At 46.9% G+C, this 57,671-nt stretch carries 43 protein-coding genes and 1 riboswitch (1 of these 44 only partly in view); of the genes, 20 read left to right on the forward strand and 23 right to left on the reverse strand.

All coding sequences use genetic code 11. The features are described 5' to 3' along the window. Positions 1-1,036: the 5' portion of an Nramp family divalent metal transporter gene (locus AC0VXX_RS13325; RefSeq protein ID WP_475514624.1), read on the reverse strand. 239 nt of this gene lie to the left of the window's left edge; 1,036 of the gene's 1,275 nt are visible here — the first part of the coding sequence; the start codon lies at positions 1,034-1,036; the stop codon falls past the left edge of the window. 501 nt (positions 1,037-1,537) lie between these two features. Between AC0VXX_RS13325 and AC0VXX_RS13330 the strand changes: the two genes are divergently transcribed. Next, positions 1,538-4,111, forward strand: a complete 2,574-nt coding sequence (locus tag AC0VXX_RS13330; RefSeq protein ID WP_475514625.1) for a TonB-dependent receptor — start codon at positions 1,538-1,540, stop codon at positions 4,109-4,111. Between the two features lie 408 nt (positions 4,112-4,519). Here the strand turns inward: AC0VXX_RS13330 and AC0VXX_RS13335 are convergent, their stop codons facing one another. From AC0VXX_RS13335 to AC0VXX_RS13350, 4 genes are all read right to left on the reverse strand, one after another. Next, positions 4,520-5,020, reverse strand: coding sequence for a DUF4447 family protein (locus AC0VXX_RS13335; RefSeq protein WP_110457487.1), 501 nt, complete (start codon positions 5,018-5,020; stop codon positions 4,520-4,522). 89 nt (positions 5,021-5,109) lie between these two features. Then, positions 5,110-5,511, reverse strand: coding sequence for an SMI1/KNR4 family protein (locus tag AC0VXX_RS13340; protein WP_110457486.1), 402 nt, complete (start codon positions 5,509-5,511; stop codon positions 5,110-5,112). Between the two features lie 168 nt (positions 5,512-5,679). Further along, on the reverse strand, positions 5,680-6,465 hold the full coding sequence (locus AC0VXX_RS13345) for a RelA/SpoT domain-containing protein (protein ID WP_475514626.1): 786 nt from the start codon (positions 6,463-6,465) through the stop codon (positions 5,680-5,682). A 224-nt stretch (positions 6,466-6,689) separates the two neighbouring features. Beyond that, positions 6,690-8,774, reverse strand: a complete 2,085-nt coding sequence (locus AC0VXX_RS13350; RefSeq protein WP_475514627.1) for a M13 family metallopeptidase — start codon at positions 8,772-8,774, stop codon at positions 6,690-6,692. A 358-nt stretch (positions 8,775-9,132) separates the two neighbouring features. Between AC0VXX_RS13350 and rsuA the strand changes: the two genes are divergently transcribed. Further along, positions 9,133-9,822, forward strand: coding sequence for a 16S rRNA pseudouridine(516) synthase RsuA (rsuA, locus tag AC0VXX_RS13355; RefSeq protein ID WP_475514628.1), 690 nt, complete (start codon positions 9,133-9,135; stop codon positions 9,820-9,822). Positions 9,823-9,930: 108 nt separating this feature from the next. Here the strand turns inward: rsuA and AC0VXX_RS13360 are convergent, their stop codons facing one another. After that, on the reverse strand, positions 9,931-10,368 hold the full coding sequence (locus AC0VXX_RS13360; protein ID WP_475514629.1) for a DUF3069 domain-containing protein: 438 nt from the start codon (positions 10,366-10,368) through the stop codon (positions 9,931-9,933). Between the two features lie 19 nt (positions 10,369-10,387). After that, positions 10,388-10,885 (reverse strand): phosphatase PAP2 family protein, encoded by a 498-nt coding sequence (locus AC0VXX_RS13365; RefSeq protein ID WP_475517033.1) that lies wholly within the window; start codon positions 10,883-10,885, stop codon positions 10,388-10,390. Positions 10,886-11,222: 337 nt separating this feature from the next. Between AC0VXX_RS13365 and queG the strand changes: the two genes are divergently transcribed. Continuing rightward, positions 11,223-12,449 (forward strand): tRNA epoxyqueuosine(34) reductase QueG, encoded by a 1,227-nt coding sequence (gene queG, locus AC0VXX_RS13370; protein ID WP_475517034.1) that lies wholly within the window; start codon positions 11,223-11,225, stop codon positions 12,447-12,449. A gap of 46 nt (positions 12,450-12,495) precedes the next feature. On the opposite strand, the gene AC0VXX_RS13375 is transcribed toward queG, so the two are convergent. Continuing rightward, complete coding sequence (locus tag AC0VXX_RS13375) at positions 12,496-12,708, reverse strand: dodecin (protein WP_110457480.1); 213 nt, start codon at positions 12,706-12,708, stop codon at positions 12,496-12,498. A 151-nt stretch (positions 12,709-12,859) separates the two neighbouring features. Between AC0VXX_RS13375 and AC0VXX_RS13380 the strand changes: the two genes are divergently transcribed. Continuing rightward, the gene (locus AC0VXX_RS13380; protein WP_475514630.1) at positions 12,860-14,416 is read left to right on the forward strand and encodes a glutamate synthase-related protein; all 1,557 of its coding nucleotides are present in this window, start codon (positions 12,860-12,862) and stop codon (positions 14,414-14,416) included. Positions 14,417-14,584: 168 nt separating this feature from the next. Here AC0VXX_RS13380 and AC0VXX_RS13385 read toward each other — a convergent pair whose 3' ends face one another. Both AC0VXX_RS13385 and metE read right to left on the reverse strand, forming a co-directional pair. After that, on the reverse strand, positions 14,585-15,118 hold the full coding sequence (locus tag AC0VXX_RS13385; RefSeq protein ID WP_475514631.1) for a GlcG/HbpS family heme-binding protein: 534 nt from the start codon (positions 15,116-15,118) through the stop codon (positions 14,585-14,587). A 565-nt stretch (positions 15,119-15,683) separates the two neighbouring features. Beyond that, positions 15,684-17,954, reverse strand: coding sequence for a 5-methyltetrahydropteroyltriglutamate--homocysteine S-methyltransferase (metE, locus tag AC0VXX_RS13390; RefSeq protein ID WP_475517035.1), 2,271 nt, complete (start codon positions 17,952-17,954; stop codon positions 15,684-15,686). A gap of 205 nt (positions 17,955-18,159) precedes the next feature. On the opposite strand from metE, the gene AC0VXX_RS13395 reads away from it, so the two are divergent. Beyond that, positions 18,160-19,071 (forward strand): LysR substrate-binding domain-containing protein, encoded by a 912-nt coding sequence (locus AC0VXX_RS13395; protein WP_475514632.1) that lies wholly within the window; start codon positions 18,160-18,162, stop codon positions 19,069-19,071. A gap of 91 nt (positions 19,072-19,162) precedes the next feature. Here the strand turns inward: AC0VXX_RS13395 and AC0VXX_RS13400 are convergent, their stop codons facing one another. The 3 genes from AC0VXX_RS13400 to AC0VXX_RS13410 form a co-directional block, all read right to left on the reverse strand. Continuing rightward, positions 19,163-19,891 carry an HDOD domain-containing protein gene (locus AC0VXX_RS13400; protein WP_475514633.1) on the reverse strand — a complete coding sequence of 243 codons (729 nt, stop codon included), beginning with the start codon at positions 19,889-19,891 and terminating at the stop codon, positions 19,163-19,165. 445 nt (positions 19,892-20,336) lie between these two features. Beyond that, the gene (locus AC0VXX_RS13405; RefSeq protein ID WP_110457476.1) at positions 20,337-20,948 is read right to left on the reverse strand and encodes a GDSL-type esterase/lipase family protein; all 612 of its coding nucleotides are present in this window, start codon (positions 20,946-20,948) and stop codon (positions 20,337-20,339) included. A gap of 216 nt (positions 20,949-21,164) precedes the next feature. Continuing rightward, a complete protein-coding gene (locus AC0VXX_RS13410) occupies positions 21,165-23,138 on the reverse strand; it encodes a TonB-dependent receptor (RefSeq protein WP_475514634.1) in 1,974 nt (657 codons plus the stop codon). A 100-nt stretch (positions 23,139-23,238) separates the two neighbouring features. Beyond that, positions 23,239-23,455, reverse strand: a riboswitch (cobalamin riboswitch). A 353-nt stretch (positions 23,456-23,808) separates the two neighbouring features. Here AC0VXX_RS13410 and AC0VXX_RS13415 point away from each other — a divergent pair. Together AC0VXX_RS13415 and AC0VXX_RS13420 are read left to right on the forward strand one after the other, a co-directional pair. Then, positions 23,809-25,737 carry a cation:dicarboxylate symporter family transporter gene (locus AC0VXX_RS13415; protein WP_475514635.1) on the forward strand — a complete coding sequence of 643 codons (1,929 nt, stop codon included), beginning with the start codon at positions 23,809-23,811 and terminating at the stop codon, positions 25,735-25,737. 30 nt (positions 25,738-25,767) lie between these two features. After that, the gene (locus tag AC0VXX_RS13420) at positions 25,768-25,977 is read left to right on the forward strand and encodes a hypothetical protein (RefSeq protein ID WP_475514636.1); all 210 of its coding nucleotides are present in this window, start codon (positions 25,768-25,770) and stop codon (positions 25,975-25,977) included. 9 nt (positions 25,978-25,986) lie between these two features. Here AC0VXX_RS13420 and AC0VXX_RS13425 read toward each other — a convergent pair whose 3' ends face one another. Then, entirely contained in the window at positions 25,987-26,766 is a 780-nt protein-coding gene (locus AC0VXX_RS13425) for a CLCA_X family protein (protein ID WP_475514637.1), read from the reverse strand. Between the two features lie 106 nt (positions 26,767-26,872). Further along, entirely contained in the window at positions 26,873-29,110 is a 2,238-nt protein-coding gene (locus tag AC0VXX_RS13430) for an acyl-CoA dehydrogenase (RefSeq protein WP_475514638.1), read from the reverse strand. A gap of 451 nt (positions 29,111-29,561) precedes the next feature. Here AC0VXX_RS13430 and AC0VXX_RS13435 point away from each other — a divergent pair, with 451 nt between their 5' ends. Genes AC0VXX_RS13435 through AC0VXX_RS13445 form a run of 3 tightly spaced genes read left to right on the forward strand, consistent with a single transcriptional unit; the run spans position 29,562 to position 32,265 of the window. Beyond that, positions 29,562-30,305 carry a (Fe-S)-binding protein gene (locus AC0VXX_RS13435; protein WP_475514639.1) on the forward strand — a complete coding sequence of 248 codons (744 nt, stop codon included), beginning with the start codon at positions 29,562-29,564 and terminating at the stop codon, positions 30,303-30,305. A gap of 9 nt (positions 30,306-30,314) precedes the next feature. After that, complete coding sequence (locus AC0VXX_RS13440; protein WP_475514640.1) at positions 30,315-31,694, forward strand: lactate utilization protein B; 1,380 nt, start codon at positions 30,315-30,317, stop codon at positions 31,692-31,694. Position 31,695: 1 nt separating this feature from the next. Continuing rightward, on the forward strand, positions 31,696-32,265 hold the full coding sequence (locus AC0VXX_RS13445) for a LutC/YkgG family protein (protein ID WP_475514641.1): 570 nt from the start codon (positions 31,696-31,698) through the stop codon (positions 32,263-32,265). A 163-nt stretch (positions 32,266-32,428) separates the two neighbouring features. Here AC0VXX_RS13445 and AC0VXX_RS13450 read toward each other — a convergent pair whose 3' ends face one another. Next, entirely contained in the window at positions 32,429-33,322 is an 894-nt protein-coding gene (locus AC0VXX_RS13450; RefSeq protein ID WP_475514642.1) for a LysR substrate-binding domain-containing protein, read from the reverse strand. A gap of 242 nt (positions 33,323-33,564) precedes the next feature. Between AC0VXX_RS13450 and AC0VXX_RS13455 the strand changes: the two genes are divergently transcribed. The 4 genes from AC0VXX_RS13455 to AC0VXX_RS13470 all read left to right on the forward strand — a co-directional run bounded on the left by AC0VXX_RS13455 (position 33,565) and on the right by AC0VXX_RS13470 (position 40,262). Continuing rightward, the gene (locus AC0VXX_RS13455; protein ID WP_110457467.1) at positions 33,565-33,843 is read left to right on the forward strand and encodes a peptidylprolyl isomerase; all 279 of its coding nucleotides are present in this window, start codon (positions 33,565-33,567) and stop codon (positions 33,841-33,843) included. Positions 33,844-34,578: 735 nt separating this feature from the next. Next, positions 34,579-35,934 carry a magnesium transporter gene (gene mgtE / locus AC0VXX_RS13460; RefSeq protein ID WP_475514643.1) on the forward strand — a complete coding sequence of 452 codons (1,356 nt, stop codon included), beginning with the start codon at positions 34,579-34,581 and terminating at the stop codon, positions 35,932-35,934. A gap of 2,109 nt (positions 35,935-38,043) precedes the next feature. Then, on the forward strand, positions 38,044-39,363 hold the full coding sequence (locus AC0VXX_RS13465) for an AAA family ATPase (protein ID WP_475514644.1): 1,320 nt from the start codon (positions 38,044-38,046) through the stop codon (positions 39,361-39,363). Then, entirely contained in the window at positions 39,363-40,262 is a 900-nt protein-coding gene (locus AC0VXX_RS13470) for a hypothetical protein (RefSeq protein WP_475514645.1), read from the forward strand. The genes AC0VXX_RS13465 and AC0VXX_RS13470 overlap by 1 nt, the downstream gene beginning before the upstream one ends. A 2,036-nt stretch (positions 40,263-42,298) precedes the next feature. Here the strand turns inward: AC0VXX_RS13470 and AC0VXX_RS13475 are convergent. From AC0VXX_RS13475 to AC0VXX_RS13490, 4 genes are all read right to left on the reverse strand, one after another. Then, a complete protein-coding gene (locus AC0VXX_RS13475; RefSeq protein WP_475514646.1) occupies positions 42,299-43,183 on the reverse strand; it encodes a mechanosensitive ion channel family protein in 885 nt (294 codons plus the stop codon). A gap of 157 nt (positions 43,184-43,340) precedes the next feature. After that, a complete protein-coding gene (locus AC0VXX_RS13480; protein WP_475517036.1) occupies positions 43,341-44,606 on the reverse strand; it encodes a hypothetical protein in 1,266 nt (421 codons plus the stop codon). Between the two features lie 622 nt (positions 44,607-45,228). Beyond that, positions 45,229-46,734, reverse strand: a complete 1,506-nt coding sequence (locus AC0VXX_RS13485) for a methyl-accepting chemotaxis protein (protein ID WP_475514647.1) — start codon at positions 46,732-46,734, stop codon at positions 45,229-45,231. Between the two features lie 14 nt (positions 46,735-46,748). Further along, a complete protein-coding gene (locus AC0VXX_RS13490) occupies positions 46,749-47,345 on the reverse strand; it encodes an SCO family protein (RefSeq protein WP_475514648.1) in 597 nt (198 codons plus the stop codon). A gap of 484 nt (positions 47,346-47,829) precedes the next feature. Between AC0VXX_RS13490 and AC0VXX_RS13495 the strand changes: the two genes are divergently transcribed. The 6 genes from AC0VXX_RS13495 (at position 47,830) to AC0VXX_RS13520 (ending at position 54,187) form a co-directional block, all read left to right on the forward strand. After that, positions 47,830-48,006, forward strand: coding sequence for a hypothetical protein (locus AC0VXX_RS13495; RefSeq protein ID WP_475514649.1), 177 nt, complete (start codon positions 47,830-47,832; stop codon positions 48,004-48,006). Positions 48,007-48,009: 3 nt separating this feature from the next. Further along, positions 48,010-49,506 carry a sodium/proline symporter PutP gene (gene putP / locus AC0VXX_RS13500; RefSeq protein ID WP_475514650.1) on the forward strand — a complete coding sequence of 499 codons (1,497 nt, stop codon included), beginning with the start codon at positions 48,010-48,012 and terminating at the stop codon, positions 49,504-49,506. Between the two features lie 14 nt (positions 49,507-49,520). After that, complete coding sequence (proB, locus tag AC0VXX_RS13505; protein ID WP_475514651.1) at positions 49,521-50,618, forward strand: glutamate 5-kinase; 1,098 nt, start codon at positions 49,521-49,523, stop codon at positions 50,616-50,618. A 2-nt stretch (positions 50,619-50,620) separates the two neighbouring features. Next, on the forward strand, positions 50,621-51,868 hold the full coding sequence (locus AC0VXX_RS13510; protein WP_475514652.1) for a glutamate-5-semialdehyde dehydrogenase: 1,248 nt from the start codon (positions 50,621-50,623) through the stop codon (positions 51,866-51,868). Positions 51,869-52,011: 143 nt separating this feature from the next. Then, positions 52,012-52,824 carry a pyrroline-5-carboxylate reductase gene (gene proC, locus AC0VXX_RS13515; RefSeq protein ID WP_475514653.1) on the forward strand — a complete coding sequence of 271 codons (813 nt, stop codon included), beginning with the start codon at positions 52,012-52,014 and terminating at the stop codon, positions 52,822-52,824. A gap of 472 nt (positions 52,825-53,296) precedes the next feature. After that, entirely contained in the window at positions 53,297-54,187 is an 891-nt protein-coding gene (locus tag AC0VXX_RS13520) for a dienelactone hydrolase family protein (protein ID WP_475514654.1), read from the forward strand. A gap of 84 nt (positions 54,188-54,271) precedes the next feature. Here AC0VXX_RS13520 and AC0VXX_RS13525 read toward each other — a convergent pair whose 3' ends face one another. The 3 genes from AC0VXX_RS13525 to AC0VXX_RS13535 form a co-directional block, all read right to left on the reverse strand. Next, positions 54,272-54,769, reverse strand: coding sequence for a VF530 family protein (locus AC0VXX_RS13525; protein ID WP_119979167.1), 498 nt, complete (start codon positions 54,767-54,769; stop codon positions 54,272-54,274). 357 nt (positions 54,770-55,126) lie between these two features. Then, a complete protein-coding gene (locus AC0VXX_RS13530; RefSeq protein WP_110457539.1) occupies positions 55,127-55,807 on the reverse strand; it encodes an energy-coupling factor ABC transporter permease in 681 nt (226 codons plus the stop codon). A 100-nt stretch (positions 55,808-55,907) separates the two neighbouring features. Further along, positions 55,908-57,110, reverse strand: a complete 1,203-nt coding sequence (locus tag AC0VXX_RS13535) for a GGDEF domain-containing protein (RefSeq protein ID WP_475514655.1) — start codon at positions 57,108-57,110, stop codon at positions 55,908-55,910. Positions 57,111-57,671 lie beyond the last annotated feature (561 nt).

Raw genomic sequence — 57,671 nt, forward strand, 5'->3', positions numbered from 1 at the left:
ATAGACTCACCCCCACCATGATGGCCGTTAGCCAGGCACTACTTTTGTCGCTTGGCTGCTGCATCAATAATTGCCAACCTAACGCTAAGGTTCGGCTGTAACCATCAATCACAGTGACAGTGGTACTGAAAATACACAGCAGGGCCACAATGGCGATTAAATAACGACTTTCGCTGCCAAGTACTTGGCTATAAAGGGTAATGAGCTGGTCAGCAAATTGAGCTCCTGAAGCCGAAAAATGCTCACCGCTACCATGCATCACCAAGGTTCCTAAGGATAAAAATACCACCGCCAATACCGCTGTAGTGGCATAACCTAAATTAAAATCGAACAAGGCTTGCGCTTGAGTCACTCTTTGCTGCTTTTGCTTTTCTAATAGCCATAATGAGTTCCAACAACTGACTTCAATAGGCGCGGGCATCCAGCCCATCATCGCCACCAAAAAGCCCACATGGGCCCAATCCCATGGCGAAGGTGACACAAATCCGTCAACTATAATGGGCTCGGCGTTAAACGCTAATGCTGCTGCCGTTAAGGTGGTAATGGTTAACACCAACATGACCACCTTAGTCACCTTATCAAGCAGTTGATAATGCCCCAGTATCAACATGAGCAAGCTCGACGCTAAAACGATGAACGCCAAGATATCGATAGATAAGGGAATAAACAAAGTGAGCATCGCCGCTGTTAACATCGCCACGCCCGCAGTGCTCGCAATGGCCGCAATGGTATTGAGCACGGTAAACAACAATAGGTAGCGCCTGCCCTGCTGCAAGTAACCGTGCAGCAGACTCTCGCCAGTGGCGGCGGTATAACGCGCTCCTGCCGCAAAAAACGGATACTTAAGTAAATTAACCGCCACGATCACCCAAGCTAGCTGCCAACCAAATTCGGCACCAGCGCGGGTTGAAGCGACCAAATGCGATGCACCAATGGCTGCTGCTGCCGCCATTAACAACCCAGGCCCAGTGGCTTTGAGTACGCGATTGACTCGCCCAAGTGGGCCAATGGCCGCCATGGTTTGGGTGCTATTCATAGTGTATTTATCCGTTTATCGGTAATTTAATCATTAAGGTTTAAAAGTAATCGTTATCAATCGAAATACACTCAGTTATTAGCTACATGAGTTACCATGCTCCGTCTATAACACATTGTTTATTTCAGACCTTTTATAAGAAACGGTTTATCAAAGATTGTCCATCACATTTTCTCACTAACCTACCATTGGACAGTAAAGCCACAATGTTATCGCTAGCCGCTACATAAACCCTGAACATCAAGTTTATAGCTGATTCACTGCAGTCGCCTAGAGAACTTAACGCGATAACACCGTACAACAACTCAATAAGATACCAATTCTTCATTCGCTCGCCAGTTAGCCTGATCGCCTATTGACATTAAGTTCCTAGCCGCTAAATTAGGTAACCCACTTTAAACAAAAAAATAACAATTAAACAACAGCAAGCCAGAGTCTGGCAGTCACTTAGTTGTCGTCAGTCACTGAATTAATACTATAAAAACATCATTAGGGAAGATCATGAAAAGACCTCAAACTTGGCCAAGCGCTTGCGCTATTGCCATTACAATCGCACTGACTCCTCACGCCTACGCTGCTGATGACACCGTTGAACGTATCGAAGTAACAGGTTCTCGCATTAAACGTACCGACATCGAAGGTCCATCACCGATCCAATCGATCAATAAAGATGATATCGCCAACATGGGCTTCGATAATCTGCAGCAATTGCTTGAGCGCATGCCAGCCAACGGCGCCGGGGCATTTTCTACCCGCGGTAATAGCCAAGACTCTACTGCCAATGGCGCTGCGTCTATCAGCCTTCGCGGCCTAGGTCCTGATGCCACACTTGTATTAATTAATGGCCGCCGGGTATCTGTCAGTTCATTTGCTGAAGGGATCACTAACTCCTTTGTCGATATTAACAATATCCCGGTTTCATCCATTGAGCGTATCGATATCTTAAAAGATGGGGCTTCTGCCATTTACGGCTCTGATGCGATAGCTGGCGTAGTTAACATCGTGTTGAAAAAAGATATCGAAGGCATTGAGCTTAACTTAGGTTATGGTGATGCATCTGACACAGGGTACAACGAGCAAACCGCGAGTTTAGTGTGGGGCACCAAGTCGGACCAAGGCAGCGCTTCAATCATTCTTGATTATTTTAAAAACGACACCCTAGCTGCCGATGAACTCGGCCGTTTAGGTACCGCAGATCAAAGCCCATACGGTGGCGAAGACTTCCGCTCTTCTCGTGGTTTCCCGGGGTACTTTTATGTTGATGGCGTAAAAACTATCGATCCTAACTGTCCAGCTGATAGCGCCACAGCAGGCGGAAGTTGTTTGTTTGACTATGGTCCTTATAACTTAACCATTCCGGCTGCGGAGCGCGTTGGAGCTATCGCCCAATTTGACTACCACTTTAATGATGAGTTAACCGCTTTCCTCGAAATTGCCGCTCAACATAACACCTCAGAAGCGGGCGGCGCACCGACCCCGTTAGATGAAGATGCAGGACTGACGGTTCCCGGTAGTCACCCTGATAACCCTTGGGGCAAAGATATTCAAATTGGCCGCTTCCGCACTGTTGATGCGGGTGCTCGCCGCTGGGATATTGAATCCGACTCGCTACGTTTGGTGGCCGGACTTCGCGGTAACATTAATGATTGGGATTGGGAAATCTCGGCCCAAAAAGGGCGCAGCGAATCGACCCAAAAAGGCGATCGTTCGCAAGGTTGGGTGAGAACCGACTTCTTGCAAGCAGAAATCGACGCAGGTAACTACAACCCTTTTGGTGGCACAATCAATTCACAAGAGGTTATTGATAGAATAACCACTAGTTTAGTGCGCCAAGGTGTATCTCACCTTACAGCCTATGATGCCAGCATTACAGGCCATGCCTTTACACTAGCCGAGCGTGACGTGATGATGGCTGCGGGGGTCGAATACCGCGAAGAAGATGTCAGCGATATTCCCGATGATCAATTTCAACGAGGCTTAATCTTCGGTACAGAAGCTGTCTCAGCTCAAGCCGATCGCGATCAATACGCAGCTTATGTTGAATTTTCGATTCCGCTGACCGATAACTTTGAGCTGCAACTGGCTGGCCGCTATGACCATTACAGTGATTTTGGTTCAACCACTAACCCTAAAGTGGCATTCCAATGGGGCATTAGTGATGAAGTTACCGCTCGCGCTTCTTGGTCAACCGGCTTTCGTGCTCCCTCTCTGGCACAAATTGGCTTAGGTCCATCACAAGAAAGTAGCTTTTTTATTGATACCTATCGCTGCGCTGCCGACAACGTCGATTGCACCGCATTAGATTACAATACCGAGTTTTCGGGTAACGCCAACCTTGAGGCCGAAGAGTCTGAAACATGGAACGCCGGTCTTATATGGGCGCCGAGCCAACAGTTCGACATTGGTTTCGATGTCTATAGCATTACCCAAGATAACAAAATCGATAAGCAGCCTTTAGGCGATCTCTACACTGCCAATTGTAATGATCAAAACAGTACTATTTGTGAACGTTTAGCGCCTCAAGCCGGACAATCACTTGGCCCAATCAGTGTTATCAACTCCAGCTTTATTAACCTCAGCTCGCAAGAAGTGCAAGGCATGGACTTATCAGCCCATTACGGTCTAGAACTAGACGGCTATGGTGACATTAAGTTCGGTTTAGAATACAGCTACTTGCATAATTTCGAAAAAGATAACCTCGATTACACAGGCGAATATAAGTTCCCTAAAAATCGCTGGTTATTAACATCACATTGGGCAATGGATGATTTTGCTGCCAACGTTAATTTCAGCTACATAGGTGAGTTCGAAGATACGCCAGACATTGATTTCGATGGCGTATTGGATTTTGAAACCAACCAATCTCGTATGGTTGAATCACAGCTGCTGGTTGATATGTCAGGCTCTTACCGCTTTAACGATACCGTTAAGCTAACCCTTGGGGTAAATAACGTATTCGATGAAGAACCTCCCTTTGCCATCGGTGATGGTGACACGGATCTCTACGGCTACGTGATCTCGGTTCACAACCCAATGGGACGTTACCTCTACACTAAACTGTCGATGAAGTTCTAATCTCATTAACCTCAAACGGCGCCAAATGGCGCCGTTTTTATATCAAGCACATCGCCCGATTAGCTTACTGCGCCTCCCTCAATCAAGCTTAAACAAATAGCATAGCAACATCATTTCAGACGAAAAAAATGCTAACACCCACTAAAAATAAAGACCCAAAAGCAGCCATAAGGCTCATGCTCACCGGCTTCCCATCATTACCATTAACTGACCTAAGACGTTTCCAGAAAACGATGAAACCTTAATAGAAGCACATTGCGACTTTGACGCTCAAGCATGCTCAAATAGGCCGCCCTCAAGAGCGATGCAATCGACATAGAGCAAGCCCCAGCAAAAACAAAAAATGCCAGTCAGCTTAACTGACTGGCATTGGTCTTCTGGTTACCTTTACGGTATTTGAGCTAACACTTAAAGCTGGGTGGCCGCCCACTTAGCACGGTTTTCACGGCTCTCTTTAAGCCCCTCTTTTTCGCGATAAGCTTTGTAGGCTTCGACATCCAGAGCGATTAGGGTCACATCGACCTCTAGTACCAACTTGCACTCTTTTTTGATGCGCCATGCCGCGGTGTTATACAGCTCAGTTAATGGCAACGCACTCAAAAACTCAGGGTTGTATTGGGTATAAATCGCCTGCGTTGGGTACACCACAAAGCTTAAATGTCGCTTGGGTTCTTTTTTAAATAACTCTTCAATACCATCACAGGTATTAAGCACTTGCATCTCGATGGTTTCATCAAGTTCAAGTAATTTTTTTGCTGCAAGTCCTGATACGTCAGCCTCGCCCGCTTCCCAAGCCAACACTTGCGCTTCGGTCGACTTTGATAGTTCAGCAACTTGCGCCGCACTTAAACCTAAAGAGTGGCGAAGGTAAGTAATTTCAATCGCATTTAACTCTGCATTTTTCGACATATTAATTTCCAAATGGGGTACGTAAACATCTATCGTTTTGCTTTTGCAAATATCAGCTAAGGTGAAAAAGCGCTGACAAGGTTAAGCGGCTAAGCTTGGATCCACACGTCTTCGGCCCACTGCCAAAATGATTCCCAACCCTCGTCATCGAGCTCACCATCACGCCACAACATCACCTGACCTTCTTGGTCGATACAGTAAAAGTCATCGCCCATCTGACAGATAGCGATGTACTCTCGAGGCAGGCCAATAGACCAAGCGTATGAGGTCACCTCGGGCAAATAGGTATGCGCATATGGATCACTGGCGGTCACGGGTTCTAGCGTACCGTGGATCACATCACTGGCATACAAGAGGTACTCTTTTAACTCTGCAGGCAGTGGGATCAAAATTTGCTCTTCCACCTCCACCAGCTGTTCAAAGGTGGGTAACTCTAGCGGAACCGGTACGGTTTCACTTAATTCCTGTAGCTGTTCGATCAGATCATGCATGGTTTATTCGCTAGTTATGGGGCTAATGGCGGCAAGTATAATCGCTTTGGCGGGGATTTGTTAAGCCAATTTCAGTCGAAGGCTGATGGGTAAACGCAGCTCAATGGCGTAGCGGTGGATTATCTGTCGCCGCGACGCCATCGGCTGAGGACAATATGCCGTTGCCACCTACGCAGCTTGGGCAATAAGGTTAGCACTGTCGATACGTTTATAGTGCAGCCATGCCTTGTGATAGCACTTATGAGACTGCTGACGTAACTGAGTGATTTTAGCCAGTTCCAATTGACTCAGTGCACGTTGCTGCTCTTTGGCGTTGGCTTCAATAGTTTGCACAGCTTGATAAATCTGATGCTCCTCACCACTTTTAATCTCAGCAATGGCTTTAAGGTGTAACTGAACCTCGGCAATCATGCCGCTTTGTGGCAGCTTGACTAACAAATTAAGATCGCGATAACCCGATGCTTTAGGCGTGGCAAAGCGGTTTTTAACCTGCACAATCGTCGCCTTGTGTTGCAACGCTTCGAACGCATGCATCAAGCGATGAATATCGCTGGCAACAATACTGGCACGGGCTAAATCGGTAATTTGACTGGCATCACCATTAAACTTAACGGCGACCTTCTGCGCCGCGCGCTGATAACTTTTAATCGCCGGTACAATCAACTCGTAGTGCTCAGCCCCATCAATACTCTTGAGTATGTCTTGCAACTCTTGCTGAGCGCCATCGGCTTTGGCGTAAAGTTGCTCTAGATTACTGCTGGTTTGTCGAATGGGTTGTGACGACGTGGTGGGGATGGCGATAAGGCCAGCGAGGTTAGGATTAAATGATTGGCGGGAGATGAAGTTGCTGCGTGGGTCTTTTAAATTAACTTGAGGTTCATAACTGGCGGCTAAACCGCTACGGGTCGACAGCAATAACAGGAAAATAATAAAGGTGCGAAATAATCTATTCATAACCATCCTCGGTAACAATCCTAACCTTGAGCCTCTAATCTATCCTCCAATGGCTTAACCCTTGCTGAATGCAAAGTGAATATTGATTCATCTTAACGCACGATAAAAAACCCACAAAAAAGAGCGCGTAATGCGCTCTTTTTATTAACTAAAGTAACATTTTAAAGCGTAAAATTTATCTGCATAGCAGCAGATAGAATAGCGCTTAATCTTGCCTTAAAGACTTACCAAATTTTCACCTGCTTTTCAGGCGCAATATACATAGCGTCGCCCTCTTTAACGTTAAAGGTGGTGTAAAATTCTGGCATGTTTGACAATGCTCCTATCGCACGGAATTTAGCGGGTGAATGCGGATCGGTAGCCACTCGATTACGCATCGCTTCCTCTTTCATCTTAGCGCGCCAAATTTGGCTAAAGCCGATAAAGAAGCGCTCATCACCACTCAAGCCGTCAATAACAGGAGCTTCTTTGCCATCGAGTGACATTTTATAAGCCTTATAGGCGATGGTCACACCCGATAGATCGCCAATGTTCTCACCCAGTGTCAACTCGCCGTTGACCTTAAGATCATCAAACACCGCATAGTTATTGTACTGTTCGACTAAGGCTTTACCGCGCGCGGCAAACTCTTTTAAGTCTTGCTCTGTCCACCAATCACGCATGTTGCCTTCACCATCAAACTTAGCCCCTTGGTCATCGAAACCATGGCCCATTTCATGGCCAATTACGGCGCCAATGCCACCATAGTTAACCGCATCATCGGCCGACATGTTAAAAAATGGCGGTTGTAAGATAGCCGCAGGGAAGACAATTTCATTCATCGTTGGGTTGTAGTAAGCGTTAACCGTTTGCGGCGTCATGTGCCACTCCCACTTACGGATAGCTGAGCCAAGTTTTTCTAGCTCTTTATCATGGCTTAAGGTACTGGCGCGCATGGCGTTACCCACTAAGTCATCACTTTTAATTGTCAGCTTAGTGTAATCTTCCCAGCGATCGGGATAGCCGATTTTAGGGTCAAATTTAGCCAACTTATCTTTAGCCGCCACTTTGGTGTCTGGACTCATCCAGCTTAAGTTTTCGATACTTTCGCCGTAGGCGCCGCGCAAGTTTTCAACCAAACCTTGCATGCGCTCTTTAGCTTCAGGAGTAAAGTGACGCTTAACGTACACCTTGCCGACAACTTCACCTAAGACAGAATTCACCGCGCCCACGCCACGCTTCCAACGAGGCTCTTGTTCTGCTTGGCCATTAAGGGTCTTAGAGAAAAACTCAAAATTCTCTTTGTCGAGATCTAAGCTTAAATTACCGGCAAAATGGGTGAGGGTTTGCCAAGTCATGTAGGTCTGCCATGTGGCTAAATCATTAGCCTTAAGCACCTCATTGAAGCCTTCAATAAAGCTAGGTTGGTTAATGATAATGTCTGCTTGCTGGTCAGCACCTAAGGTTTTAAGGTAACCGTCCCAGTTGATGTCTGGCGCTAACGTAGAGAGCTCAGCCACTTGATACAAGTTATAGGTCTTAGTGCTATCACGCGTTTCGACCACATCCCAGTGACGGCTGGCGATAGCGGTTTCTAGGGCTAACACCTGCTCTGCACTGGCTTTTGGATTAGGTAATCCCGCCAAAGTGAACATTTTTTCAATGTGTTCGACAAACGCCTGACGGATCTTAACGAAACGCTCTGCTTCGTTAAAATAGTAATCTTTTTCAGGCAGGCTTAAGCCATACTGCCAAATATGGGTGGCATAACGGCTAGAATCTTTAGCGTCGATGTTGATATAAAGCGCTAGGGGTGTGCCCCCACCAATCACTTGACTATGGGCAAAATACTCAACTAATTCATCTTTGTTTTGTAATGCGGCAATCTTATCCAGCTCTGCCTGAATAGGCTTTATTCCTAATGCATTCAGGGTTTCTGTATCCATAAATGAGCGATACAGATCGGCCACTTTTTGCTCGTCACTGCCCGCGGTGAGGTTAGGCGTGGCTGCCACTTCTTCAATAATGGCTTTAACGTCATCACGAGACTTTTCACGTAAATCATAAAAGGCGCCCGTGCTGGTACGATCGCTTGGGATCTCTGTGTTATTGATCCAGGTGCCATTCACATATGAATAAAAGTCGTCTTGCGGGCGAACCGACTTGTCAAAGTTAGCAAAGTCGATACCCGAGGTCAGCGCTTGCTCAACGGCAACCGCTGCTTCTGTTTTGGCCATCTCAGGCGCACTAACTTCGACTTTATCGTTATTACAGGCACTAAGACCCATGATTAATGAGGCGCAAAGTCCACCTACGAGCACTTTCTTCATCTGAATTCCTTGGTATATGCTGATTGAGTTATTGTTTTGTCGCTGCGTTTATCGATGTGACTATGACGCTAGAGCCCTGCCGCGCTTATCATCTAGCTCAAATGGGTCATTTACTGCAAACTATACATGTTAAATTGTTTAGGCCAATGTAAACAAGTTAATCTCCCATTCTGCTGACGTCATTGCACCACAGATATGTAACTAAAGGTTTCATATTACAGGTTTGACATCCCAGCAAGCGGCTCTCGGCATCCCGAGGGTGGCTAGTGACGTCGAGCGAATTACTACGCTACCCCTTTCCCTTTGCCGGCGCTAGCCTCATAATGTCTGCCATTATGATTTTATTGCCGAGTAACCTGTGCGTTTAGACAAATTTATCTGCGAGTCCACCTCTTTAACCCGCTCACTGGCCAAAAAAGCCCTGCATCGAGGCGATGTGACCTGCGATGGCACCATAGTCAAAGACTCCGGCTTTAAAGTGACTCCACACCATCAAATTTGCCTTAATGGTGAAGTCATCTCAGTGATTGGTCCTCGCTTTATCATGCTCAACAAGCCAGTCAATACCATCTGCTCAACCATAGATGAAGAGTACCCGTCGGTGCTGAGCCTTATCGATGTCGCCAAACCAGAAGATCTGCACATTGCTGGTCGCTTAGATGTCGATACCACTGGGCTGGTACTGATCACCAGCGATGGCCAATGGTCACATAAAATCACCTCACCGAAAAAAGAGTGCGGTAAGCGCTATCTGGTCCAGCTGGCCGATCCAATTGGTGAAGCGCTCATTGCCGAGTTTGCCCAAGGCATAGCACTGAAAAATGAAGATGGCCTCACTAAACCTGCCACCTTAGAGATTATTGACCCGCAACAGGTGCGACTAACAATCACCGAAGGTAAGTACCATCAAGTCAAACGCATGTTTGCCGCTGTGGGTAATAAAGTTGTTGGCTTACACCGCGAATGTGTCGGCCATATCGAACTGGACGAGGCGCTCGCACCTGGCGAGTGGCGCTACTTAACCGCCGCCGAAATAGCCTCGGTTTAACCGCTTATCCCCCTAAAAAAACGCCCATCATTAACCGCGTTAATAATGGGCGTTCATTATGTCTTAGTGGCACTCACATGTCGCATCGTCATGGCGAGCGATACCTTATCACTCGCCGCTAATCACACTCTTGATGCTGTTGAGTAAGGCTCTGTCGGTACGGGCTTTTTTAAGCTTTTTAGCACTTTCTTTTAATGACGCATCCGATAAACGCGTAAAAATATTGTTGTACTCTTTTTCATCAATCGCTTCATCACTGTCGGCCAGCTCGGCAATATCTTGCGCCACACGACTCAGTTGCAACCAAGCGTTAGCGATATAAAAACCATGAAAATCGGCTTGCGGCAATAATGCACTGGCACTGGCTGGTAGGCCATCCCACACGGCTGCAAATTTTTGGTCTTTATCTTCAATCAATTCCTGACAAAGATTGGCATAAGCTTCCATCAAATTAGCCGGCACCTTATCCATAGGGATAACGCTATTGCAGACGTTTAACGCCACCTGTTGTGCCCGCTGTTGATAGGCTTGACTCTGATAATTCATATGTTTGTAAACCCTTTAATTAAAATGTCCCGCTGATATAAATACCATAGTTATCTTTACCGGCAATCGGGCTGATAGTGATGCCTTTATAGGGATCGGTAAAATAGAGTCCCGACACTATGCCAATCGCTGCGCCCGCTAACACATCTTCCAGATAGTGTTTATCACTCGCCACCCGGGTATAACCAACATAACCGGCAGCCACATAAGCCGGGATCGCCCACTGCCAACCATAGCGTTGCTGCACAAAAGTAGCCGCGGCAAAGGTATCGGCGGTGTGTCCAGAGGGAAAAGAGTCATCGCCCGATCCATCTGGACGCTGTTTATCAATGGCATATTTTAAGCCTTCGACCGCCACACGCGAGACCACGCCGCTTTTAATCAGCTGCCAACTGCCCTGATAATCATCTTCAACGGCGATAGAGGCCCCTAAAGTGACCGCAGGTAACAACAGATGCAATACATCCCCCGACTGTTCAAGGCTAGATGCGCTGCAGTAAGATGAACTTAGCAGCATGACAATACTTGCGCATAATCGTTTCACTATAACTCGCTTAAAATAGATATCGGGAAAAGGCTGACTTTATACCTGTCGCGCAGACGAAAAGCAAAACTGAGTGCCATAAACCCCATATGAGTTGCCTGCCACGCTTCATCGACGCCCCTAGTCGGTCCCCCACTAAGCTGCACTCAGTCATTTGCGCCCAGTGCTACGCTACGACCTCACGCTACTGCTGATACTAATTCTGATACTAATTGCTGATTAAGCTTGTGAGCCACTCAAGGTGTTGCCACTGCGGCTTAACTGGTATTATGTGGCAGTTAGCCATCATCACTATGTCGATACCATTACCATGCAAACACAGCCAACAGCGCTATCTCAACTCAATAGCAGCCAACTGCAACAACTTGCCATCAAGATAAAGCAGTGGGGCAAAGCGCTCGGATTTGCACAAATAGGCATTACCGATACCGACTTAACCCAAGAAGAGCCCAAGCTACAAGCATGGCTCGACAAGGGGTATCACGCACAGATGCACTACATGCAGGCCCACGGGATGATGCGAGCCCGCCCGCAAGAACTCCACCCCGGCACCTTAAGGGTTATCTCGGCGAGAATGGATTATCTGCCACCAGAAGCTGGCTTTGCTACCCATTTACGCGACCCGAATATGGCCTATATTTCTCGTTATGCCGGAGGCCGTGATTACCATAAGATGATCCGTAATCGGCTCAAAAAATTGGGTCAACAGATTGAGGCAGAATTAACCAGTTTAGGCATGGAAAAACCCAACTTTCGTCCTTTTGTCGATTCAGCCCCTATTCTTGAGCGACCATTAGCCGAGAAGGCGGGCATTGGTTGGACGGGAAAACACAGCTTATTGCTCAATCATCAGGCCGGCAGCTGGTTCTTCTTAGGCGAACTGCTTATTGATCTGCCGCTGCCGATAGATGTGCCCATTCAGGCCGATTGCCAAACCTGCGTCGCCTGTATCAAATCGTGCCCCACCAATGCCATAGTTGAACCCTATGTTGTCGATGGCGGGCGCTGTATCTCTTACCTGACCATCGAACTGCAGGGCGCGATCCCAATCGAATTTCGGCCGCTGATCGGCAACCGTATCTACGGCTGTGACGACTGCCAACTGGTGTGCCCCGTCAATGCGCAGGCACCATTGACCCAAGAGAGTGACTTTCACACTCGCGACCCACTTAAACACCCGCAATTGCTCACACTGTTTGCTTGGAGTGAAGCCGAGTTTTTACGTTACACCGAAGGCAGTGCCATTCGCCGTATTGGCCATAAGCGCTGGCTTCGTAACATTGCCGTGGCGCTGGGCAATGCGCCGCATTCGGATGCCATTATGGCCGCGCTGCAGCACAGACGTATAAGCGATGAGGTCGATGAGATAGTAATAGAACATATTGACTGGGCGTTAATGCAGCAGCAGACAAAAGCCAACCCACCCGCCGATGAGACCAGCACATTAGCGGTACAAATGGTCGCCGCGCAGCACCCTAACCGCAAGACCCAGCGTGTGGTCCGCACCATTGAAAAAGGCTTACCAAGAGATGCGTAAGCCTTAATATAAGCCGTGGCGCAAACCACCTATCGCCTGCTTTCCGTTATCTGTCAGTATCTAAGGTAAAACCCACCTTAACCGTGACTTGCCAATGGGCAATGAGCCCCTCCTCTAAATGGCCACGGGTCTCAACCACCTCAAACCAACGTAAATGATGTAACGACTGACTCGCTTCGGCGATGGCATTCTTTATCGCTTCATCGGAACTGATGGGTGAAGATCCGACAAGCTCGATGATCTTATAGGTGTGACTCATAATGATTCTCCCAAGTTAGTTGGTCGTCTACTTTGAGTATAGAAAGCTTTTTTACCTCTGCGCGTAAAAAGCCCACTATCGGCATTAATGGTAAAAATCTCCTAGACTGAAGGCAATCAAATCGCCGTAGTTCATCTGCATAGGAGCTCGAATGGACAAGCCAATTATTGCTGACAACAAACCCAAGAAGGTCGAATTAACCCAAGGTAAAGAATACTTTTTTTGTGTCTGTGGCCGCTCTAGCAACCAGCCATTTTGCGATGGTTCCCACCAAGGCAGCGGCTTTGAGCCAAAAGCATTTACGGCAAAACAAGATGGCGACGCCTACCTTTGCGCCTGCAAGCACACAGGTAATGCCCCTTTTTGCGACGGCAGTCATAAGCAATTTACCCAAGAGCAAGTCGGCACAGAAGGCCCAGGCATCTCCGCGGCGCCCAGCAATGATGAGATGCCAAGCGCCATCGCCACAGCAGAAGAGCCCAGCGTCGCCCTCATCCACCAGCTAGCCAGAGAAGGACTAAGCACACTGGGACATCACGGCCCTATAGTCGCCATGGGCGTGCCGCGCCAACAGTTGCCCCATTGGGACGATATCCAAATAATGACCGCGCAGATGGCAACAAAACCGCTATTTGAAGATGAGAAGGTACACACCGAGCTTATCATCGGGCCCGAAGCACGTAAGCCGCTGCAACTCAGCATCCCCTTATTGGTCTCTGATATGAGTTTTGGCGCCCTGTCTGAAGAGGCGAAAATCGCCTTAGCCAAAGGTGCAGAGCTTGCAGGAACAGGCATCAGCTCTGGTGAAGGGGGTATGTTACCTGCCGAGCAAGCGGCCAACTCACGTTATTTTTATGAATTGGCTAGCGCCAAATTTGGTTATAAAGAGGCGCTATTACACTCGATTCAGGCATTTCATTTTAAAGGGGGCCAAGGCGCTAAAACCGGTACTGGCGGCCACCTACCTGGCATCAAAAATCAGGGAAAAATAGCCGAAGTACGGGGAATAAAGGCCGGTGAAGATGCCATCTCACCACCGACTTTTCATGATCTGCGCTCGGTCAGCGACTTCAAACGTTTTGCCGATCGCGTACGTGAGCTCAGTGGAGGCGTGCCTATCGGTTTTAAACTGAGCGCCAACCATATCGAGCAAGATATTCAGTTTGCCCTCGACGCCAGCGCCGACTACATCATCTTAGATGGTCGTGGTGGTGGCACAGGCGCCGCACCACAAATATTTCGCGACCACATCAGTGTCCCAACCATCCCGGCACTTGCTCGGGCGCGTCGCTATTTAGACAGCCAGGGCGCTAGCGGGCGCGTCACCTTGATTATCACTGGCGGCCTTCGATTGCCGATGGACTTTGTTAAAGCCATGGCCTTGGGCGCCGACGGCGTCGCCATCGCAAACAGCGCGATGCAATCCATTGGCTGCGTAGCCGCGCGAATTTGTCATACCAATAACTGCCCAGCAGGTATCGCCACCCAAAATGCCTCTCTACGCCAGCGGCTTAATATCGACACCTCAGCGCGGCAACTGGCCAACTTTCTTGCCGCCTCAACTGAGCTGATGCAGGTGATGGCGCGCGCCTGTGGTCATTATCACCTAAGTGATTTTAATCCTAATGACTTAGCCACATGGCATAGAGAGATGGCGCAGCTATCGGGCATCAACTACGCCGGTATCATGCCGATTAATGACAACTGAGCTAGGCTGAGTGATGGGCAAAAAAGAGGTGAGCCGCTTAACGACTCACCTTCATGCTGTATCTTATGTAAAGAATTGAATTAAAATACTAATACAGCAAATCCAACTCTAAAAAACTCATTCCAAACAATTAAGCCAGAAACAACAGAGCTCGAAAATTCAACCGACCTAGTTAACTGCCGCCAGCGCTTTTAAACCCGCTTCGGCGATGCGCACATCTTCACTGCCGTGGGCACCGCCCACGCCAATGCCGCCAACAACGACATCATTAATATAGATGGGGATGCCGCCGTCCATTGCTAAAATATTTTCATCCAAATACCTGATATCTTCAGGAATGGTGCCCTCTTTAACCCCTTTGGCAATCACAGCGGTCGGTCTTTTTTGCGAGTTAGCCGTGTAGGCCTTTTTATAACTGGCACGAATGGTGTGAACCCCAGCTTGATGATCTCTAAGCACGGCTAAGGTTTGTCCAGATCTATCGACCACAGTGATAGACACCGCCAATTGATCTTGTTGAGCTTGTAAAAATGCAAAATTAACTATCTCTTGCGCCATTTTTCCAGTTAAAACTGGCAGCATAGTAACCTGCTCGGGCTTATTTTCAGCACGTTCATCTTGGTGGGCTTGCGCCGAGTCAGCATGCCCAGTAAAGGAGACGGTTGAAGCCGCAAACGCAGCCGACACTAATAATTTGTTCATGTTTCACCCTACATTTGAATTGACGAATAACGATAGGAATATGGACGAAAGCCAAGTAATTAAGCGAAGTCTAACGCAATAAGATTTAATTTAATACCTTGATATAATTTGATTTAGTTCAGTATTAGATTTTAAATAAATTGCGATAGGTGCTGTGATGTGTGCTTTGATACGGTCATATCATTTAATGATCAAGCAACTGCGATACAACTTAAGCCGCTTTTATAAGCCAGCCAGATATCGCCATTTGCCAATCAAGCGAATGCTATGGCGCTAAACGATTTCCCTGCCGTGTTATTGTGTTATCGAGAAGCACTTATCGGGTCAATCCCTTTACTGCACACACAGATGATAGCCTCAGCAGATGGACGCTTTCATAAATAGCCCTTACTTCTTACTTCTTAACCTCTTAATCTCTTAATCTCTTAATCTCTTGCCCACCATGAATGACACTTGCTGCGCATCATTTTTGCAAAAAAATAGGTGGCTCACTTAAAGCCACCTATCTTACCCGGTCATTTATTGCACGAACATTGACATCCAAGACAACATCAAGCTCATCACATTAACCCAGTCTGCGTCTTAGCTCCTGCGTGGCCGTCACCATATTTTGCAACGCAGGTTCAACTTCATCCCAAGTGCGCGTCTTGAGCCCACAATCTGGATTAACCCACAATTGGCGAACAGGAATTTTAGTCACCGCCTTGTCGATAAGCGCAACCATCTGCTCGACGCTGGGGATATTCGGGCTATGGATATCATACACGCCTGGGCCTATCTCGTTGGGATAGTCGAAATCTTCGAAGGCATTGAGCAACTCCATATTTGAGCGCGAAGTTTCAATGGTGATCACATCGGCGTCCATGGCAGCAATCGATGCGATGGTGGCATTAAACTCGCTGTAACACATATGGGTGTGGATCTGGGTGTCATCCTTAACGCCGGCGGCGCTGAGTTTAAAGGCGTTTACAGCCCAATCTAAGTAGGTTTGCCACTGTGATTGTTTCAGCGGCAACCCTTCGCGAAATGCCGGCTCATCGATCTGGATAATCTTAATCCCCGCGTTTTGCAGATCAACCACTTCATCACGGATGGCCAAGGCCAGTTGGTTCGCGATCACCTCGCGGCTAATATCTTCGCGGGCAAATGACCAATGTAAGATGGTTACCGGGCCAGTCAGCATCCCTTTGACGGGTTTATCAGTCAGCGATTGGGCATAGGTGGCCCAGTCTAATGTCATCGGCTTAGGCCGTGAGACATCACCATAAATTAAGGGCGGTTTAACACAACGTGAGCCGTAACTTTGCACCCAGCCAAATTGGGTAAAACCGACGCCATCTAACTGTTCACCAAAATATTCCACCATGTCGTTACGTTCGGCTTCACCATGAACCAACACATCGATACCCAGTTTCAACTGCCTTTGTATGGTGTCGCGAGTAACACCTTGCAACTGGGCAATATACGCCGCTTCGGTCAACTCACCTTTACGCCAACGACTGCGCAGTCCTCGTATGGCTGGGGTTTGTGGAAACGAGCCTATGGTCGTGGTCGGCAGCAAAGGCAAGCGCAGACACTGTTGCTGTAATACTTGCCGCTGGGCAAAACGGCTTTGGCGCTCAAAATCGCCAGTGGTTAAGGCAGCGACGCGCTCATTCACTTGCGAATTAGCCGCCTGCTGTCTGGCCTCGCGGCGCGCGCGGCAACGCTGGGCTGTGGCCAGAGCAGCCTCTGAGGCTGGCTCGATTAATAGAGTACGCAACTGGCTAAGCTCATTGAGTTTTTGTTTGGCAAAACTGAGCTGCTGACGCAGCGCTGTATCAAGCTCGGTTTCCACATCAAGATCCACCGGGCTATGCAGTAACGAGCAAGACGGCGCTAACCAGATCTGCTTGCCTAAATCGGCCACCACAGGGGCAATATCTGCGGCAATCTTATCTAACTCGGCCGCCCAGACATTACGACCGTTAATCACCCCTAGGCTCAATATTTGCTCGGGCTGTAAACTGCCCGCAAACAACGATAACTGCTCTGGCGCACTGACTAAATCCAGATGAATACCCGCCACCGCTAAATTCGCAATTAGCCCATGGTGATGTGCCACCGAGCCATAATAACTGGCCAATAACAGCTTAACCTGCGCGCGGCTCAATGAGGCATAGGTTGCGGTGAAGGGCGCTTGCCACTCAGGCGTTAACTCTAATGCTAAGATGGGTTCATCAAGCTGCACCCATGTCACCCCTTGGGCTTTAAAGCGAGCAAGGATCGCCTGATAAACCTCAATCAATTGGGGTAACAAACTCAACTTATCAAATGCTTGCCCCTCGCATTTTGCCAAGTAGAGGTAAGACAGTGGCCCAAGCAACACAGGTTTCACCTGATGACCCAAGGCTTTGGCCTGCTCCACCTCATCAAACAACTGTTCATAGGCAATACTGAACGTTTGATTTTGACTCAGCTCGGGCACGATATAGTGATAATTACTATTAAAATACTTTTTCATTTGCGAGGCGCTGCTGGCTGTACCTGTTGGGGCGCGCCCTCGTGCCACTCTAAATAGGGTATCTAAATCCACCTTGTCGCCATCACGATGGCGAGCTGGAATAGCATTAATGGTGGCGCTTAAGGTAAGCACCTGATCGTAGTAGGCAAAGTCACCTACTGGCAGCAAACTCACTCCCGCATCGGCCTGCCACTGCCAATGAGTTTGCCGTAAAGTGCTGGCCACCTCATGCAGCGCCGCTGGCGTGATCTCTTGGCGCCAATATTGCTCTAACGCAAACTTAAGTTCACGCTGACGCCCAATTCTAGGAAAACCTAATGACGCGATATTGATAGTTTGCATACTGATACCCTTCTAAATGAGATAAGCCAACGAGTGATGACCCCTACACCGACATCACAACTCAAGCTTGATTAACAATAAATACGCCACAAGCAAAACAGGCGTCTGGACGTCTAGAAGTTTATTGTGTTAATCTGTTGGTTCGCAATGGAATTGATTTCAACCCCAACATGAGCAAGATTCATCTGAGGTAAAAATGATAGAGCTTAGGCATTTACGAACATTAGTTGCACTCAAGGAAAGTGGCAGTCTTGCTGGGGCTGCAGAAAAACGCTTTGTCACCCAATCGGCTTTATCCCATCAAATCAAAGAGCTGGAAACTCGGATTAACTCAGCCATCTTTATCCGTAAGAGCAAGCCGCTGTCGTTTACTCAGGAGGGAGCGCGGCTACTGCACCTAGCCGAAGAGATATTGCCTAAGGTGACAGAGACCGAACTTGATCTTAAAAATGGTCTCAATAGTGACAATACCGATCTGTTTGTGGGGATTGAATGTCACAGCTGTTTTCGCTGGTTAATGCCGGTTATCACTGAGTTTAATGCCAGCTTTCCCCACAGTAATTTAGAGCTATCGAGCCGGCACCTATTTGATTCGCTAACGGCACTCAAGCAGGGGGAATTAGATGTGGTACTAACGTCAGATCCTATTCCAGATCATGATATTACCTATCAGCACTTATTTGATTTTGAAGTAAAACTTATTTGTGCCGCCGATCATCCCCTAGCAACGCAGCCCTTTGTCAGCCCAGCTCATTTAGCTCAGCAAACCTTGCTCACCTACCCTGTGCCGCCCGAACGTTTAGACATTTACCGCCACTTTATGGAGCCTGCGGGCGTACCTATCGCTAAACAAATTCGATGCGATCTCACCTCCATGCTACTGCAACGCATCGCCTGTAAAGATGGCGTCTCCGCCCTCCCCACATGGTCGATTAACCAAGCCCACGGCTTGTCACTTAGCGCGCTACCATTAGGCCGCGACGGCTTAAAGCGCCCGCTATTTGGGGCCTATCGCCGCAGTAGTAGCAAAACTCGAGTGGCGCAACACTGGTTGCAGTTAGTGGCTAGCGAAGGGATGGTAAAACAAGAAGATGCAATAATGGCTTAGCTGATACGATGATGCACATTTAGACACTAAAAACCTATTTTTTACTAAAAAAAACAGGTTTTTAGAGTTTATTATTAACAATCGATAATGATTAAAGTGGCTTGAGCAACTGATTACGCATCGCTAATACTCGGCGTAAAATCAGGCCGGGTGAGTCACTGTTACGTGTCTGACGTAAGTTGTGCGCGATCATAAACTCTTGACGTAATTCCTCATCTAAATCGAGTGACTCAAAAGCATCGAGGGTGAGGGTCTGTTTATGATTATCAATAATCGATTTAATGATAGACAGGGGTAGAGACTGTTCCGATTCAGCGTTTAAATACGCAAAGGCGGTTAAGGCGACAATTTCGCCAAACACGCTAAACAGCGCCAAGGTTTGCACTTCATCAGGGTCAATATTCACCCCTTCCATTTGGTGTAAACTGTCGACCGATTCTGCTGCAATGCTTTCGGTGAGTGTCCAGTAACCCGTCACCAACTTTTTATACAGCTGAGGCAACTCATCGAGTCGCTCTTTGAGATAGAAAGTAAATGCGTAACGATAAATGTTAATTTGGCCTAAACGAACCAAGGCATCTTTGAGGGAACGGTTTTTAACGGCGGCAGCACAGGGGGCGGCGGCCGCATTGCTACGGTACAGCATGTGAGCTGCTAATGCAGGATCGGAGGAGACAATATCAATGACATTACGAATATCGCCGTCGGCAATAATGGCTTTTTTTAACGGGATAAGAATACCACGGCGACCAATGACCTGCTCTTCATTGCCGATAATCGCACGTACTTGAGTGAATACTTGATGCTCAAGATCTGTCATGAGAAGTTATTAACCTGATTAATCGTTGTGGCAAATCGCCAATTGTTACCATCGAATTTACCCATAAAACGCCCGCTGCGGTCAAGTCGATTTGCCACAAAACACTACTTTAACGCAAATAAATCGATAAAGCAGAGCATGTCAGCCATAAAATCCTATTATGCAGCGCGTAATAGCGCTACGAAGTTACAAGCCACTAACAAGCGTTACAATTTGGAACACAAAATAACCTCAGTTCGAGGTAATAAAGGCATTTAAAATGGCTTTTTATCCCGCTAATTGCAGGGTATTGACGTGTAAGAGACTCCCTATAATAGCGGTAAATAGCTTTTATGAGTAAAACTCATGATAAGTTTGAGATGAAATCATAATGAGTAATAAGCAATAAGCAATAAGCAATAAGCAATAAGCAAAATTGACTACTTACAATCTCAACATCGCCCGCTCAAATAGCTCCCGCCTGCTGTAAACGTTGATGCAGATGCTCAGCCAACTGACGATAACCGGCATTATTGAGATGAATCGCATCAGATTTTAGCTCGCTCGATTTAAGTAATTCTGCCAGTTTGTCTTCAATAAGGAGTAAGCCATATTGCTCACTTAAACGCTTGTAGAGACTAGCAGGTGTCAGCCAAATCCCTTTTTGAGGCACAGCAATTAAAACAATGGCAATATCACGCTGCTGGGCTTGCTCAATCATTTGCGCTAAATTTCGCTCAACTTGCTGCTCACTCATATTACGTAAAAAATCGTTGCCGCCTTCCAGCAATAACACTAAATGAGGTTGGGTGGCATCTAACACCTGTGCAAATCGCTGCGCCCCTTCGCCGCTGGTTTCGCCAGAAATGCCAGCATTGACCACCTCAAGGCCGGTTAAGTTAGCCAGAACACTGGGATAATCGGCTCCGGCACTGGCGCCTACGCCTTGGGTGAGGCTGTCGCCAAAGGCCAAAATACGCCCATGCTGCGGTAATGTTGCTAACGTCTCGCCCTTTTGAGGCAGTAGCCAGGCCAGCAACACGATGGCGATACCCAAGAGTAGCCATTTTAATTTCATCTTTTAACTCCTTGTTTATCGCTTTGCCACTCACAAGACTAAACTGTAATGATTAAGTCTGGCTTAATCAATTTAAGGAGCTGTTAAGCCTGAACCTCACGAGTAATGCTAGCGCTAGCATACACTTACGATAAAATTGCGGCCATAAAAAAGCCAATCAGCAAACCTGATTGGCTTTATCTTACTTTAAGTCACTTGGCGTGCACGCATTACCGCTTAAAAGCGGTAGCTCGCGGTTAAACGCAGCGCGCGGCCAGTCCCCGAATAATAACCGTTGCCCCATGCACTGTAATAACCTGCGCTAACATACTCTTCATCAAGCAGATTATCGACTCGCAAGCTGGCTAACCACGAGCCGCCAGTATAGTTAAGCGCGACATTGGTGAGCAGGTAATCCGCTAGCTTAGGATCAACATTGGCGTTGTCGCCCTCGATAAAGCGCTCCCCCGTATACAGACCTTCAACAAACAGTTGCACATGTTCACTGATATCGTAACTGATATAGCCACGACCCGAATGCTTCGCCACCCAAGAGAGTGACTTACCATCATTAACGCCATCGGTAAATTCGGCATCAATGTAGTTATATTCAAGCCCCAGCAGCACCTGCTGCATAACTTGCCAATCCCAATCTAAACTGACGCCATAACGACGTGATGCATCGGCGTTCACGTTAGCACCAGGGAAACTGCCGCCAGTTGGGGTGTCGGCGCTAGGGTCGAATACAATTTCATTTTCTAGATCGAGGCGATAGGCACTCACTCGCAGTGTTTGCTGCGCTAGCGTCCAGTCCCACCCCGCTTCATAAGAACGGCCAGTTTGCGGCTTAAGCCCCTTCACATTGGCCGGGGTATAGGCTTGCTCATCAACCTTGGCAAAGCGGAAATTGTCGTCGGCGCGCAGGTAAAAACGCTGAGCGTCCGTGGGGCGATAGTTAATCCCAAGTTCAAATGCGTGGGCATCCTGATCCAGCTCAATGCCGTTAGCATAGGCGCTGGGGTCACGCAGATCGTCGGTCACCTCAGCATAACGACCACCCACAATGTAACTCACACTTTGAGTCAGAGGCACTGTGGCTTGCACATAGGCACTGGCCTGCTTTTGCACGTTTTCACGGCCACTGCTAAACACTGACTCACCGCGGCTTAAATCGAGCCCGGTCACTAGGGTTAACGGGCCGTTTTCAGTAGTAAAGTTAGCAGTCGCCTTAGGGTTAAACTCTAGTAATGAGCGGGTATCGCGGCGGTTACTGCCCCAGTTATTGAGCCCTGTGATTAAGGTGTCGGCATAATTGATATCCGCCCCAAGCTCCCATTGCTGATTGAGTTGACGCTGGTAGCCCGAACGCAGCGCCGTGGTCATCTCATGCAGATAACTGTCATAGGCACCTGGTGCGCTGGCATCTGATTGGCGTGGATCTTGTTCAATCTGCTCGAGGGTTAATGCGCCTGCCAATTCTCGACGGTTGTCATAGTAACTGCTTTCGGCAAAAAAGTGCTGCGCATCGTCTTGATACTGCAAGCGCCCTAATAACGATGAGGTTTCATTCGCGTTATGGTCGCGATAGTTATCCCCTTGGTTATAACTGGCCGCACCATAAAAACGCCAATTAGCGTTTATCGCCCCTGACACATCAACGTTACCTTCATAGGTATCAAAACTGCCCCCTGAAAGCTGCACGCTGCCACCACTGCCCTGTGGCGCTTTGGTGATGATGTTAATCACACCACCCACCGCCTGATCGCCATATAGCACCCCCGCACTCCCAGACATGATCTCGATACGCTCAACTTGATTAAGGGCAATGGCGCTAATGCTTGGGGCGGCAATATCAATATTGTTTAGTCGACGTCCATCAATCAAAATCAAGGTATTACTCGCCGCTTGGCTAGCACTAAAGCCCCGCAGTGCAAATACGGCTCCGGTGTTTGAATCGGAAATCTGTATACCGCTTTGACCGCGTAACACTTCGGTTAAACTCGTTGCGCCACTCATCTCAATCGCGGCGGCATCAATCACATTGACGTTAGCGGCAATATTGAGAGGGGTACTGACATTGCGACCAATAACGGTAATGGTGTCGTCGATATTGATTTGCGCAGAGGTGGCATTTTGCGCCGTCACTGAAAACGCAGAAAAACTAAATAAACCGCCAATTAACAGGGCGATAGCTGTAGGTTGTGTACCCATTTACCTTTAACTCCTAAAAGGGAAACGGGGCAAGAGGTCACGACTTCACGCCGCCGAATAGGCGATATGAGGTCGCATTTCGAGATCTGCCCGCCGAAATCTCAAAATCACCTTAAGGGCCGGTCTCCGGACTGAGGATAGGTATAAACCCAAACTGCGGTTGATACGACAAGACTGAGTTTTTTTAACGCTTAGTTATAGCAAGCGCACCCAGCTTTCACCTTTCACCGTTGCGGGGGCAGTGCCAGATTTTCACAGGCTTCCCGATTATCCCATTGCGACTGACGCAACTGGGCACCACAAAAGATTGACTCGAATTTGGTTACCTATAACGGCAATGCACAACTGTTATTCCATACAAAGTGGCATCGCCGTCAAGACCGCGGGCATTATAGACGTCTAAACGGATAAAAGTCTAACAAAGCATGTTAAGTCAGTGTCATACAAATCACCGCTCACATCTGCATACGACAGTAAGTCGTTTCGCCAACGATGTTAGTAATGATAATTTTTAACACAAATAAATCACCATACTGACAATAATCACTGTTAACCCTTTATCCTCCCTTGCTACAGACCCTATAATAAACAACCAGTAAGCGATTATTTACCCACCAGTCATTGTCGTCATCTAACCGGGCGTTATCGACTACTCAAATGGAATCAACCTGTGCTAACAAAACTGCGCGCGATGCAAAGCTCCACCCAGATGATAGTGGCCATGTTTATAGGCTTTGGCGTGGGCTTGTTTTTTGGCGAGTCCGTCGGCTGGCTCAGTAATATTGGCACCAGCGTCATTCTGTTAATGCAGATGACGGTGCTGCCCTTTATTTTGGTTTCTCTCATTGGCGGTATCGGCAAACTTAAGCGCACCACCGCCAGTTTAATTTTTAGCCGTGCCGGCGTCATCATGTTACTGCTGTGGCTTATGGGCTTAGTGCTGGTGGCCCTCATGCCGCTGTCATTTCCTTTTGTTGAAACGGCCTCTTTTTTCAGCACCAGCATTGTCGAGCCCACGACTCCTATCGATTACTTTAAGCTGTATATTCCGGCCAACCCGTTTGAGTCGATGGCGGCGGGCTATGTGCCTGCTATGGTGGTATTCAGTATCGCCATGGGGCTGGCGCTCATTGGCATGGAGGGCGAAAACAAACAGCTTATCATCACCTTTATGCATACCTGTAGCGAGATATTCTCTAAGATCACTCAGGCGCTGGTACGGGTCTTGCCGATAGGCATTTTTGCCATGTCGGCCTCGGCGGCGGGCACTATGGGAGTCGATGAATTTGCCAGTATGCAGGTGTATCTCATCAGTTATTTTGTGCTTTGTTTACTGCTCACTTTCTGGCTGTTGCCGTGGATCATCGCCTCACTCACCCCAGTGACCTATACCCAAGCACTGCGCATCGCAAAATCGAGCGTGGTCACCGCATTCGCGACCGGCAATATTTTTATCGTGATCCCTGTGATTGTCGACGAATGTAAGCAGATCATGCGCGAACATGAAAGTCTCAGCGATGACGCCGAAACCCTAATTGAAATTTTGGTGCCCATCGCCTTTACCTTTCCCAATATCGGTAAACTGACAGTCATTTTGTTTGTGCTGTTTGCCGGCTGGTTTAACGGCACTCCGGTGGACATTAGCGAACTTCCGTCACTGTCGATTAGCGGTCTGCTCTCTTTGTTTGGTAGCGTCTATGTCGCTATTCCTTTTATGTTGGACTTACTGCATCTGCCGCAAGATCTGTTTCAACTGTTTGTGATGTCAGGCTTTATTACCGGAAAATTTAACTCTATAGCCGCCGTTATGTACCTATTTGCCTTAACACTACTCACGGTATCCCTGTTTGAGCGGCGTTTAAGACTGCGCCCACCACAACTGCTGAAATTAAGTATTGGCGTCGTCGTAGGAGTCGCCTTGACCTTAGGGGTGAGCCGAGTGGGTATGGGCATGTTGATCCACAGCCCTGATGTCACCAGCGGCGTAATTGCCAATATGCAGGTGGCCGATAAAGTGCCGACTATCGTTAAAAAACAGTTTCCTGTCCTAGGCAAAACGCCAAGCGCCCCAATCGCCAATGTGCAAACCATCCGCCAACGCGGAGTATTAAAGGTGGGTTACATCCCCAGCAATGTGCCTTTTAGCTACTATAATAATGCCGCCCAATTAGTGGGATTTGACAGCGCAATGGCCAGTAAACTCGCCGAAGACTTAGGGGTAAAAGTGGAGTTTATTCCTTTTCATAAAGATCACTTGGCCGAGTCACTCAAGGCGGGCTTTTTCGATATTGCCATGTCAGGCTTAGCCATGGATATCAACCAAATGGATCAGCTGAGCTATGTTGACCCTGTGCTCAAATTAAATTTAGCTATCGCCACCAAAGACCATAAGGTCAACAGTTTTAAACGCAAACAATCGATTTTAACGCTGCAAAATACCACCATCGCCTATGTAGAGCACAGTGACATTATCGAAGAAGCCAAGGCCAACTACCCCAACCTCACCTTTGTTAAAATTGACGGTTATAAAACCTTTTTTAGGCAGAAGTCCGATAAATATGATGCGGTAGTGATCAGCGCCGAAGCCGGTTCAGCTTGAACCTTATTCTTCCCCGGTTACGGCATTGCCTTGCTCGAAAGTAAGGTGCAATATCCGGTGGCTTATGCGGTCGCCCAAGACAATCAATCGCTACTCAATTACGTCAATAACTGGCAGAAGCTACGCAAAGTCGATGGCCACCAGCAGCGGCTGTATAACTATTGGATGCTAGGCCAAGGCGCCATAGAAGATAAACCGCGCTGGTCTATCATTCGTGATGTCTTACATTGGGTCGAGTAATGAACGGCCTTATTGGCGCGCTAATGCTTCGCCTAGAGGTTCAAAATAGTTAAGCAATTGCTGAAAAATCTGCTCGCGGTGCACCAGATCAGGATAGCCTCCGCTGTTCGCGAGATCTGAATTTAAGGTTTCATCGACTAAGTAGGGGTTGTCGACCTCTGGATGGCTCTCAATACAGGCTTCAAAGGCCCGTGCCATCAACTCGGTTGGCTTAGCAAAATAGTAGCGCTGATACTGTTTATCTAAGGCAACGGCACGGGTCACAAAGTCGTGGCTGTCTTGGCCATCGGGACTTAATAAACAGGTTTGAAATACATGGGCTAAGCGCTGATTTAGCGGGTGGTTAATCGGCTCGACATCGGCTAACCAACAACTACTGGCAAAGGCGATACCAGCGGTGCGCACCTGATAGGCTTTCGGCGCAATATAATGGTCAAAGGCATGCCAAAACTCATGGGCAAGCGCCCCCGCGCCAGCATTTTTTGCCAGCGCTAACTCTCGGTGAGCTGGCATATAATGGGCTTGAACGCCCATTTGACCACCAGTGCCAAAGGCTAAGTTAAGGCTTTGGCGCAGCCCCATTGCGCAAGGCGGCAGCTTGAGCATAAAGGCCAGATCGGCAAAGGCATCAAAGATCAAATTGGCCGCCTTATGCTTTTCGTCGGTCTCAACCCAACTGCCAAGGCGAATATGATTAAGGCCAAAGACCTCTTTAATGTCATTAAAGCTGACCTGCTCACCACCGCGGTAATCGGGCCCTCGCCTTCGATAGGCTTTACGGCTTAACACTGAATATCCTTCACATAAAAATTAAATTGTAACAGCGATAGCGCCCAGTAAAAAGCCGCCCTAGTGGCGGCTTGGTATTAATGGCATGACAGGTTATAACAAGCCATTAATTTGCCAATTTCAACTCGACTCTGTCATCGACTAGGTTCATGTTGAAATCAAACTCATCGACACGGATCGCGCGCTCACGCTTGAGGTTATAATCTTGCAGCTGCTTATGTTCACCCGGGGTGATAACACCGGCATCAAGCGCGGCATCTAAGGTTAAGGCAAACTTCACGCCGCTTTTAAAGGTGCGTTGTTTCAAGCCCTTTTTCACCTTAGCCAGTAGCGGCAAACAAGCAATCTTGGCTAAATAAGCCTGCTCGTTAATGTAGTTACCATCGCCCGCTACAGGTTTAACTAGATGGGTTAATTGACGCTTAAAGCCAGTATTTAACTGCGCCTGATGAGCCAACTCGCGCACGAGATCATCGTTGATTTTCCTCATCTTAGGTGAGTATGTCACTGTGATGAGTTTCATCAATTGACGCGTCGGCGCCGATGGGAAGTTATCGAGGAAATCCAGCAAGGCTTTTTCTGCATTGCACAAGGCCCAGCGGGTCGCGTAATGGAAATACGGCGCGGCCTCAGCGCGGCTCGCGGCAGACACCTTCTGCTCGTAATAACGGATAGCAGCCATTGCCGCATACAGGTAGCTCATGACATCGCCCAAACGGGCAGACAACATCTCAGCCTGCTTGAGCTTGCCACCCAATACCAGTAACGAGAAATCGGCATACACCGCCAGCTTAGAGGCAAGCTTATGAACCGACTTTTCATATTCAATCACCTCACCCAAACCGGATGTCGCATTAGCTGTAAAAGGCAGCAAACCAAGGCGGAAGGCGCGCAAGCTATTGTTAACGCTATAACCCACCGTTTGCCTAAAGATACGATTAAATGTCTTATCGGCATCGGCGGCATCGCTATGAATCGACTCCACCATGCTTTGCAAATGGGGATGACAGCGCATCACACCTTGACCAAAAATCATCAAGTTACGAGTAAGAATATTGGCACCTTCAACCGTAATCGCGATAGGCTGCGCCACATAACCTGACGCTAAGGTATTTTGTGGGCCACGCTGAATCGCTTTACCCGCCTGAATATCCATCGCCGAGTTCAATACATCACGGCCGATCTCGGTCATATGGTATTTGGCTATAGCGGTAACAACCGATGGTTTTAGCCCAAGGCCTAGGCCTTCGGTGGTCAATACACGCATCGCCTCTTGCAGATAGGTTTTACCCGCGATATCGGCCAGCTTCTCTTGAATCCCCTCAAACTGACCAATGGATAGACCAAACTGCTCACGCACCGCGGCGTATTCAGCCGACGACTTAAATGCCGCCTGACTGACTGACACCCCAAGTGCGGGTAATGAAATACCACGCCCAGCGCCCAAACACGCCACTAGCATCTGCCAACCACGGCCGATATTTTGTTGGCCACCGATGATAAATTCCATCGGAATAAATACGTTCTCGCCGCGAGTCGTGCCGTTATAAAAACGGCATCCCATAGGATCATGACGATTACCCAGCTGCACGCCCGGATGCGACTTAGGAATAAGCGCACAAGTGATCCCGAGCATCTCTTTACCGCCGAGTAACCCTTGGGGATCATGCACCTTAAACGCCAAGCCTAATACCGAGGCGATAGGGGCCAGCGTGATGTAGCGTTTATCCCAAGTAACCGACAAGCCTAAGACTTGCTCGCCTTGGTACTCGCCCATAGTGACAGTACCGACGTCCGGGATCCCGCCCGCATCCGATCCCGCTTCAGGGCTCGTTAAGGCAAAACAGGGGATCTCTTGACCATTAGCAAGGCGTGGCAACCAGTAATCGCGCTGCGCATCGGTGCCGTAATGCATTAATAATTCGCCAGGGCCTAATGAGTTAGGCACCATCACGGTAACCGCAACCGCAGAGCTTTTAGCGGCAATGGTGGCCACAATGGTCGAATTAGCATAAGGACTAAATTCCAGCCCGCCATAGGCCTTAGGAATGATTAGAGAGAAAAACTTATTCTCTTTTAAAAAGTTAAGAATATTATCTGGCAGGTGAGTGCTATTTTGCAGCGCGAAATCATCGACCATTTCGATCAACTGCTGCACAGGGCCATCGAGAAACGCTTGCTCATCGGCAGACAGGCTGACCGCAGGTACAGCGCGCAGGGCGTCGAAATCTGGCACACCTTGGTAGATAGACCCTTCTAGCCACACATCCCCCGCATCGAGCGCCTCTTGTTCTGTAGTAGAAATACTCGGCAGTACTTTTTTAAATTTTGTTCTTATACTCATCTTCAGACTCATCCGACCATTTAATTTGTGTGCATTACGTCACAAAATTCGAAGGAGATCAAACATTCTGAGAACAAAAAAAGCCTTTATTTAACAGTTACAAGCGACGACGACGATTAAATATATGCCTTTTCAAAAAGTTACAGCTGTACGCTTAAATAAAAAAATTTAAACAGTCGTTTTATATTGTCGTTTGAAAACACCATTTATTGACCTAGCACATAGAAATTTTACCAATAAAAACAGTCGAACATAGACTGTTTCATTTATGAAAAAATGCCGTTTTATATTTACTAAATTAGCACTACTTATTGTAAGGATATACGCTTAAATTATCGGCACGAACAATTCCTGCAAGATGGGAAAGATTCATTGCTTGTGTAACGGCAACTCGAGCATCTCCTTGCCAGTACATAGGTTCCCATGCAGTCACTGAATAAGAGAGCGCTTCATGAAGATAGCACTGTTTATACCCTGTCTGGTTAATCAAATGATGCCCCACGTTGGTATCGCCACCGTTGAACTATTGGAAAAACTAGGTCATCAGGTGATCTTACCTAAAGGGCAAACCTGCTGCGGCCAACCAATGACTAACTCGGGTTGCTTTGACGAGGCTAAAAAAACCACCCTCAAACTGCTTAACGCCTTTAAAGGCGTCGAGTGCGATGCCATCGTCTGCCCCGCCGCTTCCTGCTTAGTGGCCGCAAAAGAAAATTTCCACGAATTTGACAGCAGCCCAGAAGCCCAAGCGGTGATCAACAAACTGTATGAATTGACTGAGTTTCTTCACGATGTAGCGCCTATCGGTGCCTTTAACAAGCCGTTTAACCACAAGATCAGCCTACAACTGAGCTGCCACGGCATACGTATGCTCGACTTAGCGACCCCCAGTGAGCAAATGGGGCCACGCATGAACAAAGTGGAAGCGGTACTTAAGGACATCCCTAATATTGAAATCGTCTACCCAGGCCGTCACGACGAATGCTGCGGCTTTGGTGGTACGTTTGCCGTCGATGAAGGCGCGGTATCAGCCAAGATGGGCAAAGATAAGGCGCAAGCACACGCTGAAACGGGGGCTAAATACGCAGTAGGATTCGATCCCTCATGCTTGTTACATCTAGATGGCATGATCAGGCGCCAACAGCTGCCAATCGAAACCTTACATATCGCCCAAGTTATTAACGCCGCGCTTTAGGAGTACATTATGTCTACGAGTCATACTACCGCCTCGCATGCGAAAAAAGCCGAAATATTTTGCCAAGATGAACCTCGCGTCGATTGGCACTCTAAAGCGTTATGGACACTGAGAGAAAAGCGCGATCGCGCCGCCGGTAGCCTACCCGAATGGGAACAACTGCGTCAGTTAGGGTCTGAGCTTAAGTTGCACACCCTTACCCATTTAGGCCAATACCTAGAAGAGTTTGAAAAAAACTGCCAAGCCAATGGCATTCAGGTGCACTGGGCTAAAGATGGTGTGGAACACAATCAGATAGTGCATAAGATTTTGGCCGAAAAGCAGGTCAAAAAACTAGTCAAATCAAAGTCGATGCTCACCGAAGAGTGTCACTTAAACCCCTACCTTGAAAGCCATGGCATTGAGGTGATCGACACCGACTTAGGCGAGCGCATTATTCAGCTTGCCAAACAACCACCGTCACACATTGTGGTACCTGCTATCCACCTTAAGAAAGAGGAAGTGGGCGATCTATTTCATGACAAACTCGGCACCGATGCTGGCGCATCAGACCCGCTCTATTTAACCCGTGCGGCTCGCGCTCACCTGCGTGAACAATTCCTGTCGGCCGATGCGGCCATGACAGGGGTGAACATGGCCATTGCCGATAAAGGCGCTGTGGTGGTGTGCACTAACGAAGGTAACGCCGATATGGGCGCTAACCTGCCGAAGTTGCAGCTGCACTCTATGGGTATCGATAAGGTGGTTCCCGATCTCGACAGCGCCGCCGTGCTACTACGCACCTTAGCACGCAATGCAACCGGGCAACCGGTCACCACCTACAGCTCATTCTACCGTGGGCCACAGACTGACGGTGAGATGCACGTGATCATCGTCGACAACGGTCGCACCAAGATGCTGCAGGATAAAATTTTAGCCGAAGCACTAAAATGTATCCGTTGTGGTGGCTGCTTAAATACCTGTCCAGTGTATCGTCGCTCGGGTGGCTTTAGCTATAACTACACCATTCCCGGCCCTATTGGTATTGCCGTCGGCTCACAACATGACGCCACCAACTCTATGCCTTGGGCGTGTACCTTGTGTGGCAGCTGTACGTATGTGTGCCCCACTAAAGTGCCACTGGATAAGATTATTCACCACCATCGTCGCCTCAAAGCGCAAGCGAAGCAACTGCCTTACGGCAAGAGCAGCTACATGCCACTGGTAGGTAACTTTATGGCCAGCGAAACCATGCTCAACTGTTCGATGAGCGTTGCTCGCACCGCACTGCGGATCTTACCTGGCGCCCTATTAAAGCCTTTCTCAGGGGCATGGGGTAAATACCGCGAATTACCGGTCGCGCCAAACTCCAGTTTCGAAGCCTGGTTTAACAAAAATAGAGGTCAGTAATATGTCAAGCAAACAATCTATCCTGCAGGCGCTCAAAACCGTTGCCGTTGAGCCACAAGCGATGCCGAATATCGATGTGAGCCCCCGTATTGACGACGTTATTGGCCAGTTTGAAACCAATCTTGCCACTGTAGCGGGCACACTACACCGCCGCGAAGGGCTCGAAGGCTTACAGGCTAAAGTGGATGAGCTGATAGCTCAAGGCTTACAGGTGATCTCTACGGTTGAGGGGATCAAAGGCAATCGCGCCGTCCCTGATACTGCCCACGAACTTAAAGATATCGATTATGCGGTGATCCCGGGCGATCTGGCCGTCGCCGAAAATGGCGCCATTTGGGTTAATAACCAAAACCTAGGCCATCGCGTGACCCCCTTTATCTGCGAAAACCTGTTTTTGGTGGTCGAAGCCGATAAAGTGGTTGCCAATATGCACCAAGCCATCAAAAAGATTGGGTTAGATACGGGTGAGTTTGGCGTGTTTATCGCGGGTTCATCGAAAACCGCCGATATTGAACAAGCCTTAGTGGTGGGTGCACATGGGGCATGCAGTTTGAATGTCTATCTAGTTTAAGACCGCGGCGCGATGCGCCTCTGGGCTTGAATTAACAATTATCGGGTCAGCAATTGACCTTCGAGCCAGCTGCCATCGACGCCTTGTCGGTGGCAGTTTTTTATTTACTCGCACTTTAATCAACTATCTATTTAATCAACTATCTATTTAATCAACTAGCCGTTTAATCAAACAGCTTGCTGGCCTTATCTTGCATAAATTCAATAAACAGTTTGACCTTTAATGGTTGCTGACTACGTTGATGATACAGCAGGGAAATACGCCGCTGCTCGCCACGCCAGTCGGGCAACACCCGCTGCAACGCTCCGCTAGCTAATTCGGGTTTCACAAATAGCGATGGACCATACAAGATGCCGCCATCATCCACAGCAGCCTTAACCGCCCCATGCAGATCGCCAAGGGTCAACTTAGCCGGGCCTTCATAGTAAAAATCCTCTCCCTCGATATGTTTAAGTGACCAGTTAAACAGCGGCCACACTTTTATCAAGCGATGCACAGGCAATTGCACCGGATGAGTGATTCTAGGGGCTTGGTTCAAATAACCGCTTGAGGCAAACAAACCATAATCGAGCACCCCAAGCGATTTCGATACCCAAGAAGAGTCCGGCTGCGCGCCGCCAACGATGGCGACATCGACCCCTTCATCAATCAAATCTATGCTGCCGTTATCTTGGGTTATGTGCAGTTGAATATCGGGATAGGCTTTGGAAAACGCGTTAATCGTCTCGATAAAGATCATCGACACAATAGACACAGGCGCGGCGATACGTAAGGTGCCCTCGGGTTTATCTAGGCGCGCTTCGGCGCAGCTATCAAACTGGGCCACCACGTTTTGGTAGCGAGCAAATAGCGCGCTACCCTCTTCGGTCAAACGTAATTTACGCGTACTGCGCATAATGAGCTGAGTATCGAGCAGGGCCTCTAGCTTGGTCAGTTTACGACTGACGGTCGACACTGGCATGCCTAATTCTTTAGCCACTTGAGAAAAACCGCCTGCATTGACTAAATGCACAAACAGATGAATAAGTTGCAGCTCTGTACCAACACAACGCGCCATCGAGGCCAACCTTACGCTATAACATCATAATGTGGCGCGCATTATAGCAAATTCACTCGCGCCACACAGCATTGCAACGTGTCTGTGACGAATGCACCTGCGGTCATATTCACTACGGGTAATATTAAGGCGATGAATATCGCGGCGGTCATTGCTATAATTGCGCCACAAAACCGCAGCCAATTTGACTTTAAAGCCACAGTGGCTGGCGTTATCCTTTTGAATACAGATGAGTTTACATCATGGCAAGAACCGCAGCAGCGTTACACATTTTGGTCAAACACAAAGAGCAAGCCGAAGCGATCATGCAGCAACTGGCTAAAGGCGCTAAGTTTGATCTGCTGGCAAAGAAACACTCCACGTGTCCATCGGGCAAAAAAGGCGGCAGCTTGGGCGAATTTAAAAAAGGCCAAATGGTACCGCCGTTTGATAAGGTCTGTTTTAGTGGAGAGCTAATCACGCCCCACCTGGTGAAGACCAAATTCGGCTGGCATGTGGTCAAAGTGCTTTACCGCACTTAATCTCTAACAGCCCAAGTTCAGTGGGCTGCAAGCTTAATCTGCCAGTAGCTACGCGGTATTTGGATTACTAGCCAACCATTAAAAATCAAATGTTTACACACAGCGACTGACTCAATCGCCAGCTAAGCGCGCCGATGGATAACCTCAGTCGGCGCGGCGCCTCATCTTGTCATGCTCACCTCGAAGCGATTTATCTTACTGGATAAATCGCAGACGGCCCCATTTAGCGTAGCGGCTGCACTATCGCAGTACTATCGCCAGTACTAACCAAGCACTAACGCCTGTATTAGTGCCTGCACTATCCAACATTACCGGCCTAACATTTCCTGCCTATATTAACGGCGCGATACGCCTCTAAGCCAAGGTGGCTGCACCTTACACGCTCAACTTAATTGGCATAAAAACGAGCAATACTGTATGGTATTTCAACTGATTAGCTTAACCACCTTGCTCAGCAACGGCAGTAGCACAAGCATTAACACTGGCAGCAGTACAAACATTAGCCAGCGGCATACTTTCATCACAGCCATGCCCAACACGACAACTCACGTGCATGCCATAAATAGGTCGCCATCGCAGTCAACACGAAAACAGTAACCATTACGCTATCGGTTACCCCCTCAACTAGACTCACATAATGGCGACGACACTAAGCTCAGTAGCAAAGTGATTTTACCGACCTCGCAATGAAAACTGGATTTTAGCGCGACATTTACCCCACAGGAATAGGTCTCTATGACGCAAAAATTTCATCATCTGATCAACTCTCTCGATCAGGCTATGACGCAAAATGATAATGAGACAATACAGACCCTTTTAGCCAGCGCATCGGCCGCCGAAGTGGCCCGCGTGATTGAATCCTTGCCGCAGAAAGAACGTCTTATCTTGTGGCCCATGGTCCCCACTGCACTCTACGGCAAAATATTATTAGAGCTACACCCAGAGCTACGCCGTCCGTTGATTTCACAAACCGATGAAGATGAGCTTATCGCTAGCCTCAGCGCCATGCAGATGGATGAATTAGCCGATATCGACAGCGACTTACCCATCACAGTGATCTCGGCCATGGTGCAAGCCATGGACTCACAACGCCGCGAACGTTATGAGCAAGTCAAACACTATCCCGACGAAACCGCTGGCGGCTTAATGGATGTAGACATCACTGCCGTGCGCGCCGATGTCTCGATAAAAGCCGCCCTGCGATACCTGCGCCGCCTAAGGCAACGTGAAGGCACCTTACCCGATCACCTTGACAGTTTAATGGTGGTTGACCGTAACAACATATTGCTCGGTATCGTGCCGTTAAGTCAGCTAGTCTCTAACGAACTTGACCTTAGCGTGCGACAAGTGATGCTCACCGAAGTCACCAGCTTTACCCCATTTACCTCTGACACTGTTGTAGCGCAGGTGTTTAAAGATAAAGACCTTATTTCTGCCCCCGTGGTTGATGAGCAACATAAGCTTATCGGCCGTATTACCGTCGATGACGTCATTGATGTTATCCAAGAGGAGGCCGATAAAGAGGTCTTTTCACGCGCAGGCTTAAACAACCATCCCGATATGTTCGCTCCAGTGCTTCAAAGCTCGGCGCGACGTGCTATCTGGTTAGGCATCAACTTGTTAACCGCCTTTTTAGCCGCTTGGGTCATCGGCCTATTTGAAGCGTCAATTGAAAAAATTGTCGCCCTCGCCGTGTTGATGCCCGTGGTCGCAAGCATGGGAGGAGTTGCTGGCAGTCAAACCCTCACCATGGTGACTCGCGGCTTGGCGCTCAATCAGGTTAACAGCAAAAATATGCTTAAACTGATTGGCCATGAGTTTAGTATCGGCCTATTAAACGGCATGCTGTGGGCTGCTATTGTCGCCATCATCGCCTTTCAATGGTTTGGCGATTGGCAGTTGGGCTTAGTCTTTGGTTCGGCGATGATTATCGTCTTGCTGGCTGGCGTCTTGGCGGGCACTACCATTCCGCCACTGCTTCGCAAAATGGGGGTTGACCCCGCACTCGCCGGCGGCGTGGTGTTAACCACAGTCACCGATGTTGTTGGCTTTTTTGCCTTCCTCGGATTAGCGACGATCGTGATATTGTAGGTGATGTCACCTCACCTTGGGATGAAGGTTTGGCATTTTTTTACTTTGTTTGGGTAGTGATTGGCGGAGTCTTTTTTGGAACGGGTGTTTGAAGGTGAAGCTTCATGGCTATCTATCACCTGCGGTGAGCTTATGTGCAAACACTTCTGCGACACGGTGAGTGAAGCGTAGCTTCGCGCTAACGAACGAGAGGCATGGACGCCGAACTGGCTTTTAGACATGGACGTTGTTCAAGCACATCCATGTGGGCCCTACGCCAGCATCCCTGCTGGCAAAGGCCGCAGCCGCGTTTACACTTGGGTTCTAACGTTTCTTCGATTAAGCTGCATTTGGGGTGAGTGGCGAGTAGAAAGCTAACTCAGTTTTGCCCCAAAGTGTGCTGGCCTTGGAATGACTGCATGGCATTTTTTTAAAGTTTGCTTAAGCAGCGTTATGCTGAATTTTCATTTATTGAAAGTGTTTGAAGGGCGAACCTTCACTGTTATTAATCGCCTGTCCGGCGGGGAATGTGCAAGCGCTCTTTTGGCTCGCCGCAAGCACGTCCGTGTGGGCTCTGCGAAATCATCCATGATTTCGAAGGCCAAAACCGCGCTTACACCTCTACCTAACGCCTCTTCGATTGGACTTCATTTGATACGACTAGTGAGTTAAAGGCTAACGTACTTTTGCCCCAAAGTGTGCTGGCCTTGGAATGACGGCATGGCATTTTTGGGATTAACTTTTGTAGCATTTGGCCGCATCTTATTTGTTAAGTGTGTTTGAAGGTTTCACCTTCATGGTTGTTAATTGCCTGCCGCAGGTGCAGTGCATGGATGCGCAAATGTCGTGATCACATGGATGTGACGGAGCGACCTAATGTGTAATCGCTCTTTTGGCTCGGTGAGTGAAGCATAGCTTCGTGCTTATGAACGAGAGACAGGGATTGTCGAACTGGCTTTTAGATAGGGATATCGTTGTGCCCGTCCATGGACGCTCCACGGCGGTATCTGACCTCCATGGATGGAGGGAATGCCAAAAAATGTAAGGAACATTTTTGGCCATGCCGCCAAGGGCTAAAACCGCGCTTACACTAGGCCATTTTCTCTCTTCGATTTGGCTTCATTTGGGACTCATAATGCGTTAAAGCACACTTAGTTCAGCCCCGAAGTGTGCTGGTCTTGGAATGAAGGCTTGGCATTTTTTTAAGTTTACTTGAGCAGCGTTATGCTGAATTTTCATTTATTGATGTGCTATGAAAACGCACCTTAATGGCAATTAATAGCCTGCCGCAGGCTTTATGTGCAAGCGCTCTTTTGGCTCGCTGTGAATATATCCCTATACGCTCCACGGCGGCATCCCTGCCGCCAAGGGCCAAAACCGCGCTTACACCTATCTCTAACGCCTCTTCGATTTGGCTTTATTTGGTGTGGATTCAGAGTTAAAAGCTAAGAAGCTTTTGCCCCTTTATCATTTAGAACAATTACTCATTCGAACTTTGTGTTTCTGTGTTTACCTTATATTTACTAATGCGGAAAGCAAAAGATAAGGCCCTAGTAACTTGCCTTGTAGTATGCCTTAAAGACTACCACATGGAGCCTTTAGGCCTAATACTTTCTGGTATAAAAGGGTTTCGCTCATGACTATCGGGAATATGAAATTGTACGAAGAAGTTTATCTTAAAAGCTACGTTTACCACCACCTTCGACGAAGAGCCATGTATAGTTCAAGTTAAGATAATTACTATGAAAAAGATGCATAAATCGTTTGATTGGCGCATCGATAATACTAACTTTTAAACATTAACTCATTATTATCAATAGGTTGTAATATATATAAAAGTGCTATGCAGACCTCGTAAACACCTATGCATCTTTTTTATCTGTTAAATTGTCATGTTTAACCTGTGTTTTTTGTTAAAAAATATATTTACAACAAACACTTACAAGTGATATTTTGACGAAGAGACTTACAAGAAAGCAGGAGGTTATCCTGCTGCTAATCAATAAGCTGTTATAAAGCATGAAATTTACGGCGTCATCTATGAATAATTGGTGTTAGTTATCCAAACTTAGGTACTACTCTTTGCACCTAAATAATTAAAAATATAAGTATTAAAAAGGAAATTGAAAATTGAAATTAAATAGGGTTGTAGTAGATAAGTTATTCAAAGCTTTTGACCATGAAATAAAGTTAAAGGATTCAGGCATTACTATCGTTATCGGGGATAACGGACTTGGCAAAACAGTCATTTTAGAATCTATTGAGGCACTCTTTGAAGAGAAATATAGCTTTTTTGAATCATTAGATTTTGATCGATTTTCATTTTATTTTGATAATGGTGATGTCTGGTATCTTACAAAAGAACTAAAAGATGACTCACTACTTTATATTGCTAGAGATTCCATTAAAAATCCTCTGAAAAACATTAGAAAAACAAAAATTCACTGTTTTTCTAAGCGTTCTCGAATGAGAGGCCGCGAACTGGAAATGTATAGAAGAAGGGAGATGGAACTCAGGCGTGGCTATCATTCTCGTTACGAAGAAGATTTCGAAAGAGAATTGGAACATAGAAGGATGATGGAGTATAGACACAGAATGCACCTTGAGATGGAGAGTGATATTACTCCACCAAAGTGGTTTTTAGAAGGTAGAAGTAAAATTAATGTATCTTTAATAGAAACCCAAAGAATAATGACAGTTAAAGAAGCTGGCAGTGACTCCTATATATCTAGTGTTCAAAAATGTTCTGAACAATTAATTAATTTAATAGGCAATGCTGTTAAAAAGTCTGTAAAAGTCTCTACTATCCTAGATAGCTCTTACCCTAATAGGTTAATAAAAAAATTAAGACAAGGGACAAAAGATAGTTTTGAAGAACTTAATAATGCGTTAGCAAAACTTGATGAAAGGCGTAAATTGTTATCATCTACAGGCTTAACAGTTAATCTAAATGACTCTGATCTATTGCAAATAAATGAGAAACAAAAAGATTTGATTAACCTTTTAAAGCTATATATTGATGATAGTCATAAAAAACTTGAACCATTTGAAGATCTATCCGAAAAAATAGCATTGTTTAAATCCATTATAAATAAACGATTTAAGCACAAAAATATCGAAATAAAACAAGATAAGGGATTAATATTTACTTCCACAGTTGTTCAAAATAAAGATGGTAAATTTGAAGATATTCCACATTCAAAACTTTCATCAGGTGAACAGAACGAACTTATTTTGTTTTATGAATTAATTTTTAATGCACATAAAAATGATGTAGTTCTAATTGATGAACCTGAGCTTTCTTTACACATTTCATGGCAGAATAAATTTATAAAAGATTTACAAAGTATTAATTCCATGAATGGTGTTACGGTAATCATTGCAACCCATTCACCAGATATAATAGATGAAAATTGGGACTTGAAAGTTGAGTTAAAAGGGATTGAGTAATGGAAGAATTTATCACTCCTGCGCGCATTGCTAACTCAATTGAGCAAGATACATCTTTTGGTGGAACTTATTTAATGCTTGAAGGGATTAAAGACCTAAAGCTTTTTAAAAAGTTCACTTGTGAAGAAAGTAGTAAAATAAAGATCACACATGGCAAATATAAAATGCGTCATGCATATGAAATATTAGAATCACGAAATTTTTCGAGGATGGTAGGAATTAGAGATGCTGATTATATTCGCCTAAGTGACAATGAGAAATATGAGCCAAATTATGAGCCAAATATTTTTATTACAGATACCCACGATAGTGAAGGCATGATAGTTAATAGCGATGCATTAACTGATTTATTAAGTGAAGTTTCAGACGAAGGTAGGCTTAATTCATTCATTGAAAAATATGGTGATGTTAGGCATTTGCTATTTACTTTGGCTTATCCACTAGCTTGCCTCAGGCTTGCTAATAAAAGGTTTGGTTTAGGTTTATCATTTAAACCCAAAAAAGCTGAAGGCCCTAGTTTTAAAATAAAAAAGTTTATTTGCGACAAAAACATTAGTTACCTTGGTGATGAAAAGTTAATTAATACCATTGTTGAATATTCAACTAATAGAGGTTGTGAAATAGGAGATAGAGCTTACATTAAGTCTTGTCTAGACGTTATAATGTCTGAAAAACATCCAGTACAAGAGGTGCTAAATGGACATGATTTATCTGAAATATTATTTTTAATTTGTAAAAAAGGATTACGCTCAAGCTCAAAAACTCTTCAAGATGGCTCTTGTGTTGAAGAATTGCTTAGACTCTCATATTCGGAAAAATATTTTGAGGAAACAAACCTTTTTTTAGCTATTAAAAAGCTACAAGACGATAACAAAGCCAACCTTTTAGCTCCTAGCTAAGAATATGAAAATAATAGCTAAATCATCAGATTTAGCTGTTGAAAAACAGAAATGTTACTTTCAGTTTAATCAGGGCTTACGAGTTAATGCTTTATAATCGGGTAGCCGGAGGTATCTAGCCTCCAGCCCCCACACCACCCTGCATGCGGCTCCGCACACGACTAAATGGATTTAGGAGGTAGGGCGAAGCAGGATGCCTGAGCCGAGGGCGGTTCATTTAGAACGCCTAACCTGTTTTCTGGTTCGGATAGTGAACCGCGATCCATCCATCTCTCAGTGAATACAATCCTGCTTTCTTAAGATATTCATTACTCAGCGCTTGCTGCATTCCTTATAAGGGGCGGAGGTAATTAGGAGACAAAAAAATTTAGCTTTTAACGGTTCTGTGGATACCAATTACGGCTAAATCGAAGAAATAGATAAGCCGGTGTAGGTATGTCGGTGGGGGTTGGTGGCATGGCCGCTCTTTGACATCCATGTCACTACGGCATTTGTGAATCCATTCACATCAGATGCCACCGTCGAGCGTATAGGGATATACTTGCAGCGCCCCACCGAAATACCTGCACGAAAGGCATGCTGCAGGCAATTGGTTGCCATAAAGGTTAACGCTACCATCAATCAATAAAATCTAACTCGATTAAATGCTACCAGCCAAAAAAGCCTCAACCTTCATTCGAAGGCCAAGATACTTTGTCCAAAAACAATTTTGCTTTTAATGGTTCTGTGGATACCAATTACGGCTAAATCGAAGAAATAGATAAGTCGGTGTAGGTATGGCGGTGGGGGGTTGGTGGCATGGCCGCTCTTTGACATCCATGTCACTACGGCATTTGTGAATCCATTCACATCAGATGCCACCGTCGAGCGTATAGGGATATACTTGCAGCGCCCCACCGAAATACCTGCACGAAAGGCATGCTGCAGGCAATGGGTTGCCATGAAGGTTAACGCTACCATCAATCAATAAAAACCAACTCGACTAAATGTTACAAGCCCAAAAAAGCCAACACCTTGATTCGAAGGCCAACACACTTTTGTCCAAAAACAATTTTGCTTTTAACGGTTCTGTAGATACCAATTACGGCTAAATCGAAGAGAGTGATAAGTCGGTGTAGGTGCGGCTGTGACCTTCCGTGACATGGATGTCACGGCAGAGCCTACAGGGATTGTACTTGCGGCGTGTCACAGAAGCACCTGCACGAAAGGCCTGCGGCAAGCAATTCAAAACAATGTAAGTTAACGCTACCATCAATCAATAAAAACCAACTCGACTAAATGCTACAAGCCAAAAATGCCTCAACCTTCATTCGAAGGCCAAGATACTTTGGTCCAAACATAATTTAGCTTTTAACGGTTCTTTGGATACCAATTACGGCTAAATCGAAGAAATAGATAAGTCGGTGTAGGTATGGCGGTGGGGGGTTGGTGGCATGGCCGCTCTTTGACATCCATGTCACTACGGCATTTGTGAATCCATTCACATCAGATGCCACCGTCGAGCGTATAGGGATATACTTGCAGCGCCCCACCGAAATACCTGCACGAAAGGCATGCTGCAGGCAATGGGTTGTCATAAAGGTTAACGCTACCATCAGCGATGTAAAACTATTCCGGCAAATGCTACAAGCCAAAAATGCCTCAACCTTCATTCGAAGGCCAAGATACTTTGTCCAAAACCGAGTTAGCTTTTTAACTAGCTACTCGCACGAAATGAAGCAAAATCGAAGAGACAGAATAACCCAGTGTAGATGCGGCTGCGGACGTTGATGGCAGGGATGCCATCGTCGAGCCTCCACGGATGGATTCACGGCGTGTAGCAGCAGTATCTGCACACTCCCTGCCGGACAGGCGATTGATAACAGTGAAGATACAAATTTCAAAGACACTCTACCAACACTAACTCAGCCAAATGCAAAATCCAAAAAAGCCAACACCTTCATTCGAAGGCCAAGATACTTTTGTCCAAAAATAATTTAGCTTTTAATACCCAGAATGAAACCTAGTGGGGAGTCGCTTAGATAACCACGCAAAACCTACTCATGGGTCTGTGCAACAACTGCCGAGCGTTGCAAGCTAATGACGCCATCGAGGTGAATATCCCGCTGCGGATAGGCAATGACAATCTCATGCTCGTCAAACAGTTGATAAATTCGAAAGCGAATATCGCTGCGGATCTTACGAATATCGGCTTCGGAATTAGCACACACCCAAAATATACCATCGAAAATCAGTGCATTATCCCCAAAGTCTTCAAACAGGGCGATAGGAGGCGGAGACCTCAAGATGTCATCTCGTTCATCTAATGCCTGCTTAATCAACCGCGCCACTAACGTCACATCGACGCCATAAGAAACTCCGACCCGCACGGTCGAACGGGCATTGTTGTCGATTAAGGTCCAATTGGTGACCGTGTTTTCCAGTAAGTGACTATTGGGCACTAACATATGCACCCCGTCGCTGCGGCGGATAAGCGTTGAGCGGGTGTTGATACTCTCCACCACCCCTTTGGTTTCGCCTATTTCTAAATAATCACCGATACGGATCGGCCGCTCCCACATTAAAATCCAACCGCTGATAAAGTTATTAATGATATTTTGCGCGCCAAAACCCACCCCAATGGCAACAGCACCAGAGACAAAAGCAAAGGCTTTGATGGGGATATTTAGGATCTCGAGACTGGTAATTAAGATGACCGCGATGGCCACGACCAAATAGATGCGCGAAAACAGATGCACCGCATCGGGTGCGACCTTGCGCGATGCCAATGACCGCCGGATCAATTTACCAATACGAGTCACCACAAACCAGGCTAACAGCAACAGCAATGGCACCTGTAATACCTGCGAAACGGTAATGGGCGAACCGTCATAGGTAAATAACACAAAAGAGAGTAACTCGTTAATACTTTGCCAGCTCATCGGTGCATCCAAGTAATGGTAACGGATACTTGAGTATAACAGCCTGATTTGAAGCTGGTGTTTCAAATCAGGCTGATAAAAATAAGCCATTAGCTGAACGCTAGCACCTTGCATTCATAGCACTTACCGCAGGCTTATGGCGCGAATGATGCCGTAATTAGGGGGCTACAATTAAGGGTTTAATCACCTTATGTTCAATCACGGTCGATAAGATAAACATCACTAGGTAACCACTGCCCAGCGCGAGGATCACCGCCACCACATTGTCGGTTAAACGGGTGTAACCGTAGTAGCTGCCAATCAAGGCTAATATGCCGCTTATTCGAATGAATAAACTGTGTAAAAACAACCCGCGCGCCTTGATATAGGCCAGTTGATAGCCATTGAGCATCATAAAAATAAAAAACATCGAAAAGTGCATCAATACCGGGGCGGCCTTGCTATAGGATGCCGGAAACAGCGTATCGACCAGCCATTGGCCACATAGCAGCATCGACAAGAAAAAGCTCAGCGAGACCAGTATCGACACCTTATACACCCAGCGCTTGATCAGGCGCACTTGTTCAACTTGCAGCTGGCGCACACACACCGCCAATTCGGGTAACACAAATCGATAAATAGGAAACACAAACAACAAGGTTAAATAAGCGATCACAGGCCGAACCACTACCTGAAAGTCGCCTAACTCATCGACACTAAAGTGGCCGATGGTAAGCAGTACGGTAATGTAGATCATAAACAGGCTAGCGCCAGCCTCTAGCGCCGAGGTAAAACTTTTTTGCATAAAGTTTTTCAAGCTGGGGGTCATGCTAACCGACCCTAACGGTGTGGTGGCGATGAGTTTGCGACGCCTCACAAACATATAGCCTGCCACCGCTAGCGATGACAGCATTAAGCTGTAAAACAGCGAGGCGATGGCGCTCTGGCGCAGCAGGTAGTAACAGATCATAAACGCCACCACCTGCCCTAAGGGTTCTAACCAGGTAACCTTATTTGAAATGTTGTACATACGATACATGGCAATTTGATTGGTAAAATAGACCTTAAGGCCCATCCCCAAAATAATACCCACCAGATGAAAATAGGCCACATCGATATGCAACTTATGCTTGATATAGGGCAGCACCACTCCCCAAGTCAGCAGTACCATGACTATCAAGCTGTATCGAAATAGGTTAGTAATATCTTTATCGTTTTGGGTTTGCGAGTAGCTCACCACCATAGAGGCGCGAAAACCTGTCATCAAAATTAACGACAGCGAAATAATATCAACCACAGTGTGGTACAACGCCAAATCGGCTTTAACCACCCATTGCGCTAACCAAATTTTAAATCCAAATCCAATCGCAATACTGACAAGTGTCGCCCAAATCCCAGCAACAAAAGCGCTTTTCACACGCTCAATGGGAGCTAACTGCATGATATCCTCTGACTATGGCGGCGCTGCAACGTTTGATGAATGGCTAACCACCTTGCCAACCCACTTAAGTACAGCCAACTAAAAAGGGCCTGATAATGAGGCGAGTCGCCAATCAATTTGGCGAGAACATTAACCAAAAACTACGAATAAAAGTGACACAACTAGGGCCTGTTGATCTTTGCTGGTTGAATTTTGTTCGAGACAAAAACGTTTTAATCGAGGCGAGTGGATTGCAGCCTAGTCATCTAAGCAAAATTCACTTAACAAAGAGTAAAACGTTTTTAGCCGACCCCCTTCGGGCAGCGTTTGTTGGGTGTTTTTACTGCGTTCTCAGCTTTTTATGTAGAATAACTACACTACAAAGCTTCTGCCTTGTATAAATACCCAGCGATTCGCTGCAAAAACAACCTTAAAAGATCAACAGGCCCTAAGCAGCATCCGAAAAAAGTCACGCGGTATTTTAGCAAACAATGACTTAGCAAAACGTGAGCTGGCTAAACCCTCATAAAATAAGTTGGCCCTTGTGGCTGCCAATATTTAAGGTAAAAACGGCAAGCACATTGAATGGGCTTACCGTTTCATGGCTGCTAAACACTCGCTAAAACCTCTACCTTGGCTCAAGGCGCTACACCTTATAGATGGCCGCCTTCACTTGGTAGGTTTTAGCAATATCTTGAATGGCTAAAGAGGCTTCCGACAGAGATTGAACCTGCAGTGCCAGTTGGCTAATGGCCTCGGCATTTTGCAAAATGTCATGGCCGACATTACCCAGCACATTCGACTGTGAACGTGTTTCATCGGCAACCCGCGAGCTAAGCTGGGCCACCTCACCAATCTGCTCAGACCGCACGCCTAACCCTTCGGCAATACGCTGGGTATGCTCAACATTTTCTAAAGTCCGTTTTTGGCCTAAATCCATCGACTCAACCGTTTTCACCATCGACAGGTTAAGTCGGTCGAGCACGGCGGAGATCTCATCGGTCGAGTGGCTGGTGCGCTGTGCGAGGGCCCGCACCTCGTCAGCTACCACAGCAAAGCCACGGCCCGACTCGCCAGCGCGGGCAGCTTCAATGGCAGCGTTGAGCGCCAGTAAATTAGTTTGCTCAGAAATACTGCGGATCCCTTGTAGCAAACTGGTTATCGCACTCACATCAGTGGTCAACTCAGTTAAGGAACCTCTAATTTCGGTGGTATTGGCTTCTAATAAACGCATATCTTTCATCACTCCCAAAGCACTTTGTCGGTCCTCAATGCTGGATTCGGCGGCAGCTTTGGCCTGCTCGGCAGATAACTGACTGTCGGCCACCACCTCATTAATGCGCGCAATCACATCTTGGGTGGTGTAAGAGATGGTTTTGGCTTGCTCATTATAATGGCCGACTTCCTGCAAGGTTGTATCACTGTTAGCTTTTAGCTCGTCGGTGGTGACACTCATCTGCTGGGCAATATCACGATAATCGGCAAATAGCTGCGACAACTGATCTAACATAGAGTTAAAGGCCGATTCGGCACTGCTACTGTCTGATGCTAAACGCAAGGTAAGATCTTTGTTGTGCGAAATCGACTCAATCGCCATGGCAATGCGTTGATTGGCTAGCGACTCGCGGCGCATAAACGAAGCGATCAACATCAAAATGCTGGTTTCGGCCAAAGCAAATGCGGCATGGACGAAGGTGATCATCCAGTTGCACTCGCCAGCAAAAATCATGATAGGCATCGACATAAAGCTGCCTTGCTGCAACTGAATGGCGGTAAACAACACATGATGCACAGCAACGGTCAATAAGGCCGCCAGCAGCGGTTGCCAACGCTGATATATTAAAAATACTGCCATAGAGGCAAAAATATGAAAGTGCATCTCAATCATTCCCATCTGGGTCTGAATAAGTGCAGCCGATACCGTCATCATCAGCACCGCGGCCACAATGCCAAACAAATCAGTACCTTTAAGTAACTGATAGGACAGTAAAACCAATAGCAATATCGCCACTGCGCTAATACTGGCAATCAGGGTTAATTGTGCCCCAACGAAACCACTTAAAAATAAAATGGGGACCTGCGCCAATAAGATACGAAAAATATACAGATCGTTTCTCTGGGTAAGCTCGACTTGGTGCGGTGTGCTATTCATATGCTGTGCTCTTATCATTTTAATAATGGAGTAAGGTCGGCTAACATCTTTTGTGTCGACAGTTGCCACTGGGTATAAATACGCGCAAGGGTGGCATTTTTTGAAACTAAATAAAGGTTGCCAACATGGTTAAGCATCCCTTCTTGTGTGGTTATCTTTTCTCTTAATATCGATTGTAGCTTATCAAGATCCGCTTGTTGCATGCGGGCACTGACGAAGCGAGTCGAGCGTTGATCGATTAACTGTGAGCGAATACTTGGGGTATCGGTATCTGGGTCGATGGTGATAAATAAAAACCGCACCGATTTGTCATATGTCCCTTCTTGCTCGGCTAACCAAGTATCCAACTGCATCAACTGACCAATGCGCAGCGGACAGATGTCTGAGCAGCTTAAAAACCCCATAAACAGGTATGTCGGCCCGCCGTGCCAATCACTAAAATCGTGCCAGTCACCGTCGACAGCTTGCCAACGAAAATCAATCGACTGCGCTTGAGGTTGCAAGCCATAACCGCCCGTGATGCGCTGCGCCATATAAAGCACCAGCGGCACCATCACTAGCGCCACGCTGATCAGTATTATTGCAATGAGTTGTTGTCGTCTTAACGCCATAACTAAAAATTCGATATCCCTAAATAAGATAGAAGTAAGATAAACATCGGCTTCGGCGCAATAACCTTAAGGGCGATGCTCACTACAGCCGGTAAGACCGCCAATTAAACAGCGCGCCATACTATATGAACCGCAAACGAAAATCGATTATAGGTGCAGCAAATCAACGCGTTTTTTAATTAACTTTATCTTCTAATTCAATCAGTTTAGTACAGGTCAGCCACAACAGGCATAAAGTGCGAATACCGATAAACACAAGCCATAGCAACCAATAATACTTCGCGGTAAACACACCTAAAATTAATTGTCATTCAAACAATATCACCCACATCAAATGTGCCCAAGCTGCTGAAAAATTAGCTAACAACTAGAACTTTTCACTTTAATAGTGTTAAGATAGTTAGACCACTAACTATTCGCACTCTAACTATTTGACGTGCAACTAGTGATAATTATCCACATGATTCATGCTCAGGAGGGCACAATGTCGTCAGACAATGCAGCGGAAGAAAATCTCATTACCACCATTTTGCATACTACAAAAACCACAATAAAAGAGGGGGTTGAGTTGATGTGTTTAATCGCAATTTTAAGCACCTATCTCTTTGTCATGTTGAAACCCGATGGGATTCAAAATAACAAAGCGTTAGGAGGTCAATAATCCATGCATTACCTCACTTATGTATCGCTGGCTATCTATTTTCTTGCCATGCTCAGCATCGGACTATTCGCATATAAACGCTCTACCAGCGACGTGTCGGGCTATATCCTCGGAGGACGAAAAGTCAGTCCTCAGGTGACAGCGCTATCAGCTGGCGCCTCTGATATGAGCGGTTGGATGTTGATGGGTCTGCCAGGCGCTATGTTTTTGGTTGGATTTGAGACTATCTATATTGCACTGGGACTCTTACTCGGTGCGTTAGTCAACTACTTAATTGTCGCACCTAAGCTTAGGGTTTATACCGAAGTGGCGGGCGATGCGTTAACCATCCCTGAGTTTTTTGCTAAACGATTTCATGATCCCAGCAGTAATATCCGTATTATTGCCGCCATCATTATCGTCATCTTCTTTACCCTCTATACCTCAGCCGGTTTAGTGGCGGGCGGAAAACTGTTTGAGTCGGCCTTTGATGTTCAGTATGAGTTTGGCCTTATCATTACCTTAGGTGTGGTGGTCTCTTATACCCTGCTGGGGGGCTTTTTAGCCGTCAGTCTGACCGACTTTGTTCAGGGTTGTATCATGTTTGTCGCATTGATTTTGGTGCCCGTTGTGGCCTACCAAGAGTTTACCACTGCCGATAACATGATGAATTTTGCCTATGAGTCGATCCCACATTTTGGTGAAGCAATGCAAAATGTCACCCTACTTGGGTTGATATCTAGCCTATCTTGGGGCTTAGGTTACTTTGGTCAGCCTCATATTATTGTGCGCTTTATGGCGATTCGCTCGGTTGCCGATATTAAAGTTGCTAAGCGAATTGGTATGAGCTGGATGACGGTTACCATTATTGGTGCCTTAGCGACAGGGCTTATCGGTATTGCCTATGCAAATAAGTTTCAGTTAAAACTGACCGATCCTGAAACCATCTTTATTGTCTTTTCAGAGATCTTGTTCCACCCACTTATCAGTGGTTTCCTTTTAGCAGCCATTTTAGCCGCGATCATGAGTACCATCTCATCGCAGCTGCTAGTGTCGTCAAGTTCACTCACGGAAGATATTTACCGTGTCGCCTCGAAAAAGGAAGCAACCGAAGAAGAGATGGTCAAAATGGGCCGCTTCGGTGTTGCCGGTGTAGCTATCGTTGCTAGCTTATTAGCCATGGATCGCTCTAACAGCATCTTGTCGTTAGTCAGTAACGCATGGGCAGGATTTGGTGCCGCCTTTGGCCCACTGGTCTTGTTTAGCCTGCATAAAGAAGGCTTAACCTACAAAGCCGCCATTGCTGGTATCGTTTCGGGTGCCGCTACCGTACTGTTCTGGATTTATGCGCCAGTGCTTGCCGATGGCAAAGCCTTAAGCAGCGTCATGTATGAAATGCTCCCAGGCTTCGTGGTCAGTAGTTTGGTTATCTGGATCACGAGCATCTTCTCGAAAGATCCTTGCCATAAAACGGTGAAGACGTTCAATAAAGCCGGACGCGTACTAGCAGAAGAAAGATAATTGGGGGAAGCAACATGGCAGATTTACACTGGAAACGCATTGTCGTTAAAGTGGGTAGTGCCTTAATTGCACCCCACAAACAAGGCTGTAGCAGCCACTATCTATTGGGTATCGCGCAGTTTATTGCAAACTGCCGCGCCAATGGATGCGAGGTGGTATTGGTTTCATCAGGCTCAGTCGCCGCAGGCTGGCATCGATTTAGCGGCATAGATAAGCCGTCGGTATCGGTAAAAAAAGCAATGGCCGCTGCGGGGCAAGCAGACATGATGGCAACGTGGGACAAGTTATTCGACTTTCCCACCGCACAGCTGTTAGTCACTCATGGTGATTTACGTAATCGTGAGCGTTATATCAGTATTAAAAATACCATCTTTAGTTTATTGGAGCATGGCTTGCTGCCAATCATCAACGAGAACGATGCAGTGACCACCGACAAGTTAAAAGTCGGTGATAACGACAACCTCTCGGCGATGGTGGCCGCAGCAGCCGACGCTGATGCGCTGATCATCTGTTCTGATGTAAAGGGTTTGTATACCAAAAACCCGAACATCCACGACGATGCCAAGCTGATAAAGCAGGTCAGCGATATCAATGACAATATCTATTCGATGGCAGGCGGTGCCACCAGTGACGTAGGCACTGGTGGTATGCGCACCAAGATTGAGGCTGCAGAAAAGGCTATCTCTCACGGTATCGAAACTGTGATAGTCAATGGCTTTGACGGCGACACTTTTACCCAGCTGCTTAAAGGGCAAAATCCGGGAACCTTATTTACCCCGTTTGAACACCCAATGCAGGAACATCTGCACTGGATGACCCATACCTCGCAAGCACAGGGAGAGTTGATCGTCGAAAATGATTTCAATGGAAACTTAGACCAACATACACCGCTGACAAGTGACGATGTAGTTGCCGTAACAGGTAACTTTTCCGTCGGGGATACGGTATTAGTGCGCAAAGGCGATGGCACTAAACTGGCGAAAGCCCGATCCAACTACAGCAGTTGTCTACTGAATTTTATTGCGGAACAAGAAGATCGCGAGTTTGCTAATGATGTCCAGCAGAAGACCGGCGCGATCATTTCCGACAAAAATATCGCCATATTGGAGTAAATATGAGCTTAATTAAAACCTTATCTCAAGATGCCGCGTTAGCAGCACAAACCCTTGCGGTGCTTGATGAACAGTTAAAAAATACCGTGCTATTGGATATGGCACGCGCTATTCGTGCCCACAGTTATGAGATCCTCAGCGCCAACATGATTGATCTGGCTAACGCCGATGCCGACAAACTTGGCGCCGCTATGATAGACAGATTAACCCTGAACCCAGAGCGGGTGGAGGCCATGGCCGAAGGCATTGAAACTATTGCCTCACTGCCCGACCCTATCGGTGCTGAGCGCGACATGGGCAAGCGTCCCAATGGCTTAAATATCCGTAAAATGCGCGTGCCACTCGGGGTGGTTTGCATGATCTATGAGGCGCGTCCGAATGTGACTGCCGATGCCGGAGCCTTATGTTTTAAATCGGGCAATGCCGTTGTACTGCGTGGCGGTAAAGAGGCGCTGCAAACCAGTAAGGTGATCGCCTCAATTATGCAAACGGTATTGACTCATTATGGCTTGCCGCCTGCGTTGATTACCGTGGTGCCCGATCCCGATCGCGCCCTGATGTTAGAGTTGATGCAACAACGCGATTATATCGATGTCATTATCCCTCGGGGCGGCGAAGGCTTAATTAACTTTGTCACCGACAACAGTAAAATACCTGTCATTCAGCATTTTAAAGGTGTTTGTCATCTGTATGTCGATAAAGATGCCGACCTTGATAGTGCCTTAGCTTTACTGCTTAACGGTAAGACCCAGCGCACCGGGGTGTGCAACGCCTTAGAAGGCCTACTAGTCCACAAAGAGATTGCCGCCGAGTTTTTACCTAAAGTGGCCTCAGCCTTAGCAGAACATAAGGTAACCATTAATGCCTGTGAACATGCCAGCCCACACTTTGACGCGTGCCAAGTGATAGATGAGCAAGATTTTGGTCAAGAATACTTAGATCTTGAAATCGCCATTCGCCAGGTGAATGACTTCGAGCAGGCTATCGACCACATTAGACGTTTTGGTAGCCACCACACCGAGGTGATCAGCACCCAAAATGAGCTCACAGCCGCCCGTTTTCAGCGCACGGTCGATGCTTCTGTGGTCATGGTTAACGCCTCTTCACGCTTTTCTGATGGCGGCGAGCTCGGATTGGGCGCCGAGATAGGCATTGCCACCACCAAACTGCATGCCTATGGTCCCATGGGCATTGAGTCATTGACTACTGAAAAATATTTAGTCAGCGGTGATGGGCAAATACGCGCTTAAGCCCTTCGACTCGGCAATTGATCACCTATTAAAGATGGATTGCCGAGCCGATATAACCGCATCAACATCCCAGCCACAAACATCAATAACATAGCCTCAAGGAGACCGTTATCTTTAATCACGACTCACCCTTAGACCCACAATTGCGTATAGCCTTCATCGGTGGCGGTAATATGGCCAAAGCCATCATTGCCGGTTTACTCAAGCATGGTCACTCCAGTCAACACATCTTGGTATGCGCCCCGACCCAGGCAACGCGCAGCGAAATGGTGGAGCAGTTTAATGTGCGAGTGCATCAAGACAATAGTACCGCAGCGGCTTTCGCTGACGTGATTATCTTGGCGGTTAAACCCTTTATTGTGCCGCTAGTATGCGAAGAATTAGCTCCTGTTATTGCACAGCATGATGGTGATAAGCTCGTCATTTCGATTGCCGCAGGCGTGAAACAAAACACCATCAGCACTAAGCTTGGCGATCATCAACGGGTGATCTGTGCCATGCCAAATCTGCCCACCGCCATAGGTAAGGGCTTAACCGGCCTATATGCCCCCAAACTTAGCCAACAAGCCGATGTCGATACCGCCGATCACCTGATGCGCGCCGTAGGCGACACAGTTTGGCTGCAAGAGGAAAGCCAGATGTCGACCATAGTGGCAACCGCTGGCAGTTCACCTGCGTACTTTTTTCTGTTTTTAGAAGCGATGGAAAAAGCCGCCATTAACCAAGGCTTACCTCAAGCGACAGCCACTAAAGCCGTATTGCAAAGTGCCATGGGCGCCATTGCAATGGCGATGGACAGCCAACACGATTTTGCCAAGTTGCGCCGCCAAGTGACCTCGCCTAAAGGCACCACAGAGCAAGCCATATTGGCGTTTCAGCACGGCGAGCTTGATGCATTAGTCGCTAATGCGATGGACTCTGCCGCCGATCGTGCTAAAGAGCTCTCTCTGGGCTAAACGCCGAGAAAGACTCACCGCTCATCTTATCGTGGCAAGATAATCGACAGGGCACAAGTGCTTCACACTTGTGCCCTTTTGCTATCACGCGATGGCCAACCTAAGCCCGCCTATAATGCTAAGACTAAGCAACCTACCTAAGCCCCCTATTACGCAGTTAAACGGCAGTGCCATAGACCCAAGGCTTCCCTTATCACTACCCGTTTATACACGGCTGATAATATCCATTTTTCCGCGGCGGAACACCAACGCCCCCGATTAACTGAGTGTCAGCCACTAAACCACTCACACCTCAAGCCTCGCTGACCATGCACTAGGTTTGAAAGCCACCTAAGCTGCGACTATCTTAATAACTGACACTAGGTCGATAACGTGCTTGATAAATGATCTTAGGCTTATGTCGATAACGTAATGGTTAGCCACTGTTTATCACGTAAACTGGATTGTCTAATAAAATAGGAAGGGAAGCATAATGGCTCAGCAACCACTCAATCATATCCCCCAAGAAGCCTTCGATTGGTACGACGAATACGCCCATGGCGTGATAGATAGACGCACCTTTATGAAAAAACTGGCCACCCTTGTCGTTGTAGGTTATTCAATGACCTTGCTCACCTCGGCATTATTACCCAATTATGCTTTGGCAGAGCAGGTCTCCTTTAATGACCCAGACATTAAAGCCAGCTACCAAGAGTTTGACTCGCCTAACGGCCATGGCAAAGGCCGCGGCTATTTAGCCGTGCCTACGCAGCTCACGGGGCCACTGCCTGTGGTATTAGTGGTGCACGAAAACCGAGGCCTTAACCCCTATATTAAAGATGTCGCGCGGCGTTTGGCCAAAGCAGGCTTCGTGGCCTTTGCCCCCGATGCGTTATTTCCTCTTGGCGGTTACCCAGGTAACGACGATGAAGGCAGAGCCATGCAAAGCACATTAGCTAAGGATAAGATTCAGCATGACTTTGTGGCCGCGGCGCGCTTCTTAAAGTCTCATCCATTAAGCAATGAAAAACTCGGTGCGGTGGGTTTCTGTTTTGGTGGCTATATGGTCAATTATTTAGCGGCGGTGGACAGTCTGTTATTGGCCGCCGGAGTGCCCTTTTATGGTACGCCAGCGACGCCTGAGCTACGTAGCAATATCAAGGCGCCCTTACTTATCCAACTGGCAGAACACGATGACAGGGTTAATCAAACTTGGCCTGAGTATGAGCAAGACCTAAAGCGTATTAACGCCAACTATCAGATGTTTACTTACCCCAATACTCAGCACGGCTTTCATAATGACTCGACTCAACGTTACGATGAACAAAATGCCGAGCTGGCATGGAGCCGCACCTTAAGCTTTTTTAAACAGCACCTCAGCTAAAGAACGCTTTAACTAAAGCACTATGCCTAGGATCAAAAAAGGCGAATGGTAATCCATTCGCCTTTTTTATTGCCACGATAGCGATCACTTACCCCAAGGATTGCTGGGATCTTGTGATGGCGCTGGGCGATTATGACCCGAACGCTTATTTTGTGCATAGGCATCTTGAGCGCGTGGTTTATCTTTACCGTATTGAGGGCGCGTCTTATTTTGCTTCATCGCCTCATAATCGGCAGTGGCTTTAGCGCGCATTTCCTCAATTAACTCAATCGTTAACTCTTGTGGCTTACGAGGCACAATGCCATCGGCAAAGCCACGCTCTCTGGGCTTGAGTTCAAATTGCGCCGCATCGCCTTTAGGCATGCGCTTAAAACGATACAGATAAAAGCTTTCAACCCGCTCTCTGGCCCACTCAGTTTTTTTCAAAAACTTAAGGCAAGCTGCCATATTAGGATTGGTATTAAAACATTCTAAGCGCAATGCCGCGTATAAAATTTTCCAATCATAAAAATCGACAAGTTCGGTAACCATGGTTTCTAAACCTAGGCCATGTAATGGGTTGTTTTGTTGCTGTTCAATCATGGAATATCCAACGACCGCCATTGCGGTGTCTACAGTATTTGCTGCCAAGCTTATGCTCAAGCAGCAGTGAATTAGGGTGTTCGAGCCAAGCCACTGGGCATGACCTCAAATCACAGGCGCCCATTAATCAAAAGGGCTAAAAATAGCAATCGCATTCATTATCAGATCTTGCTTAATGGCTAAAATACGCTGCAACGGCGTGGTAAATTTTATAATTAGAATAACTAGTTATTTCAATTTACGTCTTGTATCAAGCCACTTACCGTGATCAATGCTGAGATCGCTACGTTAATTTGGCCGCTATGATACCAAAAAATCGCCCTGCAGACCCAGCAAATATTATGCTTTAAGCCGCAACTAAAAGTAATGTCTGTCTGAATAGTCATATAACCATTGCGGGCGATACACCACCATAATGGTCACAGCCATACCGTTGAGTAGCGCCTCAGGAAAGCCCAACAAAGGAATTAAGAGTAAATAGTTATCTACTAAGTAATCCCATGGGTAATCACCACTTAACCATAGCCAAGCAGACCAAGCCCCCATATGGAACACCATAGAGAGCAACCCATTGATAAAGGCGGCACAAAAAATATAGATAAACAGATGATGCGGTAAGTGTTGATACACCTTGCTGTAAACGGCATAACAGAGAAACAAAGGTAAGGCGATGGCAACCAATGCATAAAATGCAAAGTCAAAAGGTTGCTGCAAAATAAAGGTGGTAAAAAACAGTACGGGCAATAGCGCTATCACAGTGGCCATACGCCAACCAAACATCAACATTAGGGTAACTAGACCTAAAAAATGCAGGTGAATGCCATCGGTAATGCTGGCGTCGAGTAACCATAATCCATTAATGGCAAAGGCGGTTAATAACAGCCGTGATTGCAACGCTTTGTCGTTGATCAGCGCCTTTATATCAGTGCTGGGCCAAATAGCCCATAACCAAACGAGCAGTAGCAACATCGCCAACAACTGAGCACCGCCCAAATGCCAATCGATATCGCTAAGCCGCTGTAGCAAAAACTCCGTCATGCCCCCTCCCATCAGCGCTAGGCTCCATCATAAACTGAGATACGTCATGACTCAGGTCCTTAGTGCAATATTGCTCAGCTGATTATGGCTTAATGCTCCGTTAAGCACACACCTGGTTACGGCCTTTTTTCTTGGCCTTATACAAGGCTTTATCGGCCTGCTTCATGCATTGTTCGAAGCTTTGATCTGCAAGGTGCTCGGCTAACCCAATCGATACGGTAACACTGACAATACGCTGTTTATCGACCGCTTTTTTATTACGATTTTTACTGGCGTTACTATTCTGATTGGCCTTACGCTTAGTTTCTCTGAGTACAATGTCGTAATCTTCTATCGATTGCCGCACCGCATCGAGATGCTCAATAACCTGTTTAGCCTGCTTATTCGCAAACACAATAGTGAACTCTTCACCACCATAACGAAATGCCTTACCGCCGCCGGTGACTTGCGACAACTTTACCGCCACTAGCTTAAGCACCTGATCACCCACATCATGGCCATAGGTATCGTTAAACTTTTTAAAATGATCGATATCGACCATGGCGACTGTGTATTTTCTACCTAAGGACAAACTAAGATTAAACAGGGCTCGACGCGAAGGCAAGCCGGTAAGCTCATCGCGATAAGCCAGAAAATAAGAGTCAAACAGTACAGTCAATAACAGGAACACGGCGATCATATTGAGCTGCACCGCCAACGACTGCCAGTCAGCAGCGTAATAATGCATCAGCCAGACGATAAAGGTAAGTCCAAGACTCGTATGCACTAAATTACTGTCTTTAATTAGCTTGAACAACATGACAGCACCAGCTAAGAATACCGGCAATGTAGCTAAACCGTTGGCAGACAAGAACGGCAGATAGCGTTCACGCACCTGCTGCGCCATCTCTGGAGAATGCTCCAGTAGAGATAACCATAAATAAGCCGCTAAAAAGCTCGCCGCAATAATCCCAAGACGTACCAAAGTATGGATACTGAGCAAACCTCGGTCTTTAATGAAACAAAATACTGCAGTGATGATCCCGCCGCCAATAAACACCCATTGATAAGTGTCACTACTTAGCAGTCCATGCTGGGTTAGCGCATAAAACAGCAATAATAAGCTGGCGATATAACTGAGGCGGCTACGATTAAATTGCAGCGCGATCAGCGCCGCAATAGCGAGTAACCAATAGGGCATCACCTGTATGGTATCGAGCCAGCCTATCCAGCGAGCACTAAAATAATCGATGGCGCCCAATAACAGGCCGGTGAGCAATAACGGGGCAAGCAGATAGCGGCAAGAGTGATAAAAATGACTCAAAATTTCTCCAATAATCACCATATTCAACATAGATAATGCAGACAAGTAGTCAATACCTGCCTGTAAAATGTGGCGGCCCAATTCAACCCAGCAAAATTCAACACAGCAAAATAGACAAACTGGACGATGCAACTGACCCAAAGCGACCGTTTCGACTCGGCGCTAAAGTACTGGCGACTCTATTAAATAAAATGCCTGTCTGAAATGCCACTGCGCACCAACACAGAAGCCAGCCTAATGGCTCAATAAAAGCTGAGTCAAATTCGGATCATTATAAGCAATGTGCCAGATTATTAATGCGTTACGCTTCACCTCTTGGGTAATGCTGCCGAGTTAATCATTGAGTACTGCAAGGTTATTTGATACCCACATACAGCCACTGCGCAGGAACATCGACCATAAACATGCTCAAATGATGTAATACCGGGTTATCTGAAGCCAAGTCTCGTTATGGGCGATGATTCGAAATGAGGCACTGTCTAACTGGATAACTTGCTTTGTAAAGATTCACTTTTTGACAAAGTAAAACACTCTACAGAAAGCGAATTTAGGCGGTGAAAG

It is taken from the genome of Shewanella sp. QJM3NY_23, from assembly GCF_056173105.1.

Bases quoted from the DNA above. Each gene is read 5' to 3' on its own strand.
- AC0VXX_RS13380 (WP_475514630.1), top strand. From the start codon at position 12,860: ATGGACAAGCCAATTATTGCTGACAACAAACCCAAGAAGGTCGAATTA.
- AC0VXX_RS13510 (WP_475514652.1), top strand. From the start codon at position 50,621: ATGAGCTTAATTAAAACCTTATCTCAAGATGCCGCGTTAGCAGCACAA.
- AC0VXX_RS13520 (WP_475514654.1), top strand. From the start codon at position 53,297: ATGGCTCAGCAACCACTCAATCATATCCCCCAAGAAGCCTTCGATTGG.
- putP (WP_475514650.1), top strand. From the start codon at position 48,010: ATGCATTACCTCACTTATGTATCGCTGGCTATCTATTTTCTTGCCATG.
- AC0VXX_RS13410 (WP_475514634.1), bottom strand. From the start codon at position 23,138: ATGGGTACACAACCTACAGCTATCGCCCTGTTAATTGGCGGTTTATTT.
- AC0VXX_RS13455 (WP_110457467.1), top strand. From the start codon at position 33,565: ATGGCAAGAACCGCAGCAGCGTTACACATTTTGGTCAAACACAAAGAG.
- AC0VXX_RS13430 (WP_475514638.1), bottom strand. From the start codon at position 29,110: ATGAGTATAAGAACAAAATTTAAAAAAGTACTGCCGAGTATTTCTACT.
- AC0VXX_RS13440 (WP_475514640.1), top strand. From the start codon at position 30,315: ATGTCTACGAGTCATACTACCGCCTCGCATGCGAAAAAAGCCGAAATA.
- AC0VXX_RS13470 (WP_475514645.1), top strand. From the start codon at position 39,363: ATGGAAGAATTTATCACTCCTGCGCGCATTGCTAACTCAATTGAGCAA.
- AC0VXX_RS13330 (WP_475514625.1), top strand. From the start codon at position 1,538: ATGAAAAGACCTCAAACTTGGCCAAGCGCTTGCGCTATTGCCATTACA.
- AC0VXX_RS13490 (WP_475514648.1), bottom strand. From the start codon at position 47,345: ATGGCGTTAAGACGACAACAACTCATTGCAATAATACTGATCAGCGTG.
- AC0VXX_RS13530 (WP_110457539.1), bottom strand. From the start codon at position 55,807: ATGACGGAGTTTTTGCTACAGCGGCTTAGCGATATCGATTGGCATTTG.
- proB (WP_475514651.1), top strand. From the start codon at position 49,521: ATGGCAGATTTACACTGGAAACGCATTGTCGTTAAAGTGGGTAGTGCC.
- AC0VXX_RS13450 (WP_475514642.1), bottom strand. From the start codon at position 33,322: ATGGCGCGTTGTGTTGGTACAGAGCTGCAACTTATTCATCTGTTTGTG.
- AC0VXX_RS13385 (WP_475514631.1), bottom strand. From the start codon at position 15,118: ATGAACAAATTATTAGTGTCGGCTGCGTTTGCGGCTTCAACCGTCTCC.
- AC0VXX_RS13395 (WP_475514632.1), top strand. From the start codon at position 18,160: ATGATAGAGCTTAGGCATTTACGAACATTAGTTGCACTCAAGGAAAGT.
- AC0VXX_RS13340 (WP_110457486.1), bottom strand. From the start codon at position 5,511: ATGCATGATCTGATCGAACAGCTACAGGAATTAAGTGAAACCGTACCG.
- AC0VXX_RS13350 (WP_475514627.1), bottom strand. From the start codon at position 8,774: ATGAAGAAAGTGCTCGTAGGTGGACTTTGCGCCTCATTAATCATGGGT.
- AC0VXX_RS13485 (WP_475514647.1), bottom strand. From the start codon at position 46,734: ATGAATAGCACACCGCACCAAGTCGAGCTTACCCAGAGAAACGATCTG.
- AC0VXX_RS13360 (WP_475514629.1), bottom strand. From the start codon at position 10,368: ATGAATTATCAGAGTCAAGCCTATCAACAGCGGGCACAACAGGTGGCG.
- AC0VXX_RS13335 (WP_110457487.1), bottom strand. From the start codon at position 5,020: ATGTCGAAAAATGCAGAGTTAAATGCGATTGAAATTACTTACCTTCGC.
- AC0VXX_RS13375 (WP_110457480.1), bottom strand. From the start codon at position 12,708: ATGAGTCACACCTATAAGATCATCGAGCTTGTCGGATCTTCACCCATC.
- queG (WP_475517034.1), top strand. From the start codon at position 11,223: ATGCAAACACAGCCAACAGCGCTATCTCAACTCAATAGCAGCCAACTG.
- AC0VXX_RS13435 (WP_475514639.1), top strand. From the start codon at position 29,562: ATGAAGATAGCACTGTTTATACCCTGTCTGGTTAATCAAATGATGCCC.
- mgtE (WP_475514643.1), top strand. From the start codon at position 34,579: ATGACGCAAAAATTTCATCATCTGATCAACTCTCTCGATCAGGCTATG.
- AC0VXX_RS13475 (WP_475514646.1), bottom strand. From the start codon at position 43,183: ATGAGCTGGCAAAGTATTAACGAGTTACTCTCTTTTGTGTTATTTACC.
- AC0VXX_RS13400 (WP_475514633.1), bottom strand. From the start codon at position 19,891: ATGACAGATCTTGAGCATCAAGTATTCACTCAAGTACGTGCGATTATC.
- AC0VXX_RS13525 (WP_119979167.1), bottom strand. From the start codon at position 54,769: ATGATTGAACAGCAACAAAACAACCCATTACATGGCCTAGGTTTAGAA.
- AC0VXX_RS13405 (WP_110457476.1), bottom strand. From the start codon at position 20,948: ATGAAATTAAAATGGCTACTCTTGGGTATCGCCATCGTGTTGCTGGCC.
- AC0VXX_RS13345 (WP_475514626.1), bottom strand. From the start codon at position 6,465: ATGAATAGATTATTTCGCACCTTTATTATTTTCCTGTTATTGCTGTCG.
- AC0VXX_RS13445 (WP_475514641.1), top strand. From the start codon at position 31,696: ATGTCAAGCAAACAATCTATCCTGCAGGCGCTCAAAACCGTTGCCGTT.
- AC0VXX_RS13495 (WP_475514649.1), top strand. From the start codon at position 47,830: ATGTCGTCAGACAATGCAGCGGAAGAAAATCTCATTACCACCATTTTG.
- AC0VXX_RS13365 (WP_475517033.1), bottom strand. From the start codon at position 10,885: ATGCTGCTAAGTTCATCTTACTGCAGCGCATCTAGCCTTGAACAGTCG.